The organism is Burkholderia sp. NLJ2 (assembly GCF_049487195.1).
GTDB lineage: Bacteria > Pseudomonadota > Gammaproteobacteria > Burkholderiales > Burkholderiaceae > Burkholderia > Burkholderia pyrrocinia.
The window spans coordinates 2045739-2103409 of the sequence record NZ_CP137808.1 but is presented as its reverse complement, the minus strand read 5'-3'; the positions used below and the strand labels follow the sequence as shown (position 1 = coordinate 2103409).

Here is a 57671-nt window from a genome sequence, read left to right as displayed (position 1 = left end):
CTTGCCTAAGGTCGAAAAACGGCGATTATGCCAGAAAATCAGATGGTTGACGAATAATTTTCACGGTGCGTCGAGCGCGCCGGTGCCGGCCGGATCCTGCCTGTAGTAGCGGGCGAGCAGACGATAAAGCTCCGGAAATTCGGACTCGAACGCTTTCGGCCGCACGAACAGCGCTTCGCTACACACCGCGAAGAATTCCGACGGATGGTCGGCTGCATAGGGATCGATCAGCGAGTCCCGCTCGAAGCGCGCCCACGCGCGGTCCGGCACGGCGTCGACCCGTGCGCAGAACTGGTCGTACGCATGCTCGAACACGTCGGCCCACGCTTGCGCGTCGAGGTGCGGCGCGTGCCAGCGGCGAAACAGGGGCGGATAGCCGTCGGCTGCGCCGTTGACCATGTCGATCTTGTGTGCGAACTCATGGATCACGACGTTGTAAGCGTCATGGCCGTCCGTCATCTGCGCGTCTTCCCACGACAGGATCACGGGGCCGCCTTCCCATGCCTCGCCGCTCGCATCCTGCTCGACTTCGTGGACGACGCCGTCCTCGTCCTGCACGGTCTTGCGGATCAGGAATTCACCCGGATACACGACGACGCCGACCCAGCCGTCGTACAGCGACAGGTCGAGATTCAGCACGGGCAGGCAGGCCTGCGCGGCGATCGCAACGATCATCGCATCGGTCAGTTCGAGCCCGTGTGCGGTCGAAAACGACTTCTTCGCGACGAACAGGCTCGTCAGCTCGCGCAGCCGGCCGAGCGCGTCGGGCGTCAGTGTCGCGAGGAACGGCAGGCGTTCGACCGTTTCCTGCCACAGCGCGTCGGGGATCGGGTGGCTGCGCAGCGCGCGGTTGCGGCGGCGGTCGTCGAACCAGCGGGTCAGTTTCGAGAGCATGGAGGCTGCGGACGGAAATCCAAAGCCTGTCTTTTAACTCAATCGATCTCTTTTTGCCATGCTGCGAAGAGGCCGCCGACGAGCGCAACGCCTGCCAGGAAGTAAAAACCGTCGAGCGACGCGAGGAACGACGCCTGTTGCGCGACCATGCGGGCGATGGCGGCGATCGCGAGCCCGTGCGCTTCGTTCAGCGCGTGCCCGGCGGCCGCATAGCTGCGTGTCAGGGTGTCGACGGTCTGCTGGAGCAGCGGATCGAACACGTTCGCGCGCTCGACGAGCCGCGTCTGGTGCACGGCCACCCGGTGCTGCTCGACGATGATCACCGACGACGTCGCGAACGAGATCGTCAGTTGCCGCACGATGTTCTTCAGCCGGTAGCCGTGCGTGTATTCGTCGATCGCGAAGATCCGGAACGTCAGGTTGGCCACCGGCAGCACGATGAAGAGCAGCAGCAGTCCGCGCAGTAGCAGCGGGACGATCAGCGCGGCTTCGCCGACCTGCGGCGTCATCCGTGTCATCCACAGCGCGGCCGCGACGGCGATCGCGAACCCCGGCACGACGAACCACTTCTTGTGCGTGACGAATTTCGCGTAGCGCAGGTACGCGAACAGCGCGGTGGCCGAGATCAGCGACATCGTGCCGACCAGGCGCCCGGCGTTCTCGACCGGATAACCGAGCCCGCCTTCGAGAAACCGCGACGTCAGGTAACTGAAACCCGTCGTCTCGTAGTAATAGAACATGTAGAGCAGCAGCCCGACCTGGAACGTCCGCTCGCGGAACGCATGCAGCCGCACGAGCGGCGTCGGGTGATGCCACTGGTGATACGCGAACCACGCGAGTGCGCCGACTCCTGCAATCGTCAGCAGGATCAGCATCGGCGAGCCGCTGTAGAGCTGGTAATGCACCTGCTGCAGCACGATCTGCAGTGCACCTTGCGCGAGCGCGAACAAGACATACGGCCAGAAGTGTCCGGAGCCGCGTTCGTCGTCGGGTGTCCGGCCCGAATCGGGCAGCGTGAGCAGCGCGAGGATCGCGAACGCGATGCCGGCGGGTGCCGTGCACGCGAACAGTGCGCGCCACGTCGAATGCGCGACGAGCAGCCCGCCGACGATCGGCGCGAGCGCGCTGCCGAGCAGGATCATGATCAGGAACGCGCGCGTCGCGGGCGGTCGTTCCTGCGGCTTGAAGCTGATCTGGATCAGGATCCGGCACGCGCCCATCATCGGGCCGATGAAATAGCCCTGGAAACCGCGTGCGAATGCGAGTTCCAGCGACGTGTCGGCAAGCGCGGCCGCGATCGCGCCGAACGAGAACATCAGCATGCAGCCGGCGACATAGCGGCGATGCCCGAGCCGGTCGACCCACCATTGCTGTTGCAGGATGCCGAGCACGGCCGTCACCGCATACGCGCTCGACGACCACACGAGTTCGTCGGGCGACGCATTGATGCCGCCCGCGATGTAGCTCGCGAAGAACGAGAAGGCCGCGTTGTCGAAGTAGTCGATGCCGGTGACGAGTGCGAGCGCCCACGGGAACAGGTCCGCGCGCAGGTTCGCTCGACTCCACAGCGGCGAGCGGCCGGGCACCGCGTTCATTCGCGGTCCTTGCGCGTGCGCCGCGATCCGGCTTCGGCCTGCCGTTGCGCGATCAGCGCATCGGGGTTTTCGCCGGCGAGACGCCGCTCGACGTAGTCGATGTCGTGCTGCAGTTCCTTGCGCAGTGCGACGGCTTCCTTCAGCTCGCGCTGGACGGCCGCGATCCGCCGGTCGAGCGTACCGATCTGCTCGGCGAGGCCGGTGCGGATGTCGCGCAGCGACGCGTCCGAATAGCGGCGCCGGCCGTCACCCGTTTCTTCCAGCGGGCGCTTCAGCATTTCGGTGATGCCATGCAGCGAGAAGCCGAGCGCGCGCAGCCGCAGGATGCGCGCGAAGCGTTCGAGATCGGCTTCGTCGTAGAGGCGGTAGCGGCCTTCGCTGCGCGACGGCGTGACGAGCCCGCGCTCTTCGTAATACTTCAGCGTGCGCGGCGTGACGCCGAGCCGCGATGCGGCGTCGCTCACGGTCAGCAGCGGGGTGGAGGCGTCGTTCGGCATCGGGAGGCGGGGGATTCGATCAGGGGCGATGACGCGATTATAGATCAACCTGTACGTTCACGTTCAGGTTGGGATCGAAAAACGGCCGCCGGGCAGGATGCGCGGGCGGCCGTTCGTTGCGGGGCGGGGCGATCAGCCGCCGCGGCGCATCAGGTCGAAGAACTCGGAGTTGCTCTTCGTCTGGCGGATCTTGTCGAGCAGGAATTCCATTGCCTCGACTTCGTCCATGTCGTGGATGAACTTGCGCAGCACCCAGATCTTCTGAAGGATCTCGGGCTTGATCAGCATTTCCTCGCGACGCGTGCCCGACTTGTTCAGGTTGATCGACGGATACACGCGCTTTTCCGCGAGACGGCGCTCGAGGTGCACTTCCATGTTGCCGGTGCCCTTGAACTCTTCGTAGATCACGTCGTCCATGCGGCTGCCGGTTTCGATCAGCGCGGTGCCGATGATCGTCAGTGAGCCGCCTTCCTCGATGTTGCGCGCCGCGCCGAAGAAGCGCTTCGGACGCTGCAGTGCGTTCGCGTCGACACCGCCCGTCAGCACCTTGCCCGATGCCGGGATCACGGTGTTGTACGCACGTGCGAGGCGCGTGATCGAGTCGAGCAGGATCACGACGTCGTGCTTCATTTCGACGAGGCGCTTGGCCTTCTCGATCACCATTTCGGCGACCTGGACGTGGCGCGTGGCCGGTTCGTCGAACGTCGATGCGATCACTTCGCCGGCGACCGAGCGCTGCATTTCGGTCACTTCTTCAGGGCGCTCGTCGATCAGCAGCACGAACAGGATCACGTCCGGGTGGTTCTGCTTGATCGCGTGTGCGATGTGCTGGAGCATCACGGTCTTGCCCGACTTCGGCGACGCGACGAGCAGGCCGCGCTGGCCCTTGCCGATCGGCGCGATCATGTCGATGATGCGGCCCGTGACGTTTTCCTCGCCGCGCATTTCGCGCTCGAGCGACAGCGGCTTGTTCGGGTGCAGCGGCGTGAGGTTCTCGAACATGATCTTGTGTTTCGAGGCCTCGGGCGGCTGCCCGTTGACTTTGTCGACCTTCACCAGCGCGAAGTAGCGCTCGCCGTCCTTCGGCGTGCGGACTTCACCTTCGATGGTGTCGCCGGTGTGCAGGTTGAAGCGGCGGATCTGCGACGGGCTGATATAGATGTCGTCGGTGCTCGCGAGGTACGACATTTCCGGCGAGCGCAGGAAACCGAAGCCGTCCGGCAGCACTTCGAGCGTACCGTCGCCGAAGATCGTCTCTCCCGTCTTGGCGCGCTTTTTGAGAATGGCGAACATCAACTCCTGCTTGCGCAGGCGGTTCGCGTTTTCGATCTCGAGGCCATTGGCCATTTCGATCAGTTCGGAGACGTGCAGAGACTTGAGCTCGGATAAATGCATACGGAGAACCCGCCAGGGAGGAGAAGCGACGAAAGAAATAAGGGAGGAGGGCGAGCGGAAGCGCTCAGAGACTTAAATGCGTCTTGTAGACGTTTTTTAATTCTAGCATAGGCCGATTCGCGCTTGAGCGGCCGATCGGCGGCTTGACGGCGGACGTGTTGCCGGTTGACAACACGCCCGCGGAACTGCCGGTATTACAGGTGGCTGTCCAGGAATGCGGTGAGCTGCGACTTCGACAGCGCGCCGACCTTCTGTGCGGCGGCCGCGCCGTTCTTGAACAGGATCAGCGTCGGGATGCCACGCACGCCGAACTTTGCGGGCGTTGCCTGGTTGTCGTCGACGTTGATCTTCGCGATCTGCAGCTTGTCGCCGTAGTCCTTCGCGACTTCGTCGAGGATCGGGGCGATCATTTTGCACGGGCCGCACCATTCGGCCCAGAAATCGACGAGCACGGGCTTGTCGGACTTGACGACGTCCTGTTCGAACGATGCGTCGCTGATGTGTTTGATCTGTTCGCTCATTGGGTCAATACCTCTTACGGTTCGGGGACTGCCTGCTTGCGCGTTGCGGCGTACCGGCCGCCGTAGGCTGCCGGCCGCTGCGGCAGGTCACTCCGCTCTCCGGAAGGGAGGGGCGTAAGCGCTGCATGCCGCGGCTCGCGGGTCGTTCGGGCGTCATATTAGCCTAAATTGCTATCTGCTGCGGGCGGCGATAGTAGCCGCTACGCGAGTAGGGGTACGACGCGACGTTCGACCGTTGTGCCCTGCAGGTGGAGGCCGGCTCGCAAATTACAAGGGGGCGGCATATATGTAGCGATTCGGGAGGCTGGACGCACGCCGGCTGGCAGGGTTGTTTGCATTGATGCGAACAAACGGTCGCATTCATCCGGAAGCGGTGATAGAATATGCCGTGACGGGCCTCCTCGCATGGTGGGGCGGTGAACCTGGTCAGGTCGGGAACGAAGCAGCCACAATCGTTTTCCGCCAGTGCCGAGGGTCGGGCTCGTCACCTTCCTTCTCGCCCCGTTCGCAGGGCGTTTTTTATTTCCGCGTCACACTCCGTTTTACCTGCGCTTTGCCTGTCTCCGCACCGTTTCGCGTGTCGGCGCGACGCAGCGTTACTGATACAATTTCCCGATGACCTATCAAGTTCTCGCACGCAAGTGGCGTCCGAAGGATTTCGCTTCGCTCGTCGGCCAGGAGCACGTCGTCAGGGCGCTCACGCATGCGCTCGACGGCGGGCGTCTCCATCACGCCTATCTGTTTACCGGAACCCGCGGTGTCGGCAAGACGACGCTGTCGCGGATCTTCGCGAAGGCACTCAACTGTGAAACCGGCGTCACGTCGCAACCGTGCGGCGTGTGTCGTGCCTGTCGCGAGATCGACGAGGGGCGTTTCGTCGATTACGTCGAGATGGATGCCGCGAGCAACCGCGGTGTCGACGAAATGGCCGCGCTGCTCGAGCGCGCGGTGTATGCGCCCGTCGATGCGCGCTTCAAGGTCTACATGATCGACGAAGTGCACATGCTGACGAATCACGCGTTCAATGCGATGCTGAAGACGCTCGAAGAGCCGCCGCCGCACGTCAAGTTCATCCTCGCGACGACCGATCCGCAGAAAATTCCCGTCACCGTGCTGTCGCGCTGCCTGCAGTTCAACCTGAAGCAGATGCCGGCCGGGCACATCGTGTCGCATCTCGAGCGGATTCTCGGCGAAGAGCAGATCACCTTCGAACCGCAGGCGCTGCGCCTGCTCGCGCGTGCCGCGCAGGGAAGCATGCGCGACGCGCTGTCGCTCACCGACCAGGCGATCGCCTATTCGGCGAACGAGGTGACCGAGTCGGCCGTGTCGGGCATGCTCGGCGCGCTCGACCAGACTTACATGGTGCGCCTGCTCGACGCGCTCGCGGCCGGCGGCGGCCCGGAAATCCTCGCGATTGCCGACGAGATGTCGCTGCGCAGCCTGTCGTTCTCGACCGCATTGCAGGATCTCGCGAGCCTGCTGCACCGGATTGCGTGGGCGCAGTTCGCGCCGGGCTCGGTGCTCGACGAATGGCCGGAAGCGGCCGACCTGCGCCGCTTCGCGGAGACGCTGAGCCCCGAACAGGTTCAACTGTTCTATCAGATCGCAACGGTCGGCCGCGCGGAGCTCGGCCTTGCGCCGGACGAGTACGCCGGTTTCACGATGACGCTGCTGCGGATGCTCGCATTCGAGCCGGCCGTTGCCGCGGGCAGTGCGCCGAGCGGCCAGCCGTCCGTGCCGCGTGCCGTGCCGGGCCCGCGCGCTGCCGCGGCGTCGGCCGCTGCGGCGAAACCGGTATCGGCTGCACCCGCCGACGCAGTGCGTCCGCAGGCTGCCGCACCGGCCGCACCGGCCGCACCGGCTGTGCCGGCTGTGCCGGTCGCGCGTTCAGCACAGGTACAGTCCGGCGAAGAAGCAGGCCGGCCGGCCGTGAAGCCGGCTGCCGTCCAGGCATCCGCGCCGGCTTCGGTTGATGCGCAGGTTGTCGAGACGCCGCGACCGGAAGCGAATCCGGCGCGGCAAGCGGCGATGGCCGGCGATATGTCGCCACCGGCTCGCAAGGAACCCGAGCAACCTGCCGCAGCCGTTGCCGTTGCGCAGAGAAACGAAGAACCGGCTGCGCCAGCCGAACCGGTGCCGCGCGCTGCGCCGTCCGAGCCCGCCGCGCGTCCGGCATCGCGAGCAGGCGGTGCCGCTGCCGCGCTCGACGTGCTGCGCAATGCGGGGATGCGCGTGTCGTCCGACCGTGCGCGGGCCGGCGCGGCCCCGAAGCCGGCCGTCCAGCCGGCCGCCGAGAAACCGGCCGCGCCGCGTCCAGTCGTGCAGGTGCCGACGCCGCGCGCTGCCGCCCGTGCGCCGCAAGCAGCCGATTCGCGCCAGGCTTCGCCGCCGTGGGAGGACATCCCGCCGGACGACTACGTGCCGCTCAGCGCCGACGAGATGTTCGGCGGGCCCGACGATGGCTTCGTTCCCGTGTTCGACAGCGGTCCCGACGACGTGCGCGTGTCGCCGAAGCTGGCGGAAGCCCGTCCGGCTGCGCCGGTCGACACGCGTCCGTTGCCGCCCGCGATCGCGCTCGATCCGGTCGGCTTCGACGGCGAATGGCCGGCGCTGGCCGCGCGGCTGCCGCTCAAGGGTGTCGCATACCAGCTCGCGTTCAACAGCGAACTGACGGCCGTCGATGCGACGACATTGAAACTTTCCGTGCCGGTGCCGCAGTACGCGGACGCCGCGCAGGTTGCGAAGCTGAAGGCCGCGCTGGCCGACGCGCTCGGCAAGCCGGTCGAAGTAGCGGTCGAGGTCGGGCCCGCACGGCGCACGGCGGCGGCGCTCGATGCGGCCGCGCGCGCGGCGCGCCAGCGCGAGGCCGAGCAGGAGATTCACGGCGATCCGTTCGTCCAGCAGCTCGTGCGCGACTTCGGTGCACGCATCGTCGAGGGCTCGGTGCGTCCGCTCGCCGATTCGGCGCCGGACGGCCCGCCGCCGACGCTGCATTGAACTGACCGCACCGCGACAGGCACAATCACGCCCGCACACATTGGCCGGCACGCTCCGCGTGCCGGTTTTCACACGATCAAGAAAGAAGGAGTATTCCCATGTTGAAAGGCAACCTCGCCGGACTGATGAAGCAAGCGCAGCAAATGCAGGAAAACATGAAGAAGATGCAGGAGCAGCTTGCGCTGATCGAAGTCGAAGGGCAGTCGGGGGCGGGCCTCGTCAAGGTGACGATGACGTGCCGCAACGAAGTGCGCCGCGTGTCGATCGACCCGAGCCTGCTCGCGGACGACAAGGACATGCTCGAGGATCTCGTCGCGGCCGCGTTCAACGACGCCGTGCGCAAGGCCGAGGCGACGTCGCAGGAAAAGATGAGCGGCATGACGTCGGGCCTGCCGCTGCCCCCGGGCTTCAAGCTGCCGTTCTGAGCGCGGTGTCCTTGCCACTGTTTGCCGCCGTATGAAACAGCCGTCCGCCCTGTCCGCTCTCGTCGAAGCACTGCGCGTGCTGCCCGGCGTCGGGCCGAAATCCGCGCAGCGCATGGCGGTCCACCTGATGCAGCACGACCGCGAGGGCGCGGAGCGGCTTGGCCGGTCGCTGCTGTTCGCGACCGAGCATCTGCAGCACTGCGAGAAGTGCAACACGTTCACCGAAGCGCAGATCTGCGAGGTCTGCAGCGACGAGGAACGTGACCCGACGCTGCTGTGCGTCGTCGAGACGCCTGCCGACCAGATCATGCTCGAGCAGACGATGACTTACCGCGGGCTGTATTTCGTGCTGATGGGGCGGCTGAGCCCGCTCGACGGGATCGGCCCGAAGGAAATCCATTTCGACCGTCTCGTGCGGCGCGCATCCGACGGAATCGTCAAGGAAGTCGTGCTCGCGACCAACTTCACGAACGAAGGCGAAGCCACCGCGCATTACCTCGGCCAGACGCTGAAGGCGCGCGGCCTTGCGGTCACGCGCCTCGCGCGCGGCGTGCCGGTGGGCGGTGAACTCGAATACGTTGACGCGGGCACCATCGCCCGCGCGATGCTCGACCGCCGCACGATGTAAGCCGGGCGCCGCCTGCCGGCGGCGCCGTTCCTCATGCCAGGGAGACACATGAGCACCAGCCAGGGCCCGCTCGCGGGCGTCAAAGTGCTCGAATTCGGAACGCTGATCGCGGGGCCGTTCGCGTCGCGGCTGTTCGCCGAATTCGGCGCGGAAGTGATCAAGATCGAGGATCCGAACGGCGGCGACCCGCTGCGCAAATGGCGCAAGCTCCACCCGGAGCAGGGCGGCACGTCGCTGTGGTGGTCCGTCCAGGCGCGCAACAAGAAGTCGGTCACGCTCAACCTGAAATCCGATGCCGGCAAGGCGATCGCGCGGCAGCTCGCGAGCGAGGCCGACATCGTGATCGAGAACTTCCGTCCCGGCCTGCTCGAAAAGCTCGGGCTCGGCTACGACGTGCTGTCAGCCGACAACCCGGGCCTCGTGATGGTGCGCCTGTCCGGCTACGGGCAGACGGGCCCGTACCGCGACCGGCCCGGCTTCGGTGCGATCGCCGAATCGATGGGCGGGCTGCGCCACATCACCGGCTATCCCGACCTGCCGCCGCCGCGCATCGGCATCTCGATCGGCGATTCGATCGCCGCGCTGCACGGCGTGATCGGCGCGCTGATGGCGCTTCATCACCGCAAGGTCAACGGCGGTGCGGGGCAGGTGGTCGACGTTGCGCTGTACGAAGCCGTATTCAACATGATGGAAAGCGTGGTGCCCGAATACGGCGTGTACGGGATGGTACGCGAGCGCACCGGCGCGTCGCTGCCGGGCATCGTCCCGTCGAATACCTATGCGTGCCGCGACGGCAGCATCGTGATCGGCGGCAACAGCGACCCGATCTTCAAGCGGCTGATGAAGGCGATCGAGCGCGCCGACCTCGCCGACGATCCCGCGCTCGCGCGCAACGACGGGCGCGTGCCGCGCACGCAGGAAATCGACGACGCGATTGCCGCGTGGCTCGCGCCGCGCACGATCGACGACGCGCTCGTCGTGCTCAACGCGGCCGACGTGCCGGCCGGGCGCATCTACAGCGCCGCCGACATGTTCACCGATCCGCAGTTCGTCGCGCGGCAGATGATCCAGCGCTTCAAGCTCGCCGACGGCACCGACATTCCGCTGCCGAACATCACGCCGAAGCTGTCGGACACGCCGGGCGAAACGCGCTGGCTCGGGCCGGAGCTCGGCGAGCATACGGACGAGGTGCTGCGCGGCCTCGGCTACGACGCGCAGGCGATTGCCGCGCTGCGCGACGCGGGCGCGATTTGAGCGCCCCCGGACCTGTCGCTTCGCGCCGGGCCCCCCGAGGGGACTTTCCTTCGGGGCGGAAAACCCGGGGCGGCCCGGCGTGTTCTTGAGAACGCAGAATGCCGCCGCGCAATGCGGCGGCGCACCGTGCGCACCTGCGCGAACGCGGCCATCCGCAGCCGCCGGACTGTCGCTCTCGCGCCATCTTTCCTCGGTTACAATCGCCGGATGCGAATCCTACTCAGCAACGACGACGGCTATCTCGCCCCCGGTCTCGCCGCGCTCAGCGAAGCGCTGCAGCCGCTGGCCGAACTCACGGTGATCGCGCCCGAGCAGAACTGCAGCGGCGCATCGAATTCCCTCACGTTGTGGCGGCCGCTGTCGGTGCAGCGCGCGGCGGGTACGGGTTTCTTCTACGTGAACGGCACGCCGACCGATTCGGTGCACGTCGCGTTGACGGGGATGACCGACGCGAAGCCGGACATCGTCGTGTCGGGGATCAACAACGGCCAGAACATGGGCGAAGACACGCTCTATTCGGGGACAGTTGCAGCGGCCACCGAAGGCATCATGTTCGGCGTTCCGGCCATCGCATTCTCGCTGGCCGACAAGGGCTGGGCCCATCTGGCGGACGCCGCGCGCGTCGCGGCGGAAATCGTCGAGCACTACCTCGCGCATCCGCTGCCGGGCCATCCGCTGCTGAACGTCAATATTCCGAACCTGCCGTACGACGAACTGAAGGGCTGGAAGGTCACGCGCCTCGGCAAGCGTCATCCGTCGCAGCCGGTGATTCGCCAGACCGACCCGCGCGGCGAGCCGGTGTACTGGATCGGTGCGGCGGGTGCGGCGCTGGACGCGAGCGACGGCACCGATTTCCACGCCGTCGCAAACGGTTTCGTGTCGATCACGCCACTGCAGCTCGACCTCACGCATACGCAGATGCTGCCCGCGACGCGTGAATGGGCGCGCGCCGGAGGGCGGGCTTCATGAGCGGCGAGCGCGCGAAGCGGTTCCCGCTCGCGCTCGAAGATCTCAAACGAGCGCCACGCAAGTCGGAAGGTCGGGCCGGCGAACGCCATGCGGCGGTCGCGGTGCCGAAAGCCGCCGACAAGCCCGCGGCCGTGCTGAAACCGGTTGCGGTGAAGCCGGCTGCCGGGCGGGCGCCGCTGTCCGGTTCCGCCGCCGCGAAGCCTGCGACTGCGCCGAAGCCGACCGCGCTGAAGCCTGCGCTGCCGAAGCCGGCCGCGCCGAGCGTCGCGCCGGCCGGCGCGTTCGCACTCACGTCGGAACGTGTGCGCGAGCGGATGGTCGAACGGCTGCGCGCGAACGGCGTGACCGACGCACGCGTGCTGGAAGCGATGGCCGCGGTGCCGCGCCACATGTTCGTGGATCCGGGGCTCGCGACGCAGGCCTATGAGGATTCGGCGTTGCCGATCGGCCACCAGCAGACAATTTCAAAGCCGTCGGTCGTCGCGCGCATGATCGAGCTCGCGATGGCCGGCCGCACGCTCGAGCGCGTCCTCGAGATCGGCACGGGCTGCGGCTACCAGGCTGCCGTGCTGAGTCACGTGGCACGCGACGTGTATTCGATTGAACGCATCAAGCCGCTCTACGAGCGCGCGAAGCTGAACCTGCGGCCGCTGCGCGTGCCGAACATCCGTCTGCACTATGGCGACGGGCGTGTCGGCTTGCCGTCCGCAGCCCCGTTCGACGCGATCGTGATCGCGGCGGCGGGGCTCGACGTGCCGCAGGCGCTGCTCGAGCAGCTCGCGATCGGCGGGCGGCTCGTCGCGCCGGTCGGCGCGCAGAGTGGACAGCACCAGGTGCTCACGCTCGTCGAGCGCGTCGCGCACGCGCAATGGAGAGAGTCCCGGCTTGATCGCGTTTTCTTTGTCCCTTTAAAATCCGGAGTGATTTGATACCGATGAGTATGTTGCGCGCGATGCAAAACAACCGATCCAGGGAACCGCTCACGCTCGCCCAGCGCGCGATCTGTGTAGCTGCGTTCTCCACGCTTCTGGCCGCCTGTGCGACGCGGCTCGACAACGCGCCTGTCGTCGACCGCTCCGGGTCGCTCGGCACGACGGCCGCTGCGCAGCCCGCGGTGCCGCTTGGCCCGCCGCCGCCTGGCTTCTACCGTGTGAAGCCGGGCGACACGCTGTACCGGATCGCGCTCGAGAACGGGCAGAACTATCGCGACATCGCGTCGTGGAACAACCTGGCGAACCCGAACCAGATCGAAGTCGACCAGTTGCTACGCGTTGCGCCGCCGGGCGGCGCAGCGGCTGCGGGCGTACCGGCCGCCGCACCGATCGCGGGCGCCGCCGTCGCGACCGCGCCGCTCAGCAGCGGCCCCGCGACGCCGGCCGCCGGCACGTCGTCCACGCTCGCAACGCCGCCGGCTGCGGCCACCGGATCGAGCGACACGGCGGCGGCTCCGAGCGGCCCCGTGACGTTTGCATGGCCCGCGCGCGGCCCCGTGCTGAACGGGTTCGACGACGCGAAGAACAAGGGTGTCAATATCGGCGGCGCGGCCGGCGAGACCGTGAAGGCGGCGGCCGACGGCCGCGTCGTCTACTCGGGCAACGGCCTGCGTGGCTACGGCAACCTCATTATCATCAAACACGATGCAACTTACCTCACGGCGTATGCACATAATCGCGCTTTGATGGTAAAAGAGGGGGACGCGGTAACGAAGGGGCAGAAGATCGCCGAGATGGGTAACAGCGATTCCGACCGCGTGATGCTGCATTTCGAGGTTCGCCGGCAGGGTAAGCCTGTCGATCCGCTGAAGTATTTGCCGCCTCAATAACCGAGACGACCATGCCGAAATCGAAGCGCCACGAGCCGCAAGCCGAGTCTGAGAAGATCAGTCGTGCCACGCAAGCATCGGTGGGGCGAGCTGGTGCTTCGACGGACGACGAAGACGACGTCGCGGAAAACGAACGTGATCTCGAGGCACGCGACGCCGAGGCGGACGGTGGCGACGACGAGCGCGAAGGCCGCACGGAAGCAGCGCCCGACGTCGACGATTTCCGCACGCTGCTGCAGGCCGAGCTCACGGCCGACACGATCCAGCATTACCTGAACCGCATCAGCGTGAAGCCGCTGCTGACCGTCGAGGAAGAGCAGCGCTATTCCCGGCTCGCCAAGGCCGGCGAATTCGAGGCGCGGCAGGTGATGATCGAGCGCAACCTGCGTCTCGTCGTCAGTATCGCCAAGGGGTATCTGAACCGCGGCGTGCCGCTGCTCGACCTGATCGAGGAGGGCAACCTCGGCTTGATGCACGCGATCGAGAAGTTCGACCCGACGCGCGGTTTCCGCTTCTCGACCTATGCGACCTGGTGGATCCGGCAGAGCATCGAGCGGGCGATCATGAACCAGGCCCGCACGGTGCGCCTGCCCGTGCACGTGATCCGCGAACTGAACCAGGTGCTGCGCGCGAAGCGCCACCTCGAAAAGAATTCGATGTCGACGGGCGAGGCGGCCGAGCGCCGCGAAGCCAGCATCGACGACATCGCCTATCTCACCGGCAAGACCGCCGAGGAAGTCACCGATATCCTCGCGCTCAACGAGCACACGGCGTCGCTCGACGCGCCGCTCGACCTCGATCCCGCGAGCAGCCTGCTCGACCTGCTGCCCGACGACCAGAGCCAGTCACCCGACGCCGAGGTGCAGCACCGCGAGCTGGAGACGCTGACGCGCGCGTGGCTGTCGCGTCTGTCCGACAAGCATCGGCACGTGATTGAGCGTCGCTTCGGCCTGAACCACATCGAACCGGCGACGCTCGAAGAGCTAGCAGACGAGATGGGGCTCACGCGCGAGCGCGTGCGGCAGATCCAGCAGGAAGCGCTGGTGCGCCTCAAGCGGTTCTTCGCCTCCAACGGCGTGCGCAAGGACGCCGTTTTGTAACTGATGACTCCGATTCTTGTTTTTGACATCGAGACGATTCCCGATGTCGACGGCATTCGCCGTCTGGAAGACCTGCCCGCGACGCTCGACGATGCCGCGGTGGCCGAACATGCGTTCGCCGCACGCCGCGAGAAGACCGGCGGCGATTTCCTGCCGCATCACCTGCAGCGCATTGCGGCGATCTCGTGCGTGTTCCGCGATAACAACGGCTTTCGCGTCCGCTCGCTCGGCACGCCGCAGGACAACGAAGCGACGCTGATCCAGTCGTTCTACCGCGTGATCGAGAAATACACGCCGCAGCTCGTGTCGTGGAACGGCGGTGGTTTCGATCTGCCGGTGCTCCATTACCGCGCGCTCGTGCACGGCGTTCCCGCGACCCGCTACTGGGATCTCGGCGAGGACGACCGCGAATTCAAGTGGAACAACTACATCTCGCGCTATCACTCGAGGCACACCGATCTGATGGATGTGCTCGCGATGTATCAAGCGCGCGCGAACGCACCGCTCGACGCGCTCGCCAAGCTGTGCGGCTTTCCGGGCAAGCTCGGGATGGACGGCAGCCAGGTGTGGCCGGCGTTCCAGGAAGGGCGAATCGAGGAAATCCGCAATTATTGCGAGACCGATGTCGTCAATACATACCTGCTGTACTGCCGGTTCCAGTTGATGCGCGGCGGCCTGACGCAGAGCGAGTATGCGGACGAGATCCTGCTCGTGAAGAACGCGCTCGCGCAGGAGCCGGCATCGCACTGGGCCGAATACCTGGCGGGCTTCGACGCGTAGCGCGGGCAGGCGCCGCCGCGGCCTGCGGCTGGCGCGATCAAGCGAGTTCGAGCAGCACTGGCTGGTGATCCGATGCACGCACGTCGCTGTCGATCTCGCAGCGCACGACGCGCGGCAGCAGCGTATCGGTCACGAACTCGAAGTCGCACGCGAGCGGCCCCTCCGACCATTGCACCGTATCGTAGACGCCGGCTGTCGGTGGCGGCGTGCGGCCGGGGTGCCGCGCGACCCATGCGTCGACGAAGCGCGGCGCGTCGGCGACCGGCTCCAGGAAGCGCCGGTACGCATCGCTGCCGAACGCGCTGTTGAAATCGCCGCAGACGATCGCATCGCGCGGCTGACCGGTTGCGCTGAACGGTCCGTCGGCAGTTTCGGCGGGCGCGGGCCGTTCCGCATGCGCGCAGGCCTCGCGATGCCGGTCGCGCAGCGCGTCGACCTGCGCAAGCCGCTGGCGCGCCGAATAGTATTCGAGGTGCGTGGTGACCACGCGCAGCGGGCCGAAAGGCGTCTGCAGCTCGACGTCGAGCGCGACGCGCGGCATCGATGGCGCGCCGGCGTCTGCCGGCCACGGCAGCAACTGGCGCAGCACGCGCCCGACCGGCAGCCGGGTCGCGATCGCGTTGCCGAACTGGCGGCGCGGTGCGCCGGGTTCGATGGCAGGCAGGTCGGCGCCGATCGCTTCTACGATCGTATAGCCGGGCAGCAGCGCCGCGAGTTCGGCGAACTGGTCGGGGCCGGGCCGGCCGGGCAGGGCGCCGAAGCCGCGCGTGACCTCCTGCAGACACAGCACGTCGAAATCGCCGAGCCGGCGGATTGTCGCGACGGTGCGCGAAAGGTCGACAGCGCCGTCGGCGTCCCGACCCCATTGGATGTTCCAGTCGATCAGCTGCATGGTCGAATCTCCTGCCGGGTGGATTTCGGGCTGCCGGCCCTTCCTGACTGGTTTCGCAGCCGATCGGCTGCTGGCGTTCCCGAGCTACCTGCCTGCCCCTTCCGGTCCAATGCAGGGCCGTCTATGCTTAAGTGTCGGCGCTTGCCCCATGCAAAGAGGCCAATGCGGGCCTTCGTCGTCTACAATCTCGCCTTCTTCAACGTTTGTCAGGAAAAGCTGGTGTCCGAAGCCGTCCCCACTTCTGCGCGCAAATCGAAAAATGCGCCCGTCGCGCCCGGGATCGCCCCGGTTCTCGAGATCGAATCGCTCGACATGGAAGCGCGCGGTGTCGGCCGCACGATGACCGAGGACGGCGAGCCGGGCAAGGTCATCTTCGTCGAGGGTGCGCTGCCGGGCGAACGCGTGACTTATTCGAGCTACCGCCGCAAGCCGAGCTACGAGCAGGCGACGGTTGTCGACATTCTGCGCCCGAGCGTGATGCGCACGCAGCCGAAATGCAAGTTCTTCGGCACCTGCGGCGGCTGCTCGATGCAGCATCTCGACATGCGCGCGCAGGTGGCGGTCAAGCAGCGTGTGCTCGAAGACAACCTGTGGCACCTGGCGAAGCTGCGTGCGGAAACGATGTTCGCGCCTATCCATGGCCCGTCGTGGGGCTATCGCTACCGTGCGCGCCTGACCGTGCGCAACGTCGCGAAGAAGGGCGGCGTGTTGGTCGGGTTCCACGAGAAGAAGAGCAGCTATGTCGCCGACATGACGAGTTGCGAAGTGCTGCCGCCGCACGTGTCGGCGATGCTCGTGCCGCTGCGCCGGCTCGTCGAGGGGCTGTCGATCCGCGATCGGATGCCGCAGATCGAGCTCGCGGTCGGCTCGGAGGTCACCGCGCTCGTGCTGCGCGTGCTGGAGCCGATCAACGCGGACGACGAAGCGCTGCTGCGCGCATTCGCGGACGAACACAAGGTGCAGTTCTGGCTGCAGCCGAAGGGCCCCGACACGGTGACGCCGTTCTATCCGCTCGACGTGTCGCTCGACTACACGCTGCCGGAGTTCGGCATCCGCATGCCGTTCAAGCCGACCGACTTCACGCAGGTCAACCATCAGATCAACCGCGTGCTGGTGGGCCGCGCGCTGCGCTTGCTCGCGCCGTCGCGCGACGACCGCGTGCTCGACCTGTTCTGCGGGATCGGTAACTTCACGCTGCCGCTCGCGCGGCTGTCGCGCGAAGTGGTGGGCATCGAGGGCAGCGACACGCTGACGACGCGCGCGCTTGCGAACGCGCGCGAGAACGGTGTCGACGGCCACACGACGTTCGCGTGCCGGAACCTGTTCGAAGTGACGGGCGACGACATCCGTGCGCTCGGCGCATTCGACAAGTTCCTGATTGATCCGCCGCGCGAAGGCGCGCTCGCGGTGTCGAAGGCGCTGGCCGAGATTGCGCAAAGTGGCGAAGGCCCGCTGCCGAAGCGGATCGTCTACGTGTCGTGCAACCCGTCGACGCTTGCGCGCGACGCGGGCCTGCTCGTGCACGAGGCGGGCTACCGGCTGAAGGGCGCCGGTGTCGTGAACATGTTCCCGAACACGTCGCACGTCGAATCGATCGCGCTGTTCGAGCGCGACTGAGCCGGGCGGCGAACGTAAAAAAACCGGCCCTCGGGCCGGTTTTTTTTGTGATGCGTGGCGAACGTCAGTTGCGGTTGCCGCCGAAGATGCCGAGCAGCGCGAGCAGGTTCGTGAACACGTTGTACAGGTCGAGGTAGATCGCGAGCGTCGCCGAGATGTAGTTCGTCTCGCCGCCGTTCACGACGCGCTGGACGTCGAACAGCATGTACGCGGAGAAGATCGCGATCGCGAGCACCGACACGGTGAGCATCAGCGCCGGCAGCTGCAGGAAGATGTTCGCGACCGACGCAAGCAGGATCACGATCACGCCCATGAACAACCACTTGCCGAGCCCCGAGAAGTCGCGCTTGCTGACGGTGGCGATCGTCGCCATCGCGGCGAAGATGATGCCGGTGCCGCCGAACGCGAGCATGATCAGCGACGGGCCGTTCGAGAAACCGAGGATGAAGCTCAGCAGCCGCGACAGCATCAGGCCCATGAAGAACGTGAAGCCGAGCAGCACGAACACGCCGGCCGCGCTGTTTTTCGTCCGCTCGATCGCGAACATGAAGCCGAACGCGATCGCGAAGAACGCAAGCAGGCTCATCATCGGGCTCGTGGCCGCGAACAGCGAGAAGCCCGTCGCGACGCCGACCCAGGCGCCCAGCACGGTCGGCACCATCGACAGCGCGAGCAGCCAGTACGTGTTCCGCAGCACGCGGTTGCGAACCTCGGCGGTGCTGACGGAACCGCCGCGGCCGAAATTGTACGGATAATCGTTCATGGTTTCTCCTAACATTGAACGCGTGGGCGTCCGGGGTCGGTTCGGCGCGCGCGGTGTGCGGCGCAGCAAACCGGAGCAGCTATGGCTAAGATACGTTCCGCGTCGCGAGGTTTCAATGGCTGCGCGGCGCAAAACATATGGATTCGGAACCTTTCACATGTGTAAGGGTTCAATCGCAATGATACACGGGATCGTGCTACAATAGCGGATTCATTTGAACCTGTAACTTCTTAATTTCTTGGAGTTTTTATGGCAATCGAGCGCACCCTGTCGATCATCAAGCCGGATGCGGTGGCAAAGAACGTGATCGGCCAGATCTACAGCCGTTTCGAAGGCGCCGGCCTGAAGATCGTCGCATCGCGCATGGCGCACCTGTCGCGTGCTGACGCAGAGAAGTTCTACGCGGTTCACGCAGCGCGTCCGTTCTTCAAGGACCTCGTCGATTTCATGATCTCGGGCCCGGTGATGATCCAGGTTCTGGAAGGTGAAGGCGCGATCCTGAAGAACCGCGACCTGATGGGCGCAACGGATCCGAAGAAGGCGGAACAGGGCACGATCCGCGCCGACTTCGCGGACAGCATCGACGCGAACGCCGTGCACGGCTCGGACGCAGCGGAAACGGCTGCCGTCGAAGTCGCGTTCTTCTTCCCGGAAATGAACGTTTACTCGCGTTAAGCCCTGGCTGACAGCAAGTAGGCAGGATTCAGCGCACGCGGCAAGGCAGCACATCATGACGAGCGAAACTTCCGTCAATCTTCTCGACTTCGATGCCGAGGGTCTTGTCGCGTACTGCGGCAGCCTCGGCGAGAAGCCGTTCCGCGCCAAGCAGTTGCAGCGCTGGATCCACCAGTACAACGCCGGCGATTTCGACGGCATGACCGATCTCGCGAAGTCCCTGAGAGAAAAGCTCAAGGGCCGCGCGTCGATCGTGATGCCGGATATCGCCAGCGATCACGTTTCCACCGACGGCACGCGCAAGTGGCTGATCGACGTCGGAAACGGCAATGCGGTCGAAACCGTGTTCATCCCGGAAGAGACGCGCGGCACGCTGTGCGTGTCGTCGCAGGCCGGGTGTGCGGTCAACTGCCGCTTCTGTTCGACGGGCAAGCAGGGCTTTTCCCGCAACCTGTCGACAGCCGAAATCATCGGCCAGCTACGGATGGCCGAATTTGCATTGCGAGCGTCGCTGGGCCGCGCGCCCGGCCCGAACGGCAAGGCCGAACGGGTCGTCACCAACGTGGTGATGATGGGCATGGGCGAGCCGCTCCTGAATTACAGTGCGGTCGTACCCGCGATGCGGCTGATGCTCGACGACAACGCGTACGGCCTGTCGCGCCGCCGCGTCACGCTGTCGACGTCCGGCGTGGTGCCGATGATGGATCGCCTCGGCGCCGAGCTGCCGGTCGCGCTGGCCGTTTCGCTGCATGCGCCGAACGATGCGCTGCGCGACGAGCTGGTGCCGCTCAACAAGAAGTATCCGCTCCGCGAGCTGATGGCTGCGTGCCAGCGCTATCTGAAAGTCGCGCCGCGCGACTTCATTACTTTCGAATACTGCATGCTCGACGGCGTCAACGACACCGAAGCCCATGCACGCGAACTGCTGGCCGTCACGCGCGACGTGCCATGCAAGTTCAATCTGATTCCGTTCAATCCGTTTCCGGAATCGGGCCTCCTCCGCTCGAAGTCGGAGCAGATCAAGCGCTTTGCACAGGTCCTCATCGACGCGGGTGTCGTCACGACCGTGCGCAAGACGCGCGGCGACGATATCGATGCCGCGTGCGGCCAGTTGGCCGGCGCGGTGAAAGACCGTACGCGCCTCGCGGAACGAACGGGCGCAGCAGCAAAAATCATCGAAGTTCGGGCGATTTGACGGGGACGCCTAGTCGGGGATGCCCGTCCGGGGATGCCCGAACCTTTTGGCAGTACAACACGCGAATAGCGATCGGTCGCGGCGCCACGGCGCCGCGCATGGTATGAACAGTTGCGGGTGCCGGGCGGCGGGAGCCGGCGGCGGCCGCCAGTGAAGAAGAATCGACGCGAGGACAAGGATGAGTGAGCCGCAGCCGACCAACGGCGCAGAGACGAATGCCGCGAAACCGGCACCGGCGGGACTGGAATCGCTGGCGGCGGTCGGCAGCCGGCTGGCGCAGCTTCGGGAGACGAAGGGCTGGACGGTCGACGACGTATCGGCGCGACTCAAGGTCGCACCGCAGAAGCTTCGGGCGCTCGAGGCCGGCGACATCAGTCATTTGCCTGGCGTGACGTTCGCGCTCGGTGTCGTGCGCAGCTACGCGAAGATGCTCGGCGTCGATCCGGAGCCGTTCGCGCAGGCGCTGCGCCGCGAGCGCGGGGTGCCGGAGGTCGATTTGTCGATGCCCGCATCGTCGGGGACGGATCTGCCGCGCGGTCGTGTGTCGATTCCGCTGGGCGGTTCGTCGCGCCATCACCCGTGGCTGTGGGGGACGGCGATCGTCGTCGTCGCGGTGGTTGCCGTACTGATGTGGCACACTGGCGGCGATTCGTCGAGCCTGCTCGCGCGTTTCAAAGGCAACGACGCGGAGCATGCGTCGGCCGCAAGCGCACCGCCGGCATCTTCGTCGTCCGTCGACGATGCGGCTGCGAGCGGCGCGTCGACCGTAGCCGCCAATGACGTTCCGGCCCCGGTCGCTGCGTCTGCCGCCCCGGCCCAGGCAATTGCGTCCGCTGTCCCGGCGCCCGCGGCCCCGGTTGCGACGGGGGCTGCATCGCAGCCTGTCGTGGCAACGGCGGCGGCGAGTGCCGCTACGCCGGCCGAGCCGGCGAGCGTCGTGGTTGCGGCCGGCCAGTCGATGGTCGAACTGAAGGTCAAGCAGGATTGCTGGTTTAGCGTGCGCGACAAGAACGGCAAGGAGCTGTTCTCGGCGCTGGTGCGGGCCGGCGAGACGAAGCAGGTCGCCGGCGACGGGCCGTTCAAGGTCACGATCGGCAACAAGGCAGGCCTCGACGCGGTTGCGTTCGACGGAAAACCTGTCGATCCGGCAAAATATTCGGCAGCGCGGGGTAATGTGGCGCGGTTCACGTTGCCCTGACGTCAAGCGCCGTGGCGAAGGCCTGTCGTCGATATCGGCAGGCCGTGAGGGCACGGCGCTTTTTCAATTCATGCGCCGCGTCGCGGCGCATTCCGCGTAAATGGATCTATCGATGCAATCCGAAGCTCAATCCCCACGCAGCAGTCAGATTTGTTCAACCGAGCCGGTGTTCGGCGGGCATCAGCCCCGCCGCGTGTCGCATGCGGTGGATGTCCGCTGGGGCGGGCAGCTCGTGACGATCGGCGGCACCTCGCCGGTGCGCGTGCAGTCGATGACGAATACCGATACGGCCGACGCGATCGGCACGGCGATCCAGATCAAGGAACTCGCGAACGCGGGCTCCGAACTGGTGCGCATCACGGTCAACACGCCGGAGGCCGCCGCCGCCGTGCCGGCGGTCCGCGAGCAGCTCGACCGGATGGGCGTGACCGTGCCGCTCGTCGGCGATTTCCACTACAACGGCCACCTGCTGCTGCGCGATTATCCGGGCTGCGCGGAGTCGCTGTCGAAGTACCGGATCAACCCCGGCAACGTCGGTCAGGGCGCGAAGCGCGATACGCAGTTCGCGCAGATGATCGAAGCTGCGGCCAAGTACGACAAGCCGGTGCGGATCGGCGTGAACTGGGGCAGTCTCGACCAGGACCTGCTCGCGCGCATGATGGACGAGAACGGCGCGCGCTCGCAGCCGTGGGACGCGCAAAGCGTGATGTACGAGGCGCTGATCCAGTCGGCGATCGGCTCGGCCGAGCGTGCAGTCGAGCTGGGTCTCGGCCGCGACCGTATCGTGCTGTCGTGCAAGGTCAGCGGCGTGCAGGACCTGATCGCCGTGTACCGCGAACTCGGCCGCCGCTGCGGCTTCGCGCTGCACCTGGGGCTGACCGAGGCCGGTATGGGCTCGAAGGGCATCGTCGCATCGACGGCCGCGCTCGGCGTGCTGCTGCAGGAAGGGATTGGCGACACGATCCGCATCTCGCTGACGCCGGAACCGGGCGCGTCGCGCACGGGCGAGGTGATCGTCGGCCAGGAAATCCTCCAGACGATGGGCCTGCGCTCGTTCGCGCCGATGGTGATCGCGTGCCCGGGCTGCGGCCGGACGACGAGCACGCTGTTCCAGGAACTCGCGATGCAGATCCAGACCTACCTGCGCGAGCAGATGCCGGCCTGGCGCAAGGAGTATCCGGGCGTCGAGAAGATGAACGTCGCGGTGATGGGTTGCATCGTCAACGGCCCGGGCGAATCCAAGCACGCGAACATCGGCATCAGCCTGCCGGGTTCGGGCGAAAACCCGGCCGCGCCCGTCTTCATCGACGGCGAGAAGGTCAAGACGCTGCGCGGCGAGCGGATCGCCGAGGAATTCCAGCAGATCGTCAGCGACTACGTCGCACGCAACTATGGCCGCGCCGACGCGGCCGTGAACTAATTCGTCCACACACACGATGACTGAACAGAAACGCAAGATCGAGAAGCTCACCGGCGTCAAGGGTATGAACGACATCCTTCCGCAGGATGCCGGCCTGTGGGAATTCTTCGAAGCCACCGTGAAATCGCTGCTGCGCGCATACGGCTACCAGAACATCCGCACGCCGATCGTCGAACACACGCAGCTCTTCACGCGCGGCATCGGCGAAGTCACGGACATCGTCGAGAAGGAGATGTACAGCTTCACCGACGCGCTGAACGGCGAGAACCTGACGATGCGCCCGGAAAACACCGCGGCCGTCGTGCGCGCGTCGATCGAGCACAACATGCTGTACGACGGCCCGAAGCGCCTGTGGTACATCGGCCCGATGTTCCGTCACGAGCGTCCGCAGCGCGGCCGCTACCGCCAGTTCCACCAGGTCGGCGTCGAGGCGCTCGGCTTCGCGGGCCCCGATGCGGATGCCGAGATCATCATGATGTGCCAGCGCCTGTGGGATGACCTCGGCCTGACCGGCATCAAGCTCGAGATCAACTCGCTCGGCCTCGCCGAAGAGCGTGCCGCGCACCGCGTCGAACTGATCAAGTACCTCGAGCAGTTTGCCGACGTGCTCGACGAGGACGCGAAGCGCCGCCTGTATACGAACCCGCTGCGCGTGCTCGATACGAAGAATCCCGCGCTGCAGGAGATCGCGCAGAACGCGCCGAAGCTGATCGACTTCCTCGGCGACGAATCGCGCGCGCACTTCGAAGGGCTGCAACGCCTGCTGCTCGCGAACAACATTCCGTTCAAGATCAACCCGCGTCTCGTGCGCGGCCTCGACTACTACAACCTGACCGTGTTCGAGTGGGTGACCGACAAGCTCGGCGCGCAGGGCACGGTCGCGGCCGGCGGCCGTTACGATCCGCTGATCGAGCAGCTCGGCGGCAAGCCGACCGCAGCGTGCGGCTGGGCGATGGGCATCGAGCGCATCCTCGAACTGCTGAAGGAAGAGGATCTGGCGCCGGAGCAGGAAGGTGTCGACGTGTACGTCGTGCACCAGGGCGAGACCGCGCGCGAACAGGCGTTCATCGCGGCCGAGCGCCTGCGCGACACGGGCCTTGACGTGATCTTCCACTGCAGCGCCGACGGCGCGCCGGCGAGCTTCAAGTCGCAGATGAAGCGGGCCGATGCAAGCGGCGCGGCATTCGCGGTGATCTTCGGCGAAGAAGAGGTCGCGAACGGTGCGGTGGGCGTGAAAGCACTGCGCGGTGCGGGCGAAGACGGGGAAAAGAACGTTCAGCAGACCGTACCGGTCGAAAGCTTGACCGAATTCCTAATCAATGCGATGGTTGCATCCGCCGAAGACGGCGACGACTGATCGCGCTGGCAATCGCTCGACTAGACAGGCCTGAACAGGAAGGAATCGCTCGCCGATGAGTTATCACGACGAACAAGAATCGATTGAAAGTCTCAAGGCGTGGTGGGCCCGCTGGGGCAACCTCGCCACGTGGATCGTGCTCGCGGCGCTCGTCGTCGCGGCCGGTTTCAACGGCTGGAACTACTGGCAGCGCCGTCAGGCTGCCGAGGCGTCCGGGCTGTACGAGCAGGTCCAGAAGGCCGCCGCCGCGAACGACAAGGCGACGATGGCTCGCGCGGCCGCCGACATGGAAGACAAGTTCGGCAGCACGCCGTATGCGCAGATGACGGCGCTCGCGGCCGCGAAGGTGTTGTACGCGGCCGGCGACGCCGCAGGTGCGAAGACGCAACTGCAATGGGCCGTCGATCACGCCAAGGACGACGAGTACAAGCAGATCGCGAAGCTGCGTCTCGCGTCGCTGCTGCTCGACGAGAAGGCGTACGACGCGGGCCTCGCACTGCTGTCGGGTACGCCGCTCGATGCATTCAAGGGCCTCGTGGCCGATCGCCGCGGCGATCTGCTTGCCGCGCAAGGCAAGACCGACGATGCGCGCGCCGCTTACAAGCTCGCGCTCGATGGCCTGTCGAAGGACGACCAGTCTGCGCGCCAGCTCGTGCAGTTCAAGCTGGACGCGCTCGGCGGCTGAACCCCGGTCCCCTCAACCTCTTAACTCTGCTTCGCTAACCGATGAATTTGCTGAAACGTTACGCTGTGCCCGTTGCCTGCGCGGCGGCTGTCCTGGCATTGGCGGCCTGCTCGTCGTCGAAGGATGCGCGCCGCGTGCCGACGCCGCTCACCGAGTTCAAGTCCGTGATGGACGTGCAACAGGTCTGGAAGGCAAGCGTCGGCAAGGGCGGACGCTACCTGTTCTCGCCGGTTGCCGTGGGCGACGCCGTCTACGCGGCGGGCGAAAACGGTTCGATCGAGAAGATCGACGCGAAGACGGGCCAGACGATCTGGCGCTCGAAGGTCGGTTCGGACCTGTCGGCCGGTGTCGGCAGCGACGGCAACCTGACCGCGGTCGGCGCGCTGAAGGGCGGCGTGTTCGTGCTGGGCCCTGACGGCAAGCAACTGTGGAAGACCAGCGTGCAGGGCGAGATCTTCTCGCCGCCGCTCGTCGGCAACGGCCTCGTGGTTGTCCGCACGATCGACGGCCAGGTGATCGCGTTCAACGCGCAGACGGGCGAGCAGAAGTGGAACTATCGCAACCGCGCGGTGCCGCTGAACCTGCGCGTGTCGGCCGGCATGACGTTTGCGGGCGACGCGGCGGTGCTGGCGGGCTTCCCGGGCGGCGGTCTCGTCGCGATCAACCTGCAGACGGGCGACCCGTTCTGGCAGACGCCCGTGTCGTTCCCGAAGGGCGTGACCGAGGTCGAGCGCATCAACGACGTCAGCGGTCCGCCGACGCTCGTGGGTGCCGAAGCCTGTGCGGTGACGTTCCAGGGTCAGCTTGGCTGCTTCGATGCGAACTCGGGCCGCCCGCTGTGGGAAAAGGCATTCTCGAGCCGCAGCGGCCTCGCACAGGACGATTCGGTGGTCGCCGGCGGCGACGACTGGTCGGTCGTGACCGCGTACGACGCGGCCTCGGGCAACCAGCTCTGGCGCAACGACAAGCTGAAGAGCCGCGACGTCGGCGTGCCGTACCTGCTCGGGCATGCGGTCGTGATGGGCGACTACCAGGGCTTCGTGCACTTCCTGTCGCGCGAAGACGGCAGCTTCATCGCGCGGATGAAGACCGACGGCAGCGCGATTACGGCGGCACCGGTCCTCGCGGGCAATACGCTCGTCGTGCAGACGAAGGACGGCAGCCTGTACGGGTTCCGTCCGCGCTGACGCGCAGGAAACATGCGCAGCCGCGGCGCGGCGGGCTTGTCCCGCTCGCCCCGGCCGCGCGACATGAAGGCGGCCGGTGTTCCCGGCCGCTCGGTATTTGAAAGGCAGTTCGAGACGAAAGACGATGGCGCGCGACGCGCGCCCGGCGCGCGCATCCGGCGCTGCGCGAATTCGTGATATTTTCATTCAGCGCAGCCGCCCGCAGCAGCGGGCCTCCCGCTGCTGCGCTTCACCGTAGAAAACACAGATGAAACCGGTCATTGCCCTAGTTGGGCGCCCCAATGTGGGGAAATCCACGCTGTTCAACCGGCTCACGCGCTCGCGCGATGCGCTGGTTGCCGACTTGCCGGGCCTGACGCGCGATCGCCATTACGGCGAAGGGCGCGTCGGCGAGCGGCCGTACCTGGTCGTCGATACGGGCGGCTTCGAACCCGTCGCGAAGGACGGCATCCTGCACGAAATGGCGCGCCAGACGCGGCAGGCCGTTGAGGAAGCCGATGTCGTCGTGTTCATCGTCGACGGCCGCAACGGGCTCGCGCCGCAGGACAAGTCGATCGCCGACTACCTGCGCAAGACCGGCCGGCCGATCTTCCTCGTCGTCAACAAGGCCGAGGGGATGAAGTACACGGCGGTCGCGACGGACTTCTACGAGCTCGGGCTCGGCGATCCGCGCGCGATCTCGGCCGCGCACGGCGACGGCGTCACCGACATGATCAACGAGGCGCTGGAAGTCGCGTACGCGGACCAACCGGAAGAGGAAGACGACAACGACCCGTCGCGCGGCATCAAGATCGCGATCGTCGGCCGTCCGAACGTCGGCAAGTCGACGCTCGTGAACGCGCTGATCGGCGAGGACCGCGTGATCGCGTTCGACATGCCGGGCACGACGCGCGACTCGATCTACGTCGACTTCGAGCGTAACGGCAAGAAATACACGCTGATCGACACGGCCGGCCTGCGGCGCCGCGGCAAGGTCTTCGAAGCGATCGAGAAGTTCTCGGTCGTGAAGACGCTGCAGTCGATCTCCGACGCGAACGTCGTCATTCTTCTGCTGGATGCGCAGCAGGACATCTCCGACCAGGACGCGCACATCGCCGGCTTCGTCGTCGAGCAGGGCCGTGCGCTCGTGATCGGCGTCAACAAGTGGGACGGGCTCGACGACCACGCGCGCGATCGTGCGAAAGCGGATTTGACCCGCAAGCTGAAATTCCTCGACTTCGCGAAATCGCACTTCATTTCGGCCGCGAAGAAGACGGGCATCGGTACGCTGATGCGCTCGGTCGACGACGCGTACGCGGCAGCGATGGCGAAGCTGCCGACGCCGAAGCTCACGCGTGCGCTGATCGAGGCCGTCGAGTTCCAGCAGCCGCGCCGTCGCGGCCCGGTGCGTCCGAAGCTGCGCTACGCGCACCAGGGCGGCCAGAATCCGCCGATCATCGTCATCCACGGCAACGCGCTCGACGCCGTGACGGAAACGTACAAGCGCTACCTGGAAAACCGCTTCCGCGAAACTTTCTCGCTGACCGGGACTCCATTGCGCATAGAGTTCCGTTCGTCGAACAACCCGTACGCGGACAAGGGCTGAAGCACGCCTGTTACACGTGTCCCGCAACGGATAGACCGCAAGGCCTACGCCCCGGGTGGGGCAGGCAAAATCGGCTATAGTGTAGCGATTGGCGCCGGATCTCTTTTTCTTCGCCGCCAATTCAGATCAACCTGCAAAAAAAGATGGAGTACGCCATGAGCAACAAAGGGCAATTGTTACAAGACCCGTTTTTGAACGCACTGCGCAAAGAGCACGTTCCCGTTTCGATCTACCTCGTCAATGGCATCAAGCTCCAAGGGAACATTGAATCGTTCGACCAGTACGTCGTGTTGCTCCGTAATACGGTGACCCAGATGGTCTACAAGCACGCCATCTCGACGGTCGTGCCGGCGCGCCCGGTGAATTTCCACCCGGACGCGGAAGCTACGTCCTAACCTATTGCAGCGGCCGGCATCCGGTCGCCGCGAGCGACCGATGCCAGCCGCCTTATCTTGACACCCGATAATTTGATCAACGCAGCGCTCGTCGGCATCGATTTCGGCAAGACCGATTTCGAAGCCAGTCTCGAAGAACTCAGTCTTCTCGCCTCCAGCGCGGGGGCCCGTCCCGCCGTCACCCTCACGGGGCGTCGCGCCAGTCCCGATGCCGCGATGTTCATCGGCAGCGGCAAAGCCGAAGAACTGCGGCTTGCCTGCGACGCGCACAACGTCGAAATCGTCATCTTCAACCACGCACTGGCGCCGGCCCAGCAACGCAATCTGGAGCGGGCGCTTAACAGGCGGGTCGTCGATCGCACGAGTCTCATCCTCGACATCTTTGCGCAGCGCGCCCGCAGCCACGAAGGTAAGTTGCAGGTCGAGCTCGCACAGCTTCAATACCTGTCGACGCGACTCATTCGCGCATGGACCCACCTCGAACGGCAAAAGGGTGGTATCGGCCTGCGCGGCCCCGGCGAAACCCAGCTCGAAACCGACCGCCGGCTGATCGGCGAGCGCATCAAGATGCTGAAGTCGCGACTCGACCGGCTGCGCCGGCAACACAGCACGCAACGCCGGCAGCGCGCGCGCAGCGGCACGATGTCGGTGTCGCTCGTCGGCTATACGAACGCGGGCAAGTCGACGCTGTTCAATGCGCTGACGAAAGCGCAGGCCTACGCGGCCGATCAGTTGTTCGCGACGCTCGATACGACGTCGCGGCGCGTCTACCTCGGCGACGAGGTCGGCCAGATCGTCGTGTCGGATACGGTCGGGTTCATCCGCGAGCTGCCTCACCAACTTGTTGCGGCGTTCCGCGCGACCCTCGAGGAAACGATCCACGCCGATCTGCTGCTGCACGTGGTCGATGCGTCGAGCGCGGTCAGGCTCGAGCAGATCGAGCAGGTCAACGGCGTGTTGCACGAGATCGGCGCGGACACGATCCGGCAGGTGCTGGTGTTCAACAAGATCGACGCCGTGCCCGAGCTGGCGGCCCGCGGCGACGCGGTCGAGCGGGACGAGTATGGTAATATTTCGCGCGTCTTTTTGAGCGCGCGCACCGGTCAGGGTCTTGACGCGTTGCGTGCCGCCATCGCCGAGATCGCCTCCGCGGAACACCTTTCCAGTGCGATGCCGCTCGACGGCGCGTCCGCTGAACCACACGAAGACCGCACGATTTCCGAACACGGGCGCTAACCGGTCCCGGCCGGCTCGCCGGCGTCTAATCTGGTGAACAAACTCTGGTGAACGAATACAACGAGCGGAGTACCTGGCGGCGGATGCGCGCCTTGCTGTCGATCAACGATCCCCGCTGGGGACGCGGCGAGGGCAATGGCAAAGACGGATCCCGTCCCCGTGCGAACGAATCGAAGCGTCCGCAAGGCGGCGACGGCGAAGGTCCGCCCGATCTCGACGAGATGTGGCGCAACTTCAACCGACGCCTGAGCGGCCTTTTCGGCGGCAAGGGCGGCAACGGCTTCCGTCCTGACAACGGCCGCGCGGCGCGGGTCGGCGTCGGCATCGTGATCGGCGTGCTGGTCGCGGTCTACGCGGGCAGCGGGCTGTTCGTCGTGCAGGACGGCCAGACGGGCGTCGTGCTGCAGCTCGGCAAACTGTCGGGCACGGTCGGCCAGGGCGTGCACTGGCGCGCGCCGTATCCGTTCGCGTCGCACGAGATCGTCGATACGTCGCAGGTCCGCTCGATCGAGATCGGCCGCAACAACGTCGTGCGTCTTGCGAACGTGAAGGAAGCGGCGATGCTGACGCGCGATGCCGACATCGTCGACGTGCGCTTCGTCGTCCAGTACCGGATCCGTTCCGCAACCGATTACCTGTTCCGCAGCGTCGATCCCGAGCGCAGCGTGTCGCAGGCCGCGCAGGCCGCGGTGCGTGCGATCGTCGGTACGCGCAGCGCGGCCGACGTGCTGAGCCAGGACCGCGACGCGCTGCGCGAGCAGCTTTCCACCGCGATCCAGCGCGATCTCGATCGCTACCAGTCGGGACTCGAGGTGACGGCCGTCACGATGCAGAGCGTCGCGGCGCCCGAGCAGACGCAGGCCGCCTACGGTGAAGTCGCGAAGGCGCGCGACGAGCGCGAGACCGCGAAGCGCGCCGCGCAGGCGTACGCAAACGACCTGCTGCCGAAGGCGCAGGGCGATGCCGCGAAGCTCGTCGACGAAGCAAAGGCGTATTCCGATCGCGTGGTCACGGAAGCCGAAGGCGATGCCGATCGCTTCAAGCAGGTCTACGCGCAGTACTCGAAGGCGCCGGCGGTAATCCGCGAGCGGATGTACCTGGAGACGATGCAGGAAATCTATTCGAACGCAACGAATGTGTTCGTCGGCAACAAGGGCGGCAACAGCGTCGTGTATCTGCCGCTCGACAAGCTTGTCGAGCAGGGGCGACAAAACGCCGCGACGTCCGCCGGCGCAACCGCGCCCGATGCGGCGTCGGCACCGGCGGCCGTCGCGCCGGCGGCAGCCGTACCCGCGAGCGCGGCACCGGCCGCCGCGGCGTCGGGCACCGACGTGCTGCGATCGCGCGAAGCGTTCCGCAGCCGGTCGCGTGAAGACGATGTGAAGTAACGGGGAGCGCAGAACATGAACCGAATCATTGCGCTTGTCGTCGCAATCGTGATCGTTGCCTTCGCGGCGTCCTCGACGGTCCTGACCGTCGATCCGCGCCATACGGCCGTGTTGTCCGGCCGCGACGGCGCGCAGCCCGAACTCGCCGGGCCCGGCATCCATTTCAAGTTGCCGCCGCCGCTGCAGACGGCCACACTGATCGACACGCGCCTGCAATCGCTCGAGTCGTCCGATCCGCTGCAACTGGCAACGGAAGGCAAGCACGACCTGCTCGTCGCGTATGCGGTGAAGTACCGGATCAGCGATCCGCTGAAATATTTCACGGCGACGGGCGGCGACCCGGCGGCAGCCACCGAACGCCTGGCCGGCGTGCTGAAGGGCGCGCTCGGCGAAGCATTCGGCAAGCGTGCGCTCGACGACGCCCTCGGCGGCCAGCGCGCGATCGCCGATGCGGCCCGCGATGCGGCGAAGGCGAAGGCGTCCGGTTTCGGCGTCGACGTGGTCGACGTCCAGTTGACGCGCGTCGACTTGCCGGCCGCGCAGACGGACGCCGTCTATCAGCGGATGATCGGCGCGCTGCGCGAGCAGGCGGCACAGGTGCGTGCGGAAGGCGCGGCTGACGTCGAGCAGATCAAGGCCGACGCCGAACGCGAACAGCAGGCCGTGCTCGCGAACGCGTACAAATCCGCGCAGACGATCAAGGGCGAGGGCGACGCGAAGGCCGCGACGATTGCCGCCGATGCGTTCGGCCGCGATCCGCAGTTCTATCAGTTCTACGCGAGCCTGCAGGCCTACCGGAAGACGTTCAAGCGCAACGACATCATCGTCGTCGATCCCGACAGCGAGTTCTTCCGCTTCATGCGCAGCCCGACGGGCGGTGCCGCACCGGCGGCGCCTGCTCCCCGCAAACATTGACCTTGGGGCGCCGCGTCGAGCGGCGCCGTCGCTCGCATGGACCTGGCTGGCTCGTTGTTGCTCGCAGTAGCGCTGATGCTGATCATCGAGGGGGCGTTCCCCTTCGTGTTTCCCGTCGCCTGGCGCGACACGTTTCGTAGAATAGCTGAGCGGCCGCCGCATCATATCCGGATCGGCGGGCTGATCGTGATGGTGCTCGGGCTCGTGCTGCTGCTGATCGCCACCTGACCGGACACCTGATCCGGACGGCGCATCCGCCGTTCGTCCCGCCCGATTTCGAATTTCCGATTCACATCGCGGCGCGCGTGTCGCGCGCTGTTTCCCGTCGTAGGACCGTACCGATGTCGACCTGGTTACTTCCCGAGAATATCGCCGACGTACTGCCGTCGGAAGCGCGCAAGATCGAGGAGCTGCGCCGCAGGCTGCTCGACCGCTTCCGTTCGTACGGCTACGAAATGGTGATGCCGCCGCTGCTCGAGTATCTCGAGTCGCTGCTGACGAGCGGCGGCGCCGATCTGCGCCTGCGCACCTTCAAGCTGGTCGACCAACTGTCGGGCCGCACGCTCGGCCTGCGCGCGGACATCACGCCGCAGGTCGCGCGGATCGACGCGCACCTGCTGAACCGTCAGGGCGTGACGCGCCTCTGCTATGCGGGCCACGTGATGCATACGCGCCCGCGCGGCCTGCACGCGACGCGCGAGCAGATCCAGATCGGCGCCGAAATCTACGGGCATGCCGGGCTGGAAGCCGATCTCGAGATCCAGCAACTGATGCTCGACGCACTGCATCTCGCGGGCCTGTCGCGTATCCGTCTCGACCTCGGCCACGCGGGCGTGCTCGCGGCGCTGCTGGCGCGCGACGCGCAGGCTGCCGAGCGCGGTGAATCGCTGTACGACGCGCTGTCGGGCAAGGATGTGCCGTTGCTGAACGAGCTGACCGACGATCTCGGCGCCGATACACGCGCGGCGCTACGCGCGCTGCCGAACCTTTACGGCGACGCGAGCGTGCTCGCCGAGGCGCGCGCACGCTTGCCGGTGCTGCCGGAAATCACGCGGGCGCTCGACGACCTGGCGCAACTCGCCTCACAGGCGAAGGGCGTTGAAGTCGCGATCGACCTCGCCGACCTGCGCGGCTACGCGTACCACAGCGGTGCGATGTTCAGCGCCTACATCGACGGCGTGCCGAACGCAATCGCGCGCGGCGGGCGCTACGACCACGTGGGCCAGGCATATGGCCGTGCGCGTCCGGCAACGGGTTTCTCGCTCGACCTGCGCGAGCTCGCGCGAATTTCGCCGATCGAGGCACGCGGCACCGCGATTCTTGCGCCATGGGCGCAGGACGACGCGCTGTGTGCGGCCGTCGCGGCGCTGCGTGATGCGGGCGAGGTTGTGATCCAGGCGCTGCCCGGCCACGACCACGTGCTCGACGAGTTCGCATGCGACCGTTCGCTCGTCGAGCGCAACGGTGCATGGGTGGTCGAACCCCGATAATCAGGCGTTCGCGGGCCGTGCTTCGGCGTGCATATCGTTGAAGCGAAACGGAAAAATTCGGAATCGCCCGCGAACATAGGTAGAATACGTTTTTAACCAGCTAACGAATCAACATGTCTGCCAGCGCAGTGAACGTGACTCCCGGGCGCAATGTCGTCGTCGTGGGAACTCAATGGGGTGATGAAGGCAAGGGCAAGATCGTCGACTGGCTGACGGACCACGCTCAGGGCGTCGTGCGTTTCCAGGGCGGCCACAACGCCGGCCACACCCTCATCATCGGCGGCAAGAAAACGATCTTGCGCCTCATTCCGTCGGGCATCATGCGTGAAGGCGTCGCCTGTTACATCGGCAACGGCGTCGTCCTGTCCCCCGAAGCACTGTTCAAGGAAATCGGCGAGCTCGAAGAGGCCGGCGTGAACGTGCGCGACCGTCTGTTCATTTCCGAAGCCGCGACGCTGATCCTGCCGTACCACATCGCGATCGACCAGGCGCGCGAAGCGCGCAAGGGCGCGGGCAAGATCGGCACGACGGGCCGCGGCATCGGCCCCGCGTACGAAGACAAGGTCGGCCGCCGCGCGCTGCGCGTGCAGGACCTGTTCGACGCGAAGACCTTCGCCGACCGCCTGCGCGAAAACCTCGATTTCCACAACTTCGTGCTGACCCAGTACCTGGGTGGCGCGGCCGTCGATTTCCAGGCCACGCTCGACACGATGCTGGGCTATGCCGACCGCCTGAAGCCGATGGTGGCCGACGTGTCGCGCCGCCTGTACGACGCGAACAACGCGGGCCAGAACCTGCTGTTCGAAGGCGCGCAAGGCACGCTGCTCGACATCGATCACGGTACCTATCCGTTCGTCACGTCGAGCAACTGCGTCGCGGGTGCGGCGTCGGCCGGCGCGGGCGTCGGTCCGCAGAAGCTCAACTACATCCTCGGCATCACGAAGGCGTATTGCACGCGCGTCGGTTCGGGCCCGTTCCCGAGCGAACTGTACGATGCGGACAATCCGCAGCGCCAGGACCAGGTCGGCGTCACGCTCGCGAACGTCGGCAAGGAATTCGGTTCCGTCACCGGCCGTCCGCGCCGCACGGGCTGGCTCGATGCGGCCGCGCTGCGCCGTTCGATCCAGATCAACGGCGTGTCGGGCCTGTGCATGACGAAGCTCGACGTGCTCGACGGCCTCGACGAAGTCAAGCTGTGCGTCGGCTACAAGATCGACGGCAAGGATGTGGACATCCTGCCGCGCGGTGCAGCCGATGTGGCGCGTTGCGAGCCGGTGTACGAAACGTTCGCCGGCTGGAAGGAAAGCACGGTCGGCATCAAGGCGTGGGAAGCACTGCCGGCCAACGCGCAAGCCTACCTGACCCGCGTCCAGGAAGTGGCTGGCGTGCCGGTCGACATGGTGTCGACGGGCCCGGACCGCGACGAAACGATCCTGCTCCGCCATCCGTTCAAGGTGTAAGCCCAGATGACGCAGCAAATCACGATGACGGCGGCAGACTTGATGACCGATCCGCGCAACGACGACAAGAACCTGTGGGTAGGCTGGGACGAGTATCACCGTCTGATCGAGCTGCTCGCGCTCCAGGTGCACGCATCGGGCTGGAAGTTCGACCAGATCCTGTGTCTCGCGCGCGGCGGCCTGCGCGTCGGCGATCAACTGTCGCGCATCTATGACGTGCCGCTCGCGATCCTCGCGACGAGTTCGTACCGTGAAGCGGCCGGCACCGAGCAGGGCGACCTCGATATCGCGCAGTACATCACGATGACGCGCGGCAACCTCGAGGGCAACGTGCTGCTGGTCGACGACCTCGTCGATTCGGGCGTCACGCTCGCGCGCGTGCAGGAGCACCTGAAGGAGCGCTATCCGGCCGTGACGGCCGTGCGTTCGGCCGTGCTCTGGTACAAGGGTTGCTCGAAGGTCAAGCCGGACTATCACACGCAGTATCTGCCGACGAATCCGTGGATTCATCAGCCGTTCGAGGAGTGGGACACGGTTCGTCCGCACAACCTCGAGGCGTGGATCAAGCGCGGTCGCGCGCAGCGCGACGGTTCGGGCGCGTAAGCGGCCGGCCGATCGAAGGAAAGCCTTGTACGGCGCCGCTTGCGGCGCCGTTTTTATTTGGCGCGTCGGTTGCGCCGCGCGGCGTGCATGGCGTATCCGGTAGGCAGACGGCGCCGCCCCGGCTATGATGGCAGCCCTGCCACAGCTCGCGCCGGATTGCATGCGCAGCGTGGATCACGTGGTTTCACGGCAACAGAGCAGGGCGGCGTTTCACGGGGGCGCGAGTAGAATAGCGCTCGTTTTGTCCGACCCGGACCCGATTATTACGCTTCATATGAACAACACGATCCACGCGACCGACGCAGCACACGCGCCGCACTCGACGCAACAACACTCGATGCGGGCGCTAGCGATAGCAGCCATCGGTGTCGTGTTCGGTGACATCGGCACCAGCCCGCTGTATTCGCTGAAGGAGGCGTTCAGCCCCGCGCACGGCATCCCGCTCACCGAAGGCTCGATTCTCGGCGTGATCTCGCTGCTGTTCTGGGCAATCATCCTGGTGGTCGGCATCAAGTACCTGTTGTTCGTGATGCGGGCAGACAACAACGGCGAAGGCGGCGTACTCGCGCTGATGGCGCTGTCGCTGCGGCCGCTCGACTCGAAAACCCGCGTCGCGGGCGCGCTGATGGCGCTCGGGATATTCGGCGCGTGCATGTTCTACGGGGACGCGGTGATCACGCCGGCGATCTCGGTGATGTCGGCCGTCGAAGGTCTCGAAATCGCGACGCCGCACCTGTCCCATCTCGTGATGCCGATCACGATCGTGATCCTGATCGCGCTGTTCTGGATCCAGCGCCACGGCACCGCGCTGGTCGGCAAGCTGTTCGGCCCGATCATGGTGCTGTGGTTCATCGTCATTGCCGCGCTCGGCGTGTACCACATCGTGCGCGTGCCGGGCATCGTCGCGGCAATCAATCCGTATTACGCCGCGTCGTTCATGTCGGAGCACGTGCTGCAGGCCTACGTCGTGCTCGGCTCGGTCGTGCTGGTGCTGACCGGCGCGGAAGCGCTCTATGCGGACATGGGCCACTTCGGCGCGAAGCCGATCCGCCTCGCTGCTTACGGGCTCGTGATGCCGTCGCTCGTGCTGAACTACTTCGGCCAGGGCGCGCTGCTGATCCAGAACCCGAAGGCGATCGAGAACCCGTTCTTCCTGCTGGCGCCCGAATGGGGGCTGCTGCCGCTCGTCGTGCTGTCGACGGTCGCGACCGTGATCGCGTCGCAGGCCGTGATCTCGGGGGCGTATTCGCTGACGTCGCAGGCAATCCAGCTCGGCTACGTGCCGCGCATGAAGGTGCTGCATACGTCCGACCTCGCGATCGGCCAGATCTACGTGCCGGTCGTGAACTGGTTGCTGCTGTTCGTGATCCTCTGCATCGTGGTCGGCTTCAAGAGCTCCGACAACCTCGCGGCCGCGTACGGCATTGCGGTGACGGCGACGATGGTGATCACGACCGTGCTCGCGGCCGTCGTGATGGTGAAGGTGTGGAACTGGAACCGCCTGCTGGTCGGCGCGATCATCGCCGTGTTCCTCGCGGTCGATCTCGGCTTCTTCGGCGCGAACCTGCTGAAGGTCGCGCAGGGCGGCTGGCTGCCGCTCGGCATCGGCGCGTTGCTGTTCTTCCTGCTGATGACCTGGTACAAGGGGCGCCACATCGTCAAGGAGCGCACGGCGGCCGACGGTATTCCGCTCGAGCCGTTCCTGCAGGGGCTGCTCGCGCATCCGCCGCATCGCGTGTCGGGCACCGCGATCTACCTGACCGGCAACGACAAGCTCGTGCCCGTCAGCCTGCTGCACAACCTGAAGCACAACAAGGTACTGCACGAGCGGACCATTTTCCTGACGTTCGTCACGCGCGACTTTCCTTACGTGCGCGACGACAAGCGCCTGAGCTCGCGCGATGCGGGCGGCGGACTTTACATCGTGACGGCTGAATACGGCTTCAACGAGACGCCGGATGTGAAGGCCGTGCTCGAGGAATTCGGCCGCACGCACGATATGACGTTCGAGCTGATGGACACGTCGTTCTTCCTCGCGCGCGAAACGGTCGTGCCGACGCATCTGCCCGGGATGTCGATCTGGCGCGAGCGCGTGTTCGCGTGGATGCATCAGAACGCCGCGAAGCCGACCGACTTCTTCTCGATTCCGGCGAACCGCGTCGTCGAGCTCGGTACGAAGATCGAGATCTGACCGGGCGCGGCGCGCGGGCCTCCTGGCCGCGCGCCGCGTCTGTCGACCGTCTGGACGGGCCGCGATCGTTCGCATTGCCGGCCGTTACCGCAAAAGCAAACGCAGCCGCATCGCGCTGCGTGTTCCGCACAAGCCAAGGCATCCAATCCGGTAGCCGACTGCGTGCGCGCAGGCGCCAGCGAGCGTCGAGCCGTGCGCGTTCGCGGCAGCAATGAAAAAGCCCGCCTTGCGGCGGGCTTTTCGTGCGTCGACGGTTTTCGCGCGCTCAGCGCTTCAGCTTCGCAAATGCCGCGGCCATCGCGCCGGCCGGTTCCGGCTCGCGCGAACGCGGCGGGCGTGCGGCGCCGCGTCCCGCATTGCCGCGATCCTGGACGCCGCGCGACGACATGCCGGGTGCTGCCGCATCGTCGTCGAGGCGCATCGTCAGCGCAATGCGCTGGCGCTTCACGTCGACGTCGAGCACCTTCACCTTGACGACCTGGCCGGCCTTCACGACTTCGTGCGGGTCCTTGATGAATTTCGTCGACATCGCAGACACGTGGACGAGGCCGTCCTGGTGAACGCCAATATCCACGAATGCGCCGAACGCGGCGACGTTCGTCACGACCCCTTCCAGCGTCATGCCCGGCACGAGATCCGACACCTTCTCGACGCCTTCGCGGAACGTCGCGGTCTTGAATTCCGGGCGCGGATCACGGCCCGGCTTCTCCAGTTCGGACAGGATGTCGCGCACGGTCGGCAGGCCGAAACGTTCGTCGACAAATTCCGCGGGGGACAGGCCCGACAGCGCTTCGCGGTTGCCGAGCACGTCGTCGATGCGCTTGCTGATCTTCGCGAGCATCCGCTCGACGACCGGATAGGCTTCCGGGTGCACCGACGAGCGGTCCAGCGGATTTTCGCCGCCGTTGATGCGCAAGAAGCCGGCGGCCTGTTCGAACGTCTTGTCGCCGAGGCGCGGCACCTTGCGCAGGTGCTCGCGCGACGGGAACGGGCCGTTCGCATCGCGGTAATCGACGATGTTGCGCGCGAGCGTCGCGTTCAGGCCCGATACGCGTGCGAGCAGCGGGGCCGACGCCGTGTTCGCGTCGACGCCGACCGCGTTCACGCAATCCTCGACGACCGCGTCGAGCGAGCGGGCCAGTTCGCGCTGGTTCACGTCGTGCTGGTACTGGCCGACGCCGATCGCCTTCGGCTCGATCTTCACGAGCTCGGCGAGCGGGTCCTGCAGGCGGCGTGCGATCGACACGGCGCCGCGCAGCGACACGTCCATGTCGGGGAATTCCTTCGCGGCAAGCTCGGACGCCGAGTAGACCGACGCGCCGGCTTCCGACACGACGATCTTCTGCAGGCGCAGCTCGGGGTGTTTCGCGATCAGTTCGCTCGCGAGCTTGTCGGTTTCGCGCGACGCGGTGCCGTTGCCGATGCTGATCAGCTCGGCCTGCGTCTGCGCGGCGATGCGCGCGAGTTTCGCGATCGAGCCGTCCCAGTCGCGGCGCGGTTCGTGCGGGTAGATCGTGTCGGTCGCGAGCACCTTGCCGGTGCGGTCGACGACCGCGACCTTCACGCCCGTACGCAGGCCGGGGTCGAGACCGATCACGGCCTTCGGGCCGGCAGGCGCCGCGAGCAGCAGGTCGTTCAGGTTGCGCGCGAACACGCGGATCGCTTCGGTTTCGGCCGTTTCGCGCAGTTGCGTGAGCAGCTCGTTCTCGATATGCGGCTGCACCTTCACGCGCCAGCACCAGCGGCATACGTCGGACAGCCATTTATCGGCCGGGCGGTTCTGGTTCGCGATGCCGAAATGGCGCGCGATCATCGCCTCGCCGGGATGCGGCACCTGCGCGTCGAGCTCTTCGCCGAGGCCGAGCTTGACCGTCAGCACGCCCGCGTTGCGGCCGCGGAACAGCGCGAGTGCGCGGTGCGACGGCACGGTCTTGATCGTTTCCGCGTAGTCGTAATAGTCGCGGAATTTCTCGCCTTCCTCGCTTTCCTTGCCCTCGACGACGGCCGACGACACGACGCCCTGGTTGTGCAGGTAGTCGCGCAGCTTGCCGAGCAGCTCGGCCGTCTCGCCGAACTGTTCGGACAGGATGTCGCGCGCGCCGTCGAGCGCGGCCTTCACGTCGGCGACGCCCTTGTCGGCGTCGACATACGCGGCCGCCTCGGCCTGCGGGTCGAGCAGCGGGTTCGCGAGCAGCGCCTGCGCGAGCGGCTCGAGGCCGGCTTCGCGGGCGATCTGCGCGCGCGTGCGGCGCTTCGGCTTGTACGGCAGATAAAGGTCTTCGAGCACCTGCTTGCTGTCGGCCGCATCGATCGCGGAACGCAGTTCGTCGGTCAGCTTGCCCTGTTCGTCGATGCTCGACAGGATCGCCGCACGGCGATCCTCGAGCTCGCGCAGATACAGGAGGCGTTCCTCGAGCTGGCGCAACTGCGTGTCGTCCAGATTGCCGGTCACTTCCTTGCGGTACCGGGCAATGAACGGAACGGTCGAGCCTTCGTCGAGGAGTTGCACGGCCGCCGCGACCTGGCGCGGCTGGACGGACAGTTCGGTGGCGATGCGCTGTACGATCTTGAGTGCTACGGTTTCCGTCATGTCGTGGATGATCTGCCTGCTGAAATCGCGGCGCGGGCCGGCAGGCCCGGCGCGGCGGGCTGCATGGCGGGCCCGACGGGCCAGATGCCGCGGGTGAGTGAAGCGGGGCATTTTGCCATAAATGACGGAGCGTCCAGCCGGGGGTGATAGAATTTGACACATGTCCCGCAGCTTTCCTACGACGTTGCCAACTTCCCGCATTTCTCTCGTCGCGCTCGGCGCAGCGCTCGCCGCGGCTTTGTCTGCCGGGCCTTCCGGCGCGTTTGCGCAGGCCTCGGGCGCAACCGCGCCGGCCGCCGCCGCAGCCGCGCCCGTTACGTCCCCAGCCGCACCGGATTTCGACGCCCGTCAAAAAGTGCTCAATCAGCGCTCCGCGGAAAACGATTATCGTTATGCGGTGGCCGAGCACGATTGCTACAGCAAGTTCTTCGTCAACCACTGTCTCGGCAAGGCGCGCGACCAGATGCGCGACGAGCGCGCGAGCATCCGCCAGGAACAGCTCGCGCTCGACGACGAGCAGCGTGCGGTGCGCGCGCAGCAGCGCGACCAGCAGCAGGCGCTGAAGCAGGCGCAGAATGCGGCGGAAGCGCCGCAGCGCGCGGCGAACGACGCGGCGAACGCGGCTGCGTTCCGCGACAAGCAGGAGCAGAATGCGCTTAAGCAGGCGCAGCGCGGCGCGGAAGGGCCGCAGCGCGCGGCGAGCAAGCAGGCATACGACCAGAAGCAGGCCGACTTCCAGCACAAGCTCGACCAGGCGCACCAGCAGGCGGCGCAGAAGGCGCAGGAGCGGGCGGACAATGCCGCGCGCTACGGGCAGAAGCAGAAGGAAGCCGCGCAGCACAAGGCCGATGTCGAGCGGCGTCAGCAGGAAGCGGCCGAGAAGGCCAAGCAGCAGCAACAGCAGGGGCAGTAACGTGTTGGATTGATCGGGATCAGTCTCGTGCGCGTCGGCACGCCAGTCGGCGCGCTGCTTCGATGAGGAGGCAAACATGCAAAACCGTCTCACGGAACAGCAGCAGGAATTGCACAACCGTTTGGCTGCACTGCAGGAGCAGCACCAGCAGCTCGCTCGGGAGATCGAGCTGAAGGAAGGACACTCCGACATCGACGACATCACGCTGCACCGGCTGAAGAAGGAAAAGCTGGCAGCCAAGGACAAAATCATTTTGCTGCAATCGCAGCTGGAACCGGATAAGCGCGCCTGAGCGCGGCCTGGCAAGCGCCGGCGCCGCACGGGCGCTGGACACAGGAACGCTTGCCTTGAATTCACCGCTTGAAGCCACCCCCGATGCCCGGCGAGACACATCGTCCGCCGGGCGCGTTCGTGCGCCCGAAGGCACCTTCGAGCTGAGCCGCAAGCGCGTCGACGAACTCGACACGATCTTCGGCGAAGGCGGATTGCTGGCGCGCGCGCTCGACGGCTATCGGCCGCGTACGTCGCAGATCGAAATGGCGCGTGCGGTCGCGTCCGCGATGGAAGCGTCCGCGCGCCGGATGCCCGAGCCCGAGATCTTCGAGACCCGCAAGCGGCCGGCGCGCCGCCTCGGCGACGGCGACAAGACGGCCGAACCGGCTGCGGACGCTGCCGCGGCGGCCGAATCCGATAACGACGCAGGCGACAACACGCTGATCGTCGAAGCCGGCACGGGCACCGGCAAGACCTATGCGTATCTCGTGCCCGCGATGCTGTGGGGCGGCAAGGTAATCGTGTCGACCGGCACGAAGCACCTGCAGGATCAGTTGTTCCAGCGCGATATCCCGACCGTGCGCAACGCGCTCGCGGTGCCGGTGACGGTCGCGATGCTCAAGGGCCGCGCCAACTACCTGTGCCACTACTACCTGCAACGCACGGCCGACAACGGCCGCCTGCCGTCGCGGCAGGACACGGCCTATCTGCAGGAAATCGTCCGCTTCGCGAAGATCACGAAGAGCGGCGACAAGGCTGAACTCGCGAGCGTGCCGGAAACGGCGCCCGTGTGGTCGATGGTCACGTCGACGCGCGACAACTGCCTTGGCCAGGAATGCCCGCATTACAAGGAATGCTTCGTGATGCAGGCGCGGCGCGAGGCGCAGCAGGCCGACGTCGTCGTCGTCAACCACCACCTGTTCTTCGCGGACATCATGTTACGCGACACGGGAATGGCCGAGTTGCTGCCGAACGCGAACACGGTCATCTTCGACGAAGCGCACCAGTTGCCGGAGACGGCGACGCTGTTCTTCGGCGAGACGCTGTCGACGACGCAGATTCTCGAGCTCGCGCGCGACACGGTGGCCGAAGGCCTGAGCCATGCGCGCGACGCGGTCGAGTGGGTGAAGCTCGGTGGCGATCTCGAGCGCGCGGCGCGCGACTTGCGCCTCGCGTTCGCGAACGACCAGATCGTCCGCATGTCGCTCGCCCAACTTGGCGACGATCACCCGATGTTCGGTGCGCTCGACGCGCTCGAGGCGGCGCTCGATGCGCTCGCGTCGGCGCTCGCGAGCCAGGCCGAGCGGGCGGAATCGCTCGGTGCATGCCTGCGGCGCGCACGCGAGCTGCAGGACCTGCTGGCCGGCTGGGTCGCGCCCGGCGCGGCGGAAGCGGCCGCGAAGGCCGACGCGGCGGCTGCCGGCGACAAGGCGACGTCCGACGGCGATCCGAACGAGAAGGTGCGCTGGGTCGAGGTGTTCGCGCATACCGTGCAGTTGCACGAAACGCCGCTGTCGGTTGCGCCGATCTTTGCGAAACAGCGCGCAGGCGTGCCGCGTGCATGGGTGTTCACGTCGGCCACGTTGTCGGTGCGCGGCGATTTCACGCACTACGCGGCACAGATGGGCCTCAGCTCGCGTCGCTCGATGACGCTCGCGAGCCCGTTCGACTACCAGTCGCAGGGGCTGCTGTACGTGCCGCGCAACCTGCCGCAGCCGTCTTCGCCGGCGTTTACCGATGCCGTCTTCGATGCCGCGCTGCCGGCGATCGAGGCGTCCGGCGGCGGCGTGTTCATGCTGTGCACGACGTTGCGCGCGGTTGACCGGATCGCGTCGAAGCTGCGCGACGTGATCGAGTCCCGCGGCTGGAATACGCCGCTGCTCGTGCAGGGCGATGCGAGCCGCACCGAGCTGCTCGATCGCTTCCGCGCGTACGGAAATGCGATCCTGGTCGGCAGCCAGAGTTTCTGGGAAGGCGTCGACGTGCGTGGCGATGCGCTGTCGCTCGTCGTGATCGACAAGCTGCCGTTCGCGCCGCCGGACGATCCGGTGCTGGCCGCGCGGCTCGACGCGCTGACGAAGAAGGGCCTGAGCCCGTTCGCCGTGCACCAGTTGCCGCAGGCCGTGATCACGCTGAAGCAGGGCGCGGGCCGGCTGATTCGCGCGGAGACGGATCGCGGCGTGCTGATGATCTGCGACACGCGGCTCGTCGACAAGCCTTACGGGCGCCGGATCTGGCAGAGCCTGCCGCCGTTCAAGCGGACCCGCGAGATCGCGGTGGTCCAGGACTTCTTCGACGAGCACCGCTCGGACAAGCGCATGTGACGGCATGCGCGGCGATCGCCGCGCAACCGCACCGGTGCCGCCGGCATGCGGCGCCAACAAAAAACCCGGCTCGATGGCCGGGTTTTTTGTGTGTGCAACGGGCGTTGCGTCGCGCAGCGCTTTAGAACTGCCACCACGACTTCTTCGCGCCGGGGCGCGAGTGGCCCGTCACGTACGGGCTGTCGGGGAACGTGCCCGCGAGCACACGCTTCGTGTCCTCGGCGAGTTGCGGCTGGTCCAGCTTGCCGTACGACAGGATCATGATGTGCAGCGCGTCCTCGATTGCCGGCGCGCCCTTGTAGTCCTTGATCGCGAGCTGCGCGCGGTTGATGGCCGCGACATACGCACCGCGCCGGTAATAGTAGTCGGCCGCGTGCACTTCGTGCGACGCGAGCGCGTTGACGATGTAGCGCATCCGCGCGGCCGCGTCGGGCGCGTACTTGCTCTTCGGGAAGCGGTCGACGACGACCTTGAACGCGTCGTACGATTCGCGCAGTGCCTGCGGATCGCGTTCGCTCATGTCCTGGCCGGAGAAGCGGCCGAACAGGCCGAGATCGTCGTTGAAGTGGATCATCCCCTTCAGGTAGTACGCGTACGGGATATCCGGATGATCGGGGTGGAGCTGGATGAAGCGGTCGACGGCCTGGTCGGCGGCTGCCGCTTCGTTGTCCTTCCAGTTGCAGTATGCAACGTTGATCTGTGCCTGTTGCGCGAAATGGCCGAACGGATCGCGACCTTGCAGCGATTCGAAATATTTCGCGCACTTGCCCCAGTCGCCGCCGGACAGTGCATCCTGGGCCTCTGAGTATAATTTGTTGTTCGACCAGGTAGCCGTCTCGTCCTGCTTCTGCGGCAAGCCGTGGCAGCCGGCGATGAGGGCCGCGGCCGCTACCGCCGCAGCCCGGGCGGCGACGGTTCTGGCCGTACGTTTGGTCGAATTCATCATGCTCGCATGTCCTAGCTTCAAGTCTCGGTGACCCAGTCTAAATGACCCGTTCAAGTTCGCAGAATGCCCAGCCGGGCACACCAAATCGCGAAGATTATAGCCCAAGCGGTCGGCCCGCCGACGCTGCCTCGGGGGATTCCCTCGATGACGATCTGACCGGCGACGCATTGCAGCCGCCCGTGGTGCCCTCCGCGGCGGGCGATGACGCGCCGCGCGTCGTCGAAGTGCCGCTGTCGCTCGCGGGCGAACGCCTCGACAAGGCGCTCGCCCAGCTGTTCCCCGAATTCTCCCGCAGCCGCCTGCAGAGCTGGATCGAGGCGCAGCGCGTGCTGGTCGACGGCGCGCCCGCGAAGATCCGCCAGCCGGTGCCGCTCGGCGCAAAGATCGAGCTCGTACCCGACCTGCTTCCCGAGCAGCTCGCGTTCACGCCGGAGCCCGTGCCGCTCGACGTCATCTACGAGGACGACGCGCTCGTCGTCATCAACAAGCCGGCCGGCCTCGTCGTGCACCCGGCAGCCGGCAACTGGAGCGGCACGATCCTGAACGGCCTGCTGCATCGCTACGGCGACGCGGCGGCCGGCCTGCCGCGTGCAGGGATCGTCCACCGGCTCGACAAGGAGACCTCCGGCCTGATGGTGGTCGCGCGCACGCTGGCCGCACAGACGGACCTCGTGCGTCAGCTGCAGGCCCGCACGGTGAAGCGCCGCTACTTCGCGCTCGTGTGGGGCACGATGCCCGAGGAAGGCACGATCGATGCGCCGATCGGCCGCGATCCGCGCGAGCGTACGCGCATGGCCGTCGTCACTGGCGCGTCGGGCAAGCCCGCGCGCACGCATTTCCGCACGGTTGACACATGCGTGTGGCAACGTCAGCCGGTTTCGGCGATCCAGTGCGACCTCGAAACCGGCCGCACGCACCAGATCCGCGTGCACTGCTCGCACGCCGGGCACCCGCTGCTCGGCGATCCCGTCTACGGGCGCGCGCGCGGCAAGCGCTCGGTCGCGCCGCTGCCGGACGGGTTCGCGCGACAGGCGCTGCATGCATGGCGGCTCGGCCTCGTGCATCCGGTCACGGGCAAGGCGATGCAGTGGCGCTGCCCGCTGCCGGACGACATGAACGCACTCGTCGCGGCGCTCGGCTTCGGGCAGGGCGACGAGGAATTCGACGACGATGACGGTGTCTACGACGATGACGATTTCGGCGGCGAGTATCACGACGATGAGCCGTACCTGGACGATGAGGAGGAGTGAGTGCCGATGACGAACCTGGCGCCGTTGACGTGGCAGGACTGCGTGCAGCCCGACTGGCAGGTGTCGCCGCGCGTGCGTGCGCTGATCACGACGCGCGACGGCGGTGTGAGCGAAGGCCCGTACGGGCGCTGGCAGGATGGTGCGGCGTTGGCGGGCGGGATGAATCTCGGCCTGCATACCGGTGACGATCCCGTCCATGTCGCCGGGAATCGCGCGCGCTTGCTCGCGCTGGCAGGCCAGTCGAGCGCGGCATGGCTCGAGCAGGTTCACGGTGCGCAGATCGTGCGCGCCGACGAGGTGATCGCGGCGGCGCCCGCAGCCGCGGCGCCGGTGCAGGCGGACGCGAGCGTCACGGACCGGGCGGGTGCCGTCTGCGTCGTGATGGTGGCCGATTGCCTGCCCGTGCTGCTGTGCGACGCGCAGGGCCGGGCGGTCGGTGCCGCGCATGCGGGCTGGCGCGGGCTCGCGGCCGGCATCGTCGAGCAGACCGCGGCGCGCGTCGCGGCGCTGGCGGGCGGCGCGACGGACACGCTTCATGCGTACCTCGGGCCGGCGATCGGCCCGCAGGCGTTCGAGGTCGGCGCCGACGTGCGCGACGCGTTTCTCGACACGGCCCCGCAGTCGGAGCATGATGAAACCCGTCGTGCGTTCGTCGCGATCGACGGCACGCCCGGCAAGTTTCTCGCCGATCTCTATGCGCTCGCGCGCCTGCGCCTCGCGCGTGCGGGCGTGGCGCACGTGAGCGGCGGGACCGCCTGTACGGTCACCGAAACCTCGCGCTTCTATTCGTATCGGCGCGACCGTGTGACGGGTCGCATGGCGGCGGCGATCTGGCTGGCCGATTGACGGCATGCGCATGCACGCATGGTTTTGTTGCGTCGCGAAATCGGGTTATCTCGACATTTAGGCGGCAATGCGGCGTTGCATGCGCAGTTGAATGAAAAATCCCGAAGTCAAGTCGACCAGAATGTTTTATGTTTCGCCGGAACCCTTGTCCCGTCTGTTGCGCACGGATTATCTTCGTGCAGAAATGTTCAGCGGTTTGACATGGCGCTTCACATGGGGAAAACGATAATGATAAAAATACCGCACTGCGGCAGAATCTGGAGACGCCTCTCCAGAGCATGACGGCCCGGCTCGCAGCCGGCACGCCGCGCGCGAGCAGGATTTCACGATAGACGCTCACGAATCACCGGTAAGGCAGGTAATGACAGCATCGAAAAATTCGTCGACGTCCGCTCAGGCGGGCACTTCCGCAGGCAGCACCGGCTTCGATCCGGTCGCCCAGCCGATGCAGCAGATGTTCGAATCGTGGTTGAACGCATGGCGCGGTTTTGCAGATCCGGCGCGCGCCGCGACTGCGTCGGCCACCGTTAATCCGTTCGCGACATTCCAGTTCCCGACTTCGTTTCCGTTCCAGGTGCCGTCGATGCCCGATCTGGGCAGCATGGCGTCGCCGTTCGCGGGGCTGAAGCTGCCGGTTGCCGCGATTCCGCCCGAACGGCTGCAGACGCTGCAGGCCGACTACGCGCGCGATTGCATGGCGCTGATGCAGCAGGCGGCCGCCGCGAAGCTCGAGTCGCCCGAACTGAAGGACCGCCGTTTCAGCGGCGATGCGTGGAAGGCGTCGCCGGCCCATGCGTTCGCGGCTGCCTGGTATCTGCTCAACGCACGCTACCTGCAGGAACTGGCCGACGCGCTTCAGACCGATCCGAAGACGCGCGAGCGCATCCGTTTCACGGTCCAGCAATGGACGGCCGCCGCCGCACCGAGCAACTTCCTCGCACTCAATCCCGACGCGCAGAAATCGATTCTCGAGACGCAGGGCGAAAGCCTGCGGCAGGGGATGATGAACCTGCTCGGCGACCTGCAGCGCGGCAAGATTTCGCAGACCGACGAATCGCAGTTCGTGGTCGGCAAGAACCTCGGGTGTACTGAAGGCGCGGTCGTCTACGAGAACGACCTGATCCAGTTGATCCAGTACACGCCGAAGACGGACAAGGTGTTCGAGCGGCCGCTGCTGATCGTGCCGCCGTGCATCAACAAGTTCTACATCCTCGACCTGCAGCCCGAGAATTCGCTTGTCGCGCACGCGTTGTCGAACGGCCATCAGGTGTTCCTCGTGTCGTGGCGCAATGCGGATGCATCGGTCGCGCACAAGACGTGGGACGACTACATGAACGAAGGGCTGCTCGCGGCGATCGATGCCGTGCAGCAGGTCAGCGGCCGCGAACAGATCAACACGCTCGGCTTCTGCGTCGGCGGCACGATGCTCGCGACCGCGCTGGCCGTGCTCGCCGCGCGCGGCGAGCATCCGGCCGCGTCGATGACGCTGCTGACCGCGATGCTCGACTTCACCGACACCGGCATTCTCGACGTGTTCGTCGACGAGGCGCACGTGCAGATGCGCGAGCAGACCATCGGCGGCAAGAACGGCACGCAACCGGGGTTGATGCGCGGCGTCGAGTTCGCGAACACGTTCTCGTTCCTGCGGCCGAACGATCTCGTGTGGAACTACGTCGTCGACAACTACCTGAAGGGCCGCACGCCGGCGCCGTTCGACCTGCTGTACTGGAACAGCGATTCGACCAGCCTGCCGGGCCCGATGTACGCGTGGTACCTGCGCAATACCTATCTCGAGAACAAGCTTCGCGAGCCGGGCGCGCTGACCGTGTGCGGCGAATCCGTCGACCTGTCGCTGGTCGACGTGCCGACCTTCATCTATGGCTCGCGCGAGGATCACATCGTGCCGTGGCAGACGGCCTATGCATCGACGTCGATCCTGTCGGGCCCGCTGAAGTTCGTGCTCGGCGCGTCGGGTCACATCGCGGGCGTGATCAATCCGCCGGCGAAGAAGAAGCGCAGCTACTGGGTCAACGACAGCGACCTGCCCGAAGCCGCGGACGACTGGTTCGCCGGTGCGGCCGAGCAGCCGGGAAGCTGGTGGACGACCTGGGTCGAATGGCTCGACCAGTACGGCGGCCGCAAGGTGGCGCCGCCCGCCAAGCCCGGTTCCGCGCAGTTCCCGGCGATCGAGCCGGCGCCGGGACGCTACGTGTTGCAGCGCGATTGACGAAAACCGGACAGCGGCGCACGCTGTTCGATGCACCGCAGTTTTTTAACAGGGCCGGTAACGATGCGCCGTGTCGTGCGGGCCTGGAGGAAAGGGAAATGACGGACGTAGTGATCGTATCGGCCGCGCGGACCGCGGTCGGCAAATTCGGCGGCTCGCTTGCGAAGATTGCGGCGCCGGAGCTGGGCGCGACGGTGATCCGCGCGGTGCTGGAGCGTGCAGGCGTGAAGCCCGAGCAGGTCAGCGAAGTGATCATGGGCCAGGTGCTGACGGCCGGCTCGGGGCAGAACCCGGCGCGGCAGTCGCTGATCAAGGCCGGGCTGCCGGCGGCAGTGCCGGGGATGACGATCAACAAGGTGTGCGGCTCGGGCCTGAAGGCCGTGATGCTGGCGGCGAATGCGATCGTCGCGGGCGACGCGGAGATCGTGATCGCGGGCGGCCAGGAGAACATGAGCGCGTCGCCGCACGTGCTGCCGGGCTCGCGCGACGGGTTCCGGATGGGCGACGCGAAGCTGGTCGACACGATGATCGTCGACGGCCTGTGGGACGTGTACAACCAGTACCACATGGGCATCACGGCGGAGAACGTCGCGAAGGAATACGGGATCACGCGCGAAGAGCAGGACGCGTTCGCGGCGCTGTCGCAGAACAAGGCGGAAGCCGCGCAGAAGGCCGGGCGCTTCGACGACGAGATCGTGCCGGTGTCGATTCCGCAACGCAAGGGCGAGCCGCTGCAGTTCGCGACCGATGAATTCGTGCGTCACGGCGTGACGGCGGAATCGCTGGCGGGGCTGAAGCCGGCGTTCTCGAAGGACGGTTCGGTGACGGCGGCGAACGCGTCGGGTCTGAACGACGGCGCGGCGGCGGTGCTGGTGATGTCGGCGCAGAAGGCGGCGGCGCTCGGCCTGACGCCGCTCGCGCGGATCAAGGCGTACGCGAACGCGGGCGTGGATCCGAGCGTGATGGGGATGGGCCCGGTGCCGGCCTCGCGCCGGTGCCTGGAGCGCGCGGGCTGGACGCCGGGCGACCTGGACCTGATGGAAATCAACGAGGCATTCGCGGCGCAGGCGCTGGCGGTGCACAAGCAGATGGGCTGGGACACGTCGAAGGTGAACGTGAACGGCGGCGCGATCGCGATCGGTCACCCGATCGGTGCGTCGGGTTGCCGGATCCTGGTGACGCTGCTGCACGAGATGGCCAAGCGCGATGCAAAGCGCGGGCTGGCGTCGCTGTGTATCGGCGGCGGGATGGGTGTCGCGCTTGCGGTCGAGCGTCCGTAACCGGTCGTCCGTTACCGGCGAACCGAATCCGGGCGCCGGCCGATTGCGGTTTCGGCCGGCGCCACGTGAAGTCAGAGCGGGCCTCCGGCAGCTCTCGAAACCAAGAAAATGGAGTGAGATCTATGTCTCAGCGAATTGCGTACGTAACGGGCGGGATGGGCGGCATCGGCACCAGCATCTGCCAGCGTCTGTTGAAAGACGGCTTCAAGGTCGTCGCGGGCTGTGGCCCGAACTCGCCGCGCCGGGTGAAATGGATCGAGGACCAGAAGGCGCTCGGATACGATTTCATCGCGTCGGAAGGCAACGTCGGCGACTGGGACTCGACCAAGGATGCGTTCGACAAGGTCAAGGCCGAAGTCGGCGAGATCGACGTGCTGGTCAACAACGCGGGCATTACGCGCGACGTCGTGTTCCGCAAGATGACGCACGAAGACTGGACCGCCGTGATCGACACCAACCTGACGAGCCTGTTCAACGTGACGAAGCAGGTGATCGACGGGATGGTCGAGCGTGGCTGGGGCCGGATCATCAACATTTCGTCGGTGAACGGCCAGAAGGGGCAATTCGGCCAGACCAACTATTCGACCGCGAAGGCCGGCATTCACGGCTTCACGATGTCGCTCGCGCAGGAAGTCGCGACGAAGGGCGTGACGGTCAACACCGTGTCGCCAGGCTACATCGGCACCGACATGGTGAAGGCGATCCGCCCCGACGTGCTCGAGAAGATCGTTGCGACGATCCCGGTGCGGCGTCTCGGCGGGCCGGAGGAAATCGGCTCGATCGTCGCGTGGCTTGCGTCGAACGATTCCGGCTTCGCGACGGGCGCCGACTTCTCGCTGAACGGCGGCCTGCACATGGGCTGAACGCCCGGGCTGTGCGGGCCGGGTGGCCGCGCAGCCGGGTGTGTTCCGAAGGCCCCCGCCTCCCGGATTCGGGCGGCGGGGATTCGTCACTTGCGCTACGCTGCACTGAAAGGCGTTACATGACTACTACAAAGAAGACGGCCGAACGGCTCATCAAGAAGTACCCGAACCGCCGGCTCTACGATACCGAGACAAGCACGTACATTACGCTCACCGACGTGAAGCAACTCGTGCTGGAGCAGGAGGATTTCAAGGTCGTCGATGCGAAATCCAGCGAAGACCTGACGCGCAGCATCCTCCTGCAGATCATCCTCGAAGAGGAAAGTGGTGGCGTGCCGATGTTCTCGTCGTCGATGCTGTCGCAGATCATCCGTTTCTACGGTCACGCAATGCAGGGCATGATGGGCACGTACCTGGAAAAGAACATCCAGGCGTTCATCGACATCCAGAACAAGCTCGCGGATCAGTCGAAGAACCTGTACGAAGGCAACGCGATGAATCCGGAAGTCTGGTCGCAGTTCATGAACATGCAGGCGCCGATGATGCAAGGGATGATGACGAGCTACATCGAGCAGTCGAAGAACATGTTCGTGCAGATGCAGGAGCAGATGCAGAACCAGGCGAAGTCGATGTTCAGCACGTTCCCGTTCAAGCAGCCGGGCGCGTCGGAGCCGGAGAAGAAGTAGCGATTCGCGGCAGGCCGGCCGCGGCGGCGCGAGCCGTCGGGCGTCGGTGCCGCGAAGCAAGGTGGCGCGGGGTGGCCGATCGCGTGCCCGGGCACGACGATGCGCGGCTGCCGCCTGCCGGAAGATATCGCCGACGATCGTTCATGATCGTCGGCACGACATGCTCGCGCCGAGTACGGGGCGGGCATGACCGTTGTCCAGTCGATCGAGATCCAGTCAGCAAGCGAATAGAGTGCCGGGGCACACCGCGCCCGACCGTGCGCGCTTGTGCCGGTGCAGGTGTTTGCCTGCCGCACCCGATACGGTGCGGACCGGATGTGCCGATGCGGCCTTCGGCGAATCGCTGTATCGGTTCCCGGGCACGACAGGATGTTCGATGCCGCGTCGATGCTGTGCGGCCGAGAAAAACAAACCCACTGAGAGAAAGCATGCGAGGGATTCGAATGGCATCGGCCGGCAGGCTGGCCGGTCTTGCTGCGATGTTCATGTTTGGCGTTGGCCTGGCCGTTCCAGGTTTTGCGATGGATTGCGCGAAAGCCGCGCAGCCGATCGAGAAGCGCATCTGTGCGAACGGCGCGTTGCGGGCGGCCGATGTGCGAATGAATTCGGCGTATGCGGGCGCGCTGAAGGCCGCGCCGGACGCCGCTATCCGCGACATGCTGGTGCGCAGCCAGCGCCGCTGGATCGATGCGCGCAACAACCGGCTCAACGCCGATTACGATGGCCATCCGCTGGCCGTCGACGAAGTGCGCAAGGCAATCGACCGGCGCACCGCCGCGCTGGCCGATCAGTCCGGTCAAGGACTGAACGCGCGAGCGCTGGCCGAGCGCCGGTGGCTCGCGAAATATACGGGCGGCCCGTTGACCGGCTTCGATGGAAACTGCGATTTCATTCCCGACGATGCGCGTGGCGCGCACGTTTCATATGCGTGTTTCGGCGCGGTTCATGTGCAGCATCGTGCACGGGTTTGCAGCCAGAGCGAGGACTGGGCGACCGGCGCGGTTTATCAATACCGCTCCGTGAGCGCGGCCGACGGCGGGAAGGTGCGCCCGGTTGCGTTCTGCGAGGCGCAGGCGCATGGGCATGCGTGCGATAACGGGGGTGCGCAATCGGGGTGGATGCGGGCGGGGGTGTCCGGTGACGATAAGCGTGCGCCCGCGCCGGCAACCGGTTTGCCGCAACTCGATGCGGAAATGTGGCCGATCGGCGATGGCGACGATGCGGTGTGGTTTGAGCGGTGTCTGACTGCGGCGATGTTTCCGTGAGTGCAGGATTGGATCGAGCCCGCTCCGGCGGGCTTTTTTACGATCTCGTCGCTCGAGTGATTTCACGCAACGTGGGCCGGACGCGTGCGATTGCCGGCGGCAACGCCGACGGTACCGGCCCGGATTGCTTTACAGCGCCGGGAATCCTTGCTCGTCGTCGTGCGGAGGAAGGTCGAGCACGAGCTTGACGGCGCTGTAGTTGGCCTTGAGCGAAAACACGCGGCCGATCACGAGAAACGTCTGCCGCGAATTCTCGAGTTCGACGAAGTCGCCGGGTTGTGGCACATGCGCGCCTTGATCGTAGGAAAAGCTGGTGCTGGTTTGTTCGCCGATGCCTTCTGCTGCGTGCTCGGTGAATTCGATCGTGATGTGGGTGGTCATGCGGGCCCCGTTGTGGGTTGATTGAAGAGACTGGAAGCCTCGATTTTCGCATAGCGGCTGGCAGGATTCGGGCGGGTCTTGCGCGATGCGGCCAGTCGATGGCGGGTCGACCGTTCCCCGTTTTGACGTGAAAGGGTTGTATCCAGCTCAGTGTCGGAGAGGGGGCGCTGGTGTGCGACATGCGCGAACCGACGCTCCCTGTTGCCCCTCTCCGCCCATTTTGGGCCGCTGGACCTGACCTGGTCCGCTTGCACCACCAGTTCGCTCAGCGTGCCGGCATCCTCGTATTGGCCGGCCAACACGTAAAGCAGTGACGACCACGCTTCGCGATGGTCGCTGAGCCAGTCGAGGATGGGGGTGTCCAGCACCTGCGTGTAGCGCAGCCGCATGGCCGCGCAGTGCAGGCGATACGCGCGCCCGTCACGATAGCGAAACCGACAGGGATGGTTCAGTGGGTCATGCCATGGGTGCCAGGCCAATTCAACGTTGAGATTCGCCGCAATCTTTCCCAGGTTGTGCGGCAGCGCGGCGTAGGCCGTCGCGGCCGTCCAGACTTCGGCCTGCGCTGCCTGATCCTTTCGCGTGGTGCCGACCGGCAGCAGGCGCAGATGGCTCAGCTTGAGCGCGTAGGCGACGATCTCGGGGCCGTAGTCCAGCATGCCGCCCGGGTAAGCATGGTGGTGGGTCTCTGACACGGGGGGGTCTTGCGCCAGCGCCGCATAGCGTTCCAGCGGCTGCCGATTCAGCAGGGCGAACTGTGTGCTGGACAACGACGTGCGTTGCCGGATGTGCTCCAGCAACGTCTGCCAAGCAGTTGGTTACGTGCATGGCGCCATCTCGTCGTTCGTTCAGCGTGATACGGGATTTCGACGCACCCGCTATTCCGCCGTGGTCGAACCGCGCCTGGCGCGTCTGAAGTTGCCCGACGATGCGGAATGGCGCGCCGAGCCGCTGCCGCGCCCGCGTATCGACGGCCCGCAGCCGGCGACGGTGGTCGGCCCCGAAGGCGAAGAGATCTACACGGACGAGTACGGCCGGGTGAAGGTGCAGTTCCCGTGGGATCGCGAGGGCAAGCACGATGAACACAGCTCGTGCTGGATCCGGGTCGCGCAGAACTGGGCCGGCGCGACCTGGGGCCATATGGCGATCCCGCGCATCGGGCAGGAAGTGATCGTGGTCAACCTCGATGGCGACCCGGACCAGCCGCTCATCATCGGGCGGGCGTACAACCGCTTGCAGTTGCCGCCGTACGAGTTGCCGCGGCACAAGACGCGGATGACGATCAAGAGCCAGACGCACAAGGGCGAGGGCTATAACGAACTGCGCTTCGAGGACGAGAAGGATCAGGAGGAAATCTACGTCCACGCGCAGCGCGATCAGAACATCCACGTCAACCACGACGAAACCACCTTCGTGGGCAACGACCGCAGCGAGCAGGTTGAGCACGACGAAACGATTGCCATCGGCAACGACCGCAAAGAAACCGTCGGCCATGACGAGCAAGTCACGATCGGTCAGGACCGTCGCCACGACATCGGGCAGGACGATTTCCTGACGATTGGCCGCAATCACACCATCCACACCGGCAAGGATCGCACCGAAGATGTTGGCAACCATCGCCGCGACAAGACGGCTGCCAACCACACCGCGGAGATCGGCGGGCATCTGGAACAGCGCGTGCAGGGGCGGGCTGAGCTGGAGGCGGGGCAAGCCATTCGGTATCGCACTAAGGTCTATGAAATCCGGGCCGCCGAGGTCTTGGAAATCAAAGGGCCTGGCGGCACCGTGCGCATCGACGGCGGTGGCATCACGCTGGACGCCGTGGCGATTCGGGTGAAGGGGCCGATGACGCAGAGTAGTGGGGGCGCAAGTGCGGTGCCCGCCCCAGTGGGCGTCCCAACCCGGGGCCTGCCATTTGATGTGCTCTGCATGAAGCGCAGTGACGGGAGTTGCCCACGCTCCGACTGCCCATGCGGCAACTTCCGGGGGAGCTGACTATGCTCGAAGCACTGGAGCAGCCGATACTTCCCGAGGGCACGGATACCTCGCCCTCGACCTACCTGCTGCTGGAAAGCGAAATACTGGACGAGTGGCTGCTGGCGCAACCCAGTACGCCGGAAGACCACACCATCGCGGATACAGTGCGCTCGCTCGATTTCACCAGCACGCAACGCTGGGTGTGGCGCGAAACCGAGTACCACGACTACGACACCCGTGGCCCGATGCTGGTCCAGTACGGACCGGGCTCCGCGCTGGCGAGCACCTTCGTTGACGTGTGGCCGCCAACCGGCGGCGCCGTGCTCCTGGTATCGCCCGAATCTATGGAGCCGGTGCTGGCCCACCTGCGCGAAATCCTTTTCGTGTACATGCCCGACGGCAAGAAGGCGCGCTTTCGTCTTCAGGAAACGGCGGCCTTGGCCAGCGTATTGCAAGCCTTGGCTCCGCATCGTGCCGCCGCACTGCTTGGCCCGGTGCAAGAACTGCTGTGGCGGGAAAACCTGGGCCCGGACCACCAATGGTGGCGCTATCGCAAGTCGGAAGATGCCTACCACGTACAGGGTGGCTTCCAGTTTTTCGACGCCGAGATGGCCGCTATCGATGCCGGCTTGGCCGACCACCAGTTGCGCAAACAGACGGCTCTCACACAGCGCGCGCCCCATAGCTTCCGCGATAGCGCTCGCCAGCAAACACGGATCTGGCTGGAGCAACTCTACCAGTGGGGCTTCCAGGAGTCGCACCATCTGGAAACCGCGATGGAAGTCTTCCGCCACCCCGCCTACCAGACACACGCACACGCCGTCGTCGCCTTGCTGGGCGACGCCAAACTGGCGCCGGGTGCTCGCACGACCCGTGCGTTAAATCATCTGCTTACCGAAGGATTCTGAGCATGGCCGGAACGACCTCATACGCCAGCGCCCGTGAAAGCTGCCAAGCTCGCATCCCTTTGTTTCCCTTGCGCTACTCTGCCCACGCCAAACCGAAAGGCGGCGCACTCTATCCCTATGCGCTGCCCTCGCTGGACCGGAGCTTCAGAGCGCTCGATCACGCCCAGTATGGCTTGCGTTGCATCGGCGGCGGTTTCATCTACCTGTTCGACGAGACGCAATCGGAAAGCGCCATGGCGTGGTACTGGTCGTCTGCGCATCGGCATCGCTGCGACGAAGGATGCCGACGAAGCCTTCTTCAATCGTGGCATCTACGGCGCAGCAATGGTGTGGGAATACATCCGCCTATACATGCAAGACGGCATGGATGCCCTGCCGCCTTCCTCGGCCCTGGACAACTATCGAGCCACCAGCATGCGAGAGTGCATCAAGGCGTGGAATCCGTTCGGTATGTTCCGGACGCGCACTTGGTGGAAGCGCCTGCTGGCACCCGTGCTCTTTCCTGTCGTCGCACCTTTCTTATGGCTCATAGCGCTGGGCGACATCTTCTACATGGCGCTCGACCGTATCCTTCCGCGCCGCAAATGGCCAAAGGAACTCACTGATGCTTGCGATGGCGTATGGGACGGACGGGAGGATTGATGCAGAGGCACCCGATCCCAAAGGAGGCGCGCCGAGCGCACCGCCGCCGGCGGAAGCCTTGGCGCGTTGAACCGATGACGATGGCATTGTGATTTTCCACACAGAAGCGACCCAGCGTGGCATCGGCCATCCGCTCCGTCGAATGACCGGAAACACGCCGGGGATCATCGTCGTCAACATGGTGTGCTACGGCGCGCACCGGGCGTCGGTCATGGGCGCGGCGGCGTGAGTCGCCTCGTGCAGTGGTTTCAGCCGAGAAGGCCGATAGGGCAGTTGCCCAGCCCTCGAACTGACCGAGGCATCGTGGTGGCAGCACGGCTTTCCGGCGTCATGCCCAGGTGCACAAAGCGCCTGAGCGGAGGCCCATCGGTCTCGAAGCGGCCGATCAACAATTTTCTGGAGTGCACTCGTATGACCAACCCCAGCCTCGAAACGGCGATCAACGGGGTCAATGACCTGCCTAACGTGGTTATCTACACCCGGTGGCATCAGGCCGCCCCGTTGGCGGCGCTATTTTCTCCACTGCTAGTCGTGTCGATGTTCGCGCTATTCCCATTGTCCACCGACGGACCGCTTCTTGCCATCGCGGCGCTGATAGTCGTCTGCATCGCCACCCCGTTGATCTTGGCCCACGTGGTGTATCCACCTGCCAAAGACGTGGTGCACATCACACCCGATGCCTTGGTCTTCAAGCGCTATGGAACCGTCACTTTTGACAGTGTCACCGCATATACCTTGGACGGACTGATCCGACTCACGCGCCGGAAGCAGCCAACGCTGGTGTTGCTCGGTAGCCGCAAGACACCCGGCTACAAGGCCTTCCAGGCGGCGCTTGGACCCGCCATGGCGACCTGGCGGTCGCACAACCCAACGGTGTCGATCAAGCAGAGCCATTTCCAGGGCACGTGGCTGGCCAAGGTGCTCGGCGCACTGATCGTGGTCAGTTGCGCGGGCCTCGCCATCACCGTTGTGACTATGAAGCTCGCCATGGCCTCGTTACCTGCCTTGGCGATCGGCATCTTCGGTGGTCTTCGCTTGCTCGCTAGTAAGCGCCAGGAAATTCAGAAGTAGTACAAACCATAAGGAGCTTGATATGCGACCTATCGTACTCGTCGGTCACCGACACAGCTGTCCCATCCACGGCGAGGGTACCGTCGTCAGTGGCGCCGAG

General features: G+C 65.9%; 52 protein-coding genes, 1 other RNA gene and 1 pseudogene (1 of these 54 only partly in view). 43 read left to right on the top strand and 11 right to left on the bottom strand.

The features are described 5' to 3' along the window. Positions 1–60 precede the first annotated feature (60 nt). The 5 genes from R9B84_RS09630 to trxA all read right to left on the bottom strand — a co-directional run bounded on the left by R9B84_RS09630 (position 61) and on the right by trxA (position 4902). Positions 61–894 (bottom strand): zinc-dependent peptidase, encoded by an 834-nt coding sequence (locus R9B84_RS09630; protein ID WP_423757803.1) that lies wholly within the window; start codon positions 892–894, stop codon positions 61–63. A gap of 38 nt (positions 895–932) precedes the next feature. Further along, positions 933–2489 (bottom strand): MFS transporter, encoded by a 1557-nt coding sequence (locus R9B84_RS09625; protein WP_423757802.1) that lies wholly within the window; start codon positions 2487–2489, stop codon positions 933–935. Then, positions 2486–2986: a MerR family transcriptional regulator gene (locus tag R9B84_RS09620; protein ID WP_342307090.1), complete on the bottom strand. Its 501-nt coding sequence runs from the start codon at positions 2984–2986 to the stop codon at positions 2486–2488. Before R9B84_RS09620 ends, R9B84_RS09625 begins: the two co-directional genes overlap by 4 nt. A gap of 132 nt (positions 2987–3118) precedes the next feature. Then, positions 3119–4381, bottom strand: a complete 1263-nt coding sequence (rho, locus tag R9B84_RS09615; protein ID WP_006478662.1) for a transcription termination factor Rho — start codon at positions 4379–4381, stop codon at positions 3119–3121. A 194-nt stretch (positions 4382–4575) separates the two neighbouring features. Continuing rightward, on the bottom strand, positions 4576–4902 hold the full coding sequence (gene trxA / locus R9B84_RS09610) for a thioredoxin TrxA (protein ID WP_006402348.1): 327 nt from the start codon (positions 4900–4902) through the stop codon (positions 4576–4578). Positions 4903–5292: 390 nt separating this feature from the next. Between trxA and ffs the strand changes: the two genes are divergently transcribed. From ffs to R9B84_RS09560, 10 genes are all read left to right on the top strand, one after another. Further along, an RNA gene (gene ffs, locus R9B84_RS09605) (signal recognition particle sRNA small type) lies at positions 5293–5391 on the top strand. 126 nt (positions 5392–5517) lie between these two features. Beyond that, positions 5518–7899 carry a DNA polymerase III subunit gamma/tau gene (locus R9B84_RS09600; protein ID WP_423757801.1) on the top strand — a complete coding sequence of 794 codons (2382 nt, stop codon included), beginning with the start codon at positions 5518–5520 and terminating at the stop codon, positions 7897–7899. A gap of 98 nt (positions 7900–7997) precedes the next feature. Next, a complete protein-coding gene (locus R9B84_RS09595) occupies positions 7998–8324 on the top strand; it encodes a YbaB/EbfC family nucleoid-associated protein (RefSeq protein ID WP_006482124.1) in 327 nt (108 codons plus the stop codon). A 31-nt stretch (positions 8325–8355) separates the two neighbouring features. Further along, positions 8356–8952, top strand: coding sequence for a recombination mediator RecR (gene recR, locus R9B84_RS09590; RefSeq protein ID WP_034181272.1), 597 nt, complete (start codon positions 8356–8358; stop codon positions 8950–8952). 48 nt (positions 8953–9000) lie between these two features. Continuing rightward, on the top strand, positions 9001–10206 hold the full coding sequence (locus R9B84_RS09585; RefSeq protein WP_423757800.1) for a CaiB/BaiF CoA transferase family protein: 1206 nt from the start codon (positions 9001–9003) through the stop codon (positions 10204–10206). Between the two features lie 207 nt (positions 10207–10413). Then, complete coding sequence (gene surE / locus R9B84_RS09580) at positions 10414–11175, top strand: 5'/3'-nucleotidase SurE (protein WP_423757799.1); 762 nt, start codon at positions 10414–10416, stop codon at positions 11173–11175. Next, complete coding sequence (locus tag R9B84_RS09575) at positions 11172–12104, top strand: protein-L-isoaspartate(D-aspartate) O-methyltransferase (protein ID WP_096471068.1); 933 nt, start codon at positions 11172–11174, stop codon at positions 12102–12104. The genes surE and R9B84_RS09575 overlap by 4 nt, the downstream gene beginning before the upstream one ends. 5 nt (positions 12105–12109) lie before the next feature. Continuing rightward, entirely contained in the window at positions 12110–12997 is an 888-nt protein-coding gene (locus R9B84_RS09570; protein WP_423757798.1) for a peptidoglycan DD-metalloendopeptidase family protein, read from the top strand. Positions 12998–13008: 11 nt separating this feature from the next. Next, positions 13009–14097 carry an RNA polymerase sigma factor RpoS gene (gene rpoS, locus R9B84_RS09565; protein WP_423757797.1) on the top strand — a complete coding sequence of 363 codons (1089 nt, stop codon included), beginning with the start codon at positions 13009–13011 and terminating at the stop codon, positions 14095–14097. A gap of 3 nt (positions 14098–14100) precedes the next feature. Then, positions 14101–14877, top strand: a complete 777-nt coding sequence (locus R9B84_RS09560) for a 3'-5' exonuclease (RefSeq protein WP_423757796.1) — start codon at positions 14101–14103, stop codon at positions 14875–14877. A 37-nt stretch (positions 14878–14914) separates the two neighbouring features. Here R9B84_RS09560 and R9B84_RS09555 read toward each other — a convergent pair whose 3' ends face one another. After that, on the bottom strand, positions 14915–15769 hold the full coding sequence (locus tag R9B84_RS09555) for an endonuclease/exonuclease/phosphatase family protein (RefSeq protein WP_423757795.1): 855 nt from the start codon (positions 15767–15769) through the stop codon (positions 14915–14917). Positions 15770–15931: 162 nt separating this feature from the next. Between R9B84_RS09555 and rlmD the strand changes: the two genes are divergently transcribed. Beyond that, complete coding sequence (rlmD, locus tag R9B84_RS09550; RefSeq protein ID WP_423757794.1) at positions 15932–17386, top strand: 23S rRNA (uracil(1939)-C(5))-methyltransferase RlmD; 1455 nt, start codon at positions 15932–15934, stop codon at positions 17384–17386. Between the two features lie 64 nt (positions 17387–17450). Here the strand turns inward: rlmD and R9B84_RS09545 are convergent, their stop codons facing one another. Then, on the bottom strand, positions 17451–18149 hold the full coding sequence (locus R9B84_RS09545; protein WP_006761414.1) for a Bax inhibitor-1/YccA family protein: 699 nt from the start codon (positions 18147–18149) through the stop codon (positions 17451–17453). Positions 18150–18398: 249 nt separating this feature from the next. On the opposite strand from R9B84_RS09545, the gene ndk reads away from it, so the two are divergent. The 17 genes from ndk (at position 18399) to R9B84_RS09460 (ending at position 37129) form a co-directional block, all read left to right on the top strand. Beyond that, positions 18399–18824: a nucleoside-diphosphate kinase gene (gene ndk, locus R9B84_RS09540; RefSeq protein WP_047900843.1), complete on the top strand. Its 426-nt coding sequence runs from the start codon at positions 18399–18401 to the stop codon at positions 18822–18824. A 55-nt stretch (positions 18825–18879) separates the two neighbouring features. Further along, entirely contained in the window at positions 18880–20019 is a 1140-nt protein-coding gene (rlmN, locus tag R9B84_RS09535; RefSeq protein ID WP_423757793.1) for a 23S rRNA (adenine(2503)-C(2))-methyltransferase RlmN, read from the top strand. 178 nt (positions 20020–20197) lie between these two features. Then, a complete protein-coding gene (locus R9B84_RS09530; RefSeq protein ID WP_423757792.1) occupies positions 20198–21217 on the top strand; it encodes a helix-turn-helix domain-containing protein in 1020 nt (339 codons plus the stop codon). 112 nt (positions 21218–21329) lie between these two features. Further along, entirely contained in the window at positions 21330–22637 is a 1308-nt protein-coding gene (gene ispG, locus R9B84_RS09525) for a flavodoxin-dependent (E)-4-hydroxy-3-methylbut-2-enyl-diphosphate synthase (protein WP_423757791.1), read from the top strand. 16 nt (positions 22638–22653) lie between these two features. Then, complete coding sequence (gene hisS / locus R9B84_RS09520; protein ID WP_072437231.1) at positions 22654–23994, top strand: histidine--tRNA ligase; 1341 nt, start codon at positions 22654–22656, stop codon at positions 23992–23994. Positions 23995–24049: 55 nt separating this feature from the next. After that, positions 24050–24679, top strand: coding sequence for a tetratricopeptide repeat protein (locus tag R9B84_RS09515; RefSeq protein WP_423757790.1), 630 nt, complete (start codon positions 24050–24052; stop codon positions 24677–24679). Between the two features lie 41 nt (positions 24680–24720). Next, positions 24721–25866, top strand: a complete 1146-nt coding sequence (gene bamB, locus R9B84_RS09510; RefSeq protein ID WP_423757789.1) for an outer membrane protein assembly factor BamB — start codon at positions 24721–24723, stop codon at positions 25864–25866. A 247-nt stretch (positions 25867–26113) separates the two neighbouring features. Beyond that, complete coding sequence (der, locus tag R9B84_RS09505) at positions 26114–27451, top strand: ribosome biogenesis GTPase Der (RefSeq protein ID WP_047900837.1); 1338 nt, start codon at positions 26114–26116, stop codon at positions 27449–27451. 155 nt (positions 27452–27606) lie between these two features. Further along, complete coding sequence (gene hfq / locus R9B84_RS09500) at positions 27607–27846, top strand: RNA chaperone Hfq (protein ID WP_047901242.1); 240 nt, start codon at positions 27607–27609, stop codon at positions 27844–27846. A 72-nt stretch (positions 27847–27918) separates the two neighbouring features. Next, on the top strand, positions 27919–29082 hold the full coding sequence (gene hflX, locus R9B84_RS09495) for a GTPase HflX (RefSeq protein WP_186451708.1): 1164 nt from the start codon (positions 27919–27921) through the stop codon (positions 29080–29082). Positions 29083–29129: 47 nt separating this feature from the next. Then, a complete protein-coding gene (gene hflK / locus R9B84_RS09490; protein ID WP_423757788.1) occupies positions 29130–30470 on the top strand; it encodes an FtsH protease activity modulator HflK in 1341 nt (446 codons plus the stop codon). A gap of 15 nt (positions 30471–30485) precedes the next feature. Continuing rightward, positions 30486–31385 (top strand): protease modulator HflC, encoded by a 900-nt coding sequence (gene hflC, locus R9B84_RS09485; RefSeq protein WP_423757787.1) that lies wholly within the window; start codon positions 30486–30488, stop codon positions 31383–31385. A gap of 36 nt (positions 31386–31421) precedes the next feature. Then, a complete protein-coding gene (locus tag R9B84_RS09480; RefSeq protein ID WP_047900833.1) occupies positions 31422–31613 on the top strand; it encodes a DUF2065 domain-containing protein in 192 nt (63 codons plus the stop codon). Positions 31614–31726: 113 nt separating this feature from the next. Next, entirely contained in the window at positions 31727–32875 is a 1149-nt protein-coding gene (locus R9B84_RS09475; RefSeq protein WP_423757786.1) for an ATP phosphoribosyltransferase regulatory subunit, read from the top strand. A gap of 113 nt (positions 32876–32988) precedes the next feature. Further along, complete coding sequence (locus R9B84_RS09470) at positions 32989–34335, top strand: adenylosuccinate synthase (protein ID WP_423757785.1); 1347 nt, start codon at positions 32989–32991, stop codon at positions 34333–34335. Between the two features lie 6 nt (positions 34336–34341). Further along, positions 34342–34938: a phosphoribosyltransferase gene (locus tag R9B84_RS09465; protein WP_423757784.1), complete on the top strand. Its 597-nt coding sequence runs from the start codon at positions 34342–34344 to the stop codon at positions 34936–34938. A gap of 274 nt (positions 34939–35212) precedes the next feature. Next, positions 35213–37129: a potassium transporter Kup gene (locus tag R9B84_RS09460; RefSeq protein WP_423757783.1), complete on the top strand. Its 1917-nt coding sequence runs from the start codon at positions 35213–35215 to the stop codon at positions 37127–37129. Positions 37130–37394: 265 nt separating this feature from the next. Here R9B84_RS09460 and R9B84_RS09455 read toward each other — a convergent pair whose 3' ends face one another. After that, positions 37395–39719 (bottom strand): Tex family protein, encoded by a 2325-nt coding sequence (locus R9B84_RS09455; RefSeq protein WP_423757782.1) that lies wholly within the window; start codon positions 39717–39719, stop codon positions 37395–37397. 160 nt (positions 39720–39879) lie between these two features. Here R9B84_RS09455 and R9B84_RS09450 point away from each other — a divergent pair, with 160 nt between their 5' ends. The 3 genes from R9B84_RS09450 to R9B84_RS09440 all read left to right on the top strand — a co-directional run bounded on the left by R9B84_RS09450 (position 39880) and on the right by R9B84_RS09440 (position 43229). Beyond that, positions 39880–40632 carry a hypothetical protein gene (locus R9B84_RS09450; RefSeq protein ID WP_423757781.1) on the top strand — a complete coding sequence of 251 codons (753 nt, stop codon included), beginning with the start codon at positions 39880–39882 and terminating at the stop codon, positions 40630–40632. 76 nt (positions 40633–40708) lie between these two features. Continuing rightward, entirely contained in the window at positions 40709–40924 is a 216-nt protein-coding gene (locus tag R9B84_RS09445; RefSeq protein WP_034181296.1) for a YdcH family protein, read from the top strand. Positions 40925–40979: 55 nt separating this feature from the next. Continuing rightward, complete coding sequence (locus tag R9B84_RS09440) at positions 40980–43229, top strand: ATP-dependent DNA helicase (RefSeq protein ID WP_423757780.1); 2250 nt, start codon at positions 40980–40982, stop codon at positions 43227–43229. A gap of 121 nt (positions 43230–43350) precedes the next feature. On the opposite strand, the gene R9B84_RS09435 is transcribed toward R9B84_RS09440, so the two are convergent. Further along, positions 43351–44175 (bottom strand): outer membrane protein assembly factor BamD, encoded by an 825-nt coding sequence (locus R9B84_RS09435; protein ID WP_048251553.1) that lies wholly within the window; start codon positions 44173–44175, stop codon positions 43351–43353. A 41-nt stretch (positions 44176–44216) separates the two neighbouring features. Here R9B84_RS09435 and R9B84_RS09430 point away from each other — a divergent pair, with 41 nt between their 5' ends. From R9B84_RS09430 to R9B84_RS09400, 7 genes are all read left to right on the top strand, one after another. Continuing rightward, positions 44217–45425, top strand: a complete 1209-nt coding sequence (locus R9B84_RS09430) for an RluA family pseudouridine synthase (RefSeq protein WP_423757779.1) — start codon at positions 44217–44219, stop codon at positions 45423–45425. 6 nt (positions 45426–45431) lie between these two features. Then, entirely contained in the window at positions 45432–46271 is an 840-nt protein-coding gene (pgeF, locus tag R9B84_RS09425; protein ID WP_423757778.1) for a peptidoglycan editing factor PgeF, read from the top strand. A gap of 361 nt (positions 46272–46632) precedes the next feature. After that, on the top strand, positions 46633–48498 hold the full coding sequence (locus R9B84_RS09420) for a PHA/PHB synthase family protein (protein WP_423757777.1): 1866 nt from the start codon (positions 46633–46635) through the stop codon (positions 48496–48498). A gap of 98 nt (positions 48499–48596) precedes the next feature. Next, a complete protein-coding gene (locus R9B84_RS09415) occupies positions 48597–49778 on the top strand; it encodes an acetyl-CoA C-acetyltransferase (RefSeq protein WP_047900823.1) in 1182 nt (393 codons plus the stop codon). A 122-nt stretch (positions 49779–49900) separates the two neighbouring features. Continuing rightward, positions 49901–50641, top strand: coding sequence for a 3-ketoacyl-ACP reductase (locus R9B84_RS09410; RefSeq protein ID WP_263344703.1), 741 nt, complete (start codon positions 49901–49903; stop codon positions 50639–50641). 119 nt (positions 50642–50760) lie between these two features. Then, complete coding sequence (gene phaR, locus R9B84_RS09405; RefSeq protein ID WP_011352239.1) at positions 50761–51327, top strand: polyhydroxyalkanoate synthesis repressor PhaR; 567 nt, start codon at positions 50761–50763, stop codon at positions 51325–51327. A gap of 443 nt (positions 51328–51770) precedes the next feature. Continuing rightward, a complete protein-coding gene (locus R9B84_RS09400) occupies positions 51771–52592 on the top strand; it encodes a lysozyme inhibitor LprI family protein (protein ID WP_423757776.1) in 822 nt (273 codons plus the stop codon). A gap of 129 nt (positions 52593–52721) precedes the next feature. Here R9B84_RS09400 and R9B84_RS09395 read toward each other — a convergent pair whose 3' ends face one another. After that, a complete protein-coding gene (locus R9B84_RS09395; protein WP_065499853.1) occupies positions 52722–52973 on the bottom strand; it encodes a hypothetical protein in 252 nt (83 codons plus the stop codon). Positions 52974–53212: 239 nt separating this feature from the next. Further along, positions 53213–53779 (bottom strand): annotated as a pseudogene (locus R9B84_RS09390) (TraI domain-containing protein); the annotation flags it as partial. Here R9B84_RS09390 and tssI point away from each other — a divergent pair. The 5 genes from tssI to R9B84_RS09365 all read left to right on the top strand — a co-directional run. Then, on the top strand, positions 53760–54968 hold the full coding sequence (gene tssI / locus R9B84_RS09385) for a type VI secretion system tip protein TssI/VgrG (RefSeq protein ID WP_423759985.1): 1209 nt from the start codon (positions 53760–53762) through the stop codon (positions 54966–54968). The pseudogene R9B84_RS09390 and the gene tssI overlap by 20 nt on opposite strands. 2 nt (positions 54969–54970) lie before the next feature. Beyond that, entirely contained in the window at positions 54971–55858 is an 888-nt protein-coding gene (locus R9B84_RS09380) for a DUF4123 domain-containing protein (RefSeq protein WP_423757775.1), read from the top strand. Between the two features lie 168 nt (positions 55859–56026). After that, entirely contained in the window at positions 56027–56500 is a 474-nt protein-coding gene (locus R9B84_RS09375; RefSeq protein WP_423757774.1) for a hypothetical protein, read from the top strand. A 411-nt stretch (positions 56501–56911) separates the two neighbouring features. Then, entirely contained in the window at positions 56912–57571 is a 660-nt protein-coding gene (locus R9B84_RS09370) for a hypothetical protein (protein ID WP_423757773.1), read from the top strand. Between the two features lie 22 nt (positions 57572–57593). After that, on the top strand, positions 57594–57671 hold the 5' portion of the coding sequence (locus tag R9B84_RS09365; RefSeq protein WP_423757772.1) for a PAAR domain-containing protein. 180 nt of this gene lie beyond the right edge of the window; the window shows 78 of its 258 coding nt (coding positions 1–78); its start codon is at positions 57594–57596; its stop codon lies off the right edge, out of view.

Coding starts and splice junctions, on each gene's coding strand:
- R9B84_RS09630 (WP_423757803.1), bottom strand. CDS start 894: ATGCTCTCGAAACTGACCCGCTGGTTCGACGACCGCCGCCGCAACCGC.
- R9B84_RS09625 (WP_423757802.1), bottom strand. CDS start 2,489: ATGAACGCGGTGCCCGGCCGCTCGCCGCTGTGGAGTCGAGCGAACCTG.
- R9B84_RS09620 (WP_342307090.1), bottom strand. CDS start 2,986: ATGCCGAACGACGCCTCCACCCCGCTGCTGACCGTGAGCGACGCCGCA.
- rho (WP_006478662.1), bottom strand. CDS start 4,381: ATGCATTTATCCGAGCTCAAGTCTCTGCACGTCTCCGAACTGATCGAA.
- trxA (WP_006402348.1), bottom strand. CDS start 4,902: ATGAGCGAACAGATCAAACACATCAGCGACGCATCGTTCGAACAGGAC.
- R9B84_RS09600 (WP_423757801.1), top strand. CDS start 5,518: ATGACCTATCAAGTTCTCGCACGCAAGTGGCGTCCGAAGGATTTCGCT.
- R9B84_RS09595 (WP_006482124.1), top strand. CDS start 7,998: ATGTTGAAAGGCAACCTCGCCGGACTGATGAAGCAAGCGCAGCAAATG.
- recR (WP_034181272.1), top strand. CDS start 8,356: ATGAAACAGCCGTCCGCCCTGTCCGCTCTCGTCGAAGCACTGCGCGTG.
- R9B84_RS09585 (WP_423757800.1), top strand. CDS start 9,001: ATGAGCACCAGCCAGGGCCCGCTCGCGGGCGTCAAAGTGCTCGAATTC.
- surE (WP_423757799.1), top strand. CDS start 10,414: ATGCGAATCCTACTCAGCAACGACGACGGCTATCTCGCCCCCGGTCTC.
- R9B84_RS09575 (WP_096471068.1), top strand. CDS start 11,172: ATGAGCGGCGAGCGCGCGAAGCGGTTCCCGCTCGCGCTCGAAGATCTC.
- R9B84_RS09570 (WP_423757798.1), top strand. CDS start 12,110: ATGAGTATGTTGCGCGCGATGCAAAACAACCGATCCAGGGAACCGCTC.
- rpoS (WP_423757797.1), top strand. CDS start 13,009: ATGCCGAAATCGAAGCGCCACGAGCCGCAAGCCGAGTCTGAGAAGATC.
- R9B84_RS09560 (WP_423757796.1), top strand. CDS start 14,101: ATGACTCCGATTCTTGTTTTTGACATCGAGACGATTCCCGATGTCGAC.
- R9B84_RS09555 (WP_423757795.1), bottom strand. CDS start 15,769: ATGCAGCTGATCGACTGGAACATCCAATGGGGTCGGGACGCCGACGGC.
- rlmD (WP_423757794.1), top strand. CDS start 15,932: ATGCGGGCCTTCGTCGTCTACAATCTCGCCTTCTTCAACGTTTGTCAG.
- R9B84_RS09545 (WP_006761414.1), bottom strand. CDS start 18,149: ATGAACGATTATCCGTACAATTTCGGCCGCGGCGGTTCCGTCAGCACC.
- ndk (WP_047900843.1), top strand. CDS start 18,399: ATGGCAATCGAGCGCACCCTGTCGATCATCAAGCCGGATGCGGTGGCA.
- rlmN (WP_423757793.1), top strand. CDS start 18,880: ATGACGAGCGAAACTTCCGTCAATCTTCTCGACTTCGATGCCGAGGGT.
- R9B84_RS09530 (WP_423757792.1), top strand. CDS start 20,198: ATGAGTGAGCCGCAGCCGACCAACGGCGCAGAGACGAATGCCGCGAAA.
- ispG (WP_423757791.1), top strand. CDS start 21,330: ATGCAATCCGAAGCTCAATCCCCACGCAGCAGTCAGATTTGTTCAACC.
- hisS (WP_072437231.1), top strand. CDS start 22,654: ATGACTGAACAGAAACGCAAGATCGAGAAGCTCACCGGCGTCAAGGGT.
- R9B84_RS09515 (WP_423757790.1), top strand. CDS start 24,050: ATGAGTTATCACGACGAACAAGAATCGATTGAAAGTCTCAAGGCGTGG.
- bamB (WP_423757789.1), top strand. CDS start 24,721: ATGAATTTGCTGAAACGTTACGCTGTGCCCGTTGCCTGCGCGGCGGCT.
- der (WP_047900837.1), top strand. CDS start 26,114: ATGAAACCGGTCATTGCCCTAGTTGGGCGCCCCAATGTGGGGAAATCC.
- hfq (WP_047901242.1), top strand. CDS start 27,607: ATGAGCAACAAAGGGCAATTGTTACAAGACCCGTTTTTGAACGCACTG.
- hflC (WP_423757787.1), top strand. CDS start 30,486: ATGAACCGAATCATTGCGCTTGTCGTCGCAATCGTGATCGTTGCCTTC.
- R9B84_RS09480 (WP_047900833.1), top strand. CDS start 31,422: ATGGACCTGGCTGGCTCGTTGTTGCTCGCAGTAGCGCTGATGCTGATC.
- R9B84_RS09475 (WP_423757786.1), top strand. CDS start 31,727: ATGTCGACCTGGTTACTTCCCGAGAATATCGCCGACGTACTGCCGTCG.
- R9B84_RS09470 (WP_423757785.1), top strand. CDS start 32,989: ATGTCTGCCAGCGCAGTGAACGTGACTCCCGGGCGCAATGTCGTCGTC.
- R9B84_RS09465 (WP_423757784.1), top strand. CDS start 34,342: ATGACGCAGCAAATCACGATGACGGCGGCAGACTTGATGACCGATCCG.
- R9B84_RS09460 (WP_423757783.1), top strand. CDS start 35,213: ATGAACAACACGATCCACGCGACCGACGCAGCACACGCGCCGCACTCG.
- R9B84_RS09455 (WP_423757782.1), bottom strand. CDS start 39,719: ATGACGGAAACCGTAGCACTCAAGATCGTACAGCGCATCGCCACCGAA.
- R9B84_RS09450 (WP_423757781.1), top strand. CDS start 39,880: ATGTCCCGCAGCTTTCCTACGACGTTGCCAACTTCCCGCATTTCTCTC.
- R9B84_RS09445 (WP_034181296.1), top strand. CDS start 40,709: ATGCAAAACCGTCTCACGGAACAGCAGCAGGAATTGCACAACCGTTTG.
- R9B84_RS09435 (WP_048251553.1), bottom strand. CDS start 44,175: ATGATGAATTCGACCAAACGTACGGCCAGAACCGTCGCCGCCCGGGCT.
- R9B84_RS09430 (WP_423757779.1), top strand. CDS start 44,217: ATGACCCGTTCAAGTTCGCAGAATGCCCAGCCGGGCACACCAAATCGC.
- pgeF (WP_423757778.1), top strand. CDS start 45,432: ATGACGAACCTGGCGCCGTTGACGTGGCAGGACTGCGTGCAGCCCGAC.
- R9B84_RS09420 (WP_423757777.1), top strand. CDS start 46,633: ATGACAGCATCGAAAAATTCGTCGACGTCCGCTCAGGCGGGCACTTCC.
- R9B84_RS09415 (WP_047900823.1), top strand. CDS start 48,597: ATGACGGACGTAGTGATCGTATCGGCCGCGCGGACCGCGGTCGGCAAA.
- R9B84_RS09410 (WP_263344703.1), top strand. CDS start 49,901: ATGTCTCAGCGAATTGCGTACGTAACGGGCGGGATGGGCGGCATCGGC.
- phaR (WP_011352239.1), top strand. CDS start 50,761: ATGACTACTACAAAGAAGACGGCCGAACGGCTCATCAAGAAGTACCCG.
- R9B84_RS09400 (WP_423757776.1), top strand. CDS start 51,771: ATGGCATCGGCCGGCAGGCTGGCCGGTCTTGCTGCGATGTTCATGTTT.
- R9B84_RS09395 (WP_065499853.1), bottom strand. CDS start 52,973: ATGACCACCCACATCACGATCGAATTCACCGAGCACGCAGCAGAAGGC.
- tssI (WP_423759985.1), top strand. CDS start 53,760: ATGTGCTCCAGCAACGTCTGCCAAGCAGTTGGTTACGTGCATGGCGCC.
- R9B84_RS09380 (WP_423757775.1), top strand. CDS start 54,971: ATGCTCGAAGCACTGGAGCAGCCGATACTTCCCGAGGGCACGGATACC.
- R9B84_RS09375 (WP_423757774.1), top strand. CDS start 56,027: ATGGCTTGCGTTGCATCGGCGGCGGTTTCATCTACCTGTTCGACGAGA.
- R9B84_RS09370 (WP_423757773.1), top strand. CDS start 56,912: ATGACCAACCCCAGCCTCGAAACGGCGATCAACGGGGTCAATGACCTG.